The following is a 56,664-nucleotide window of genomic DNA, read 5'->3' on the forward strand; positions in this document are numbered from 1 at the left end:
GACCCGCGCGTCGATGATCATGACCGGACCCTAGTTCCGGCCGATGCGGTCCGGCCAGCGGAGGGGCGGTCAGACCTCGTACTGGACGGCCGAGCGGGCGGCCAGGTGCGGCTTCACGTACTCGGCGATGACCTCCAGGTGGCGCGCGTCCCCGGCGTAGGCCCGGAATGCCTCGACGTCGGGGAAGTCGGCCACCAGCGCCGTGTGCGCGTTGCCGTCCACCAGGCCGGCGTCGGGGCCGACGGCGAACGAGCTCATCCCGCCCACCTCGTCGGGCAACCGGCGCAGCGCGGCGAGCGTGGCGTCCCGGGTCGCCTGATCGGTGTCCTCGGTCCAGGTGAAGATCACGACGTGGCGCAGCATGCCCGCACCCTGCCAGGCGCGGCCGGGCGGCCGCGACCTCAGCCCCCGGCGGGACGGCGGCGCAGCCCGCGCCGCGGCCCGGCACCGCTCCCCGGAGGTCCCCGGGGCCGTCCGGTGCCGGTCGTTAGAGTCCGGGCATGGGACGGTCGTTGCGCGTCGCACTGCTGTCCTACCGGAGCAAGCCGCACGGCGGTGGCCAGGGCGTGTACGTCCGGGCGCTGTCCCGCGAGCTGCGCGACCTGGGGCACCGGGTCGAGGTGTTCAGCGGTCAGCCCTACCCCGAGCTGGACGACGGCGTGCCGCTGACCCGGGTCCCCAGCCTGGACCTCTACCGGGAGCCGGACCCGTTCCGCACACCGCGGCCGGGCGAGTTCCGCGGCCCGGTCGACGTGCTCGAGTGGGCCACGATGTGCACCGCCGGCTTCCCCGAGCCGCTCACCTTCAGCCTGCGGGCCGCCCGGCTGCTGGGCCGGCGCACCGCCGACTTCGACGTGGTGCACGACAACCAGTCCCTCGGCTACGGCCTGCTGCAACTGCGCCGCTGCGGCCTGCCGACCGTGGCGACGGTGCACCACCCGATCGCCATCGACCGCGACCTCGAGCTGGCCGCGGCGACGGGGCTGCGCCGCCGGCTGACGCTGCGCCGCTGGTACGCCTTCACCGCGATGCAGGGCCGGGTCGCCCGGCGCCTCGACGGCCTGACCACCGTCTCGGAGAGCTCGCGCCAGGACATCGAGCGGCACCTGGGCGTGCCCGCCGGCGGCGTGCAGGTCGTCCCGGTGGGCATCGACCCGGACGTCTTCCGGCCGCCCGGGGCCGACGTCGTGCGCGACCCGGCCGGCATCGTGGTCACCACCAGCGCCGACGTCCCGCTCAAGGGCCTGGTGCACCTGCTGGAGGCCCTGGCCAAGCTGCGCACCGAGCGCGACGTGCGGCTGACCGTGGTGGGCACCGCCCGCCCCGGCGGGCCGGCGGCCCTGGCGCTAGACCGGCTGGGGCTCGGCGACGCCGTCCGGTTCACCGGCCCCGTCCCCACCGACGAGCTCGTGCGGCTGCTGCAGACGGCCACGGTGGTGGCGGTGCCGTCGCTGTACGAGGGGTTCTCGCTGCCCGCCGTCGAGGCCATGGCCTGCGGCACCCCGCTGGTGACCACCGACGCCGGGGCGCTGCCCGAGGTCGTCGGCTCGCACGCCGGCGTGCAGGTGCCCGCCGGCGACGTCGGCCGGCTCGCCGAGGCGCTGCAGCTGGTGCTGGACCACCCCTCCCTGCAGGAGCAGCTCGGCCGGGCCGGCCGGGCCCGGGTGCTCGGCGCCTACACCTGGCGGCGGACCGCCGAGCGCAGCGCCGAGTGGTACGCCGACGTCCTCGACCGCACGCGCGGCAGGGCAACCCCCGGGAGCGCCCCGTGCTGACCGTCGACTACGACCTCCTCGACGTCCGGCCCGGCATGCGCGTGCTGGACCTGGGCTGCGGCGAGGGCCGGCACGCCTTCGAGGCCTACCGCCGCGGCGCCGCCGTCCTCGCCGTCGACTGGGGACAGCAGGAGGTCGCCACGACCGCCGAGTGGCTCGGCGCCATCGCCGCGGCCGGGGAGGCGCCGGCCGGCGCGTCGGCGGCGGTGGCCCGCGGCGACCTGCGCGCCCTGCCGGTGCCCGACGCCAGCGTCGACAGGGTCATCGCCTCGGAGGTCCTCGAGCACATCCCCGACGACCGGGCCGCCTTCGCCGAGATCGCCAGGGTGCTCCGGCCCGGCGGCCGGGTCGCGGTGACGGTGCCCCGCTACGGGCCGGAGCGGATCTGCTGGGCGCTGTCGGACGCCTACCACGCCAACGAGGGCGGGCACGTCCGCATCTACCGGGGCGACCAGCTCTGGGAGCGGCTGGCCGCGGCCGGCCTGCAGCCCACCGACACCCACCACGCGCACGCCCTCCACGCGCCCTACTGGTGGCTCAAGTGCGCCGTCGGCGTCGACCGGGACACCGCCCTGACCCGGGCCTACCACCGGCTGCTGGTCTGGGACCTGGTCCGGCGCCCGTGGGCGACCCGCACCGCCGAGCGGCTGCTCGACCCGCTGGTCGGCAAGAGCTTCGTCATCTACGCCGACAAGCCGGCCGTCGCCGGTGCCGGGCCCGCAGCCGACGCTCCCCAGGCCCTCGCGCGTGCCTGACCGCACCGTGCCACCCACCGCGCCGGACCTGGTGCTGCGCGACGTGCCGCTGCCCGTGGTGCCGGGGGTGCTCAGCGCCGACCAGCTGCGCGCGACGGTCACCGCGATCGCGGCGGAGCAGTCCGCCGACGGGGCGCTCCCCTGGTTCCGCGGCGGGCAGCTGGACGCCTGGGACTCCGTCGAGGCCGCGATGGCGCTGGACGTCGGCGGTGCCCACGACCGGGCCCGCGCCGCCTACGCCTGGCTGGCCGACCGGCAGCGCCCCGACGGCTCGTGGGCCGCGGAGTACCGGGACGGCGCGGTCACCGCCCCCGCCGTGGAGAGCAACCACGCCGGGTACCTGGCCGTCGGCGTCTGGCACTCCTGGCTCCGCACCGGCGACGCGCACCTCGTCGACCAGCTCTGGCCGGCGGTCCGCCGCGCGCTGGACCTGGTCACCGCGATGCAGCTGCCCACCGGCGCGGTCAGCTGGGCGCTGCGCCCGGACGGCACCCCCGACGGCACCGCGCTGCTCACCGGCAACGCCAGCCTGTACCAGGCGCTGCGCGCCGGGATCGCCCTCGCCGACCTGGTGGGCGAGCCGCAGCCCGACTGGGACCTCGCCGCCACCGACCTGGGCCGCGCACTGCGCGAGGACCCCGGCGCCTTCGCCGACCGCTCCCGCTGGTCGATGGACTGGTACTACCCGGTGCTGGCCGGCGCGGTCACCGGCGCTGCGGCGGACGACCGGCTGGCGGCCGGCTGGGACACCTTCGTCGTCCCCGGCCTCGGCGTGCGCTGCGTCGCCGACCGGCCCTGGGTCACCGGCGCGGAGACCTGCGAGCTGGCCCTGGCGCTGACCGCGGCCGGCCGGGTCGACGACGCCACCGAGCAGCTCGCGTCGATGCAGCACCTGCGCGCGGACGACGGCGCCTACTGGACCGGCCTGGTCTACGCCGACGACGCCCGCTGGCCGGTCGAGCGCACCACCTGGACGGCGGCGGCGGTGGTCCTGGCCGCCGACGCGATCGCCGGCACCGGCCCGGCCGCGGCGCTGTTCGCCGACCCCACCGCGCTGGACCGGCCGGCGGCCCCGGTGACCGGGCCTGGCGGCGGCAGGTGAACAGCTGGGGTGTGGCGCAGCCCCTGGGTTGACCGGGTGGCGGATCGGGCACGCTCACAGGGTGATCACTGACCTGCACCCGCCGCGCCCCGCGGTGACCTGCGTGGTCGCCAGCCGCAACCGCCGCGCCGACCTGCTGGCCAGCCTCCCCCGGCACGAGGCCCCCGTCGTCCTGGTCGACAACGGCTCCACCGACGGCACGGTCGAGGCGGTGCGCGCCGCGCACCCCGACGTCACCGTCGTCCCGCTGGACCGCAACGCCGGCGCCGTGGCGCGCACCCTGGGCACCGCCCGCGCCGGCACCCCCTTCGTGGCCTTCACCGACGACGACTCCTGGTGGGCGCCGGGCGACCTGGCCCGCGCCGCCGAGATCATGCGCGCCCACCCGCGGCTGGGGCTGCTGGCCGCCCGCATCCTGGTCGGCGAGGCCGACGAGCTGGACCCGGTCTGCACCGAGATGGCCGCCAGCCCGCTGGGCACCGCGCCGGACCTGCCCGGGCCCTCGCTGCTCGGCTTCGTCGCCTGCGCCGCCCTGGTGCGCACCGAGGCGTTCACCGAGGTCGGCGGCTTCGACCCGGTCGTCCGCTTCCCCGGCGAGGAGGAGCGGCTGGCGCTGGACCTGGCCGCCGCCGGCTGGGGCATCGCCTACGTCGACGACGTCACCATCCACCACCACCCGTCGACGTCGCGGGACCCCGGCACGGTCCGGCAGGCCGGCATCTGGCGCAGCCGGGTGCTCACCGCGCTGATGCGCTACCCGACGCGGGACCTGCTGACCCAGCTCGTGCGGGCAGCCCGCGCCGGGCGTCCGGGCTGGCGCGGGCTGGTCGGCGCCCTCCCCCGGGTGCCGGCCGCCGTGCGCCGCCGCCGGGTGCTGCCCGCCACGGTCATGGCCGGCGTCCGGGAGCTGACCAGGTGACGCGGACCGTCGCCGACACGGCGGCCACCGGCACCGGCCGCGACCCGCGGATCGCGGTCGTCGTCATCACCCACCAGCGCCGCGACGAGCTGCTGCTCGCGCTGAGCCGGCTGCGGCAGCTGCCCGAGCAGCCGCACGTCGTGGTGGTGGACAACGGCTCCACCGACGGCACCGCGGCGGCCGTCCGCGCGCAGCACCCCTGGGTCGAGCTGATCGCCAGCCCGACGAACCTGGGCGCGGTCGGCCGGAACCTCGGGGTCGCCCGGCTGGACACCCCCTACGTCGCCTTCTGCGACGACGACACGTGGTGGGAGCCCGGCTCGCTGCGCACCGCCGCCGACACGCTGGCCGCCCACCCGCGGCTGGCCGTGGTCACCGCCCGCATCCTGGTCGAGCCCGGCGGCGTCGAGGACCCGATCGTCGCCGAGCTGCGCGACTCCCCCGTCGTCGGCGCCGACTGGCTGCCCGGCCCGGCGCTGGGCAGCTTCCTGGCCGGGGCCAGCGTGCTCCGCCGGGACGCCTTCGACGAGGTCGGCGGCTTCAGTGAACGCCTCTGGCTGGGCGGCGAGGAGGAGCTGATGGCCGGCGACCTGGCCGCCGCCGGCTGGGAGCTGTGCTACCTGCCCGCGCTGACCGTGCACCACCAGGCCAGCAGCGCCCGCGACCCGCACAAGCGGCGGGCCGACGGCATCCGCAACACGCTCTGGACGACGTGGCTGCGCCGGCCGCTGCGCCCGGCGCTGCGCCGCACCGGGCACCTGCTGCGCACCGTGCCCCGCGACCGGGTCACCGCCCGCGGCCTGCTCGCCGCCGTCCGCGGACTGCCCTGGGTGCTCCGCGAGCGCCGGGTGCTGCCGCCGCACGCCGAGGCCCGGTTCGCCGCCCTCGAGGACGCCCAGCGGAACTCGAACGCCCGCCGCTACGTGAGCTGACCGGCCGCCGCGCCAGGAGGAACGATGACCCACTCCGTCCAGAGCATGCGGGTGCCCCCGGTCGGCTACGCCTGGAGCCGGTTCGGCCAGCCCGAGTACACCGACTGGCTCGACGAGAGCCTGTCGTGGAAGACCACCTGCTACATCGGCGACTGGTCGTTCCTCTGGCAGCACCGGTTCTCCGGGCCCGACGCGCTCCGGCTGTTCAGCGACTACTCGGTCAACAGCCTCGAGGTCTTCCGGCACGGCCAGTCCAAGCACCTGGTGCACACCAACGCCGACGGCAAGGTGGTGCACGAGGGCATCCTGACCCGCTTCGGGGACGACGACTACGTGCTGCACGGCCGCGGCGGCTTCTGGCTGGACCACCAGGCCGGGCGCGGAAGCTACGACGTGACCATCGCGCGCGAGGACTGGTTCGTCTACCAGGTCTCCGGGCCGACGTCGATCAAGGTGCTGCAGCGGTTGACCGGCAGCGAGGACCTGCTGACCACCCCCTACATGCACGTCACCCCGGTGACGATCGCCGGGCACGACATCTGGGCGCTGCGCCAGGGCATGGCCGGCGAGGCCGGGTTCGAGCTGCAGGGCCCCGCCGAGGTCGGGCCGGAGGTCTACGCGGCGGTGCTGGCGGCCGGCCAGGAGTTCGGCATCCGCCGGATGGGCGGCCGGGTCGCCCCGATCAACCACCTCGAGGCCTGCGTGCCGACCATCGCCACCGACTACATCCCCGCCGTGTTCGAGCCCGACCTGAGCGACTACCTGGACGTGTTCACCGCCTCGATGCCGGCCAACGCGCAGCCGGCCTACATCGCCGGGAGCTACCCGGGCCGGGAGATCAGCGAGTACTACCGCAGCCCGGTCGAGCTCGGGTGGGGCCGCAACGTGCGGTTCGACCACGACTTCCTGGGCCGCGCGGCGCTGGAGGAGGAGAAGGCGGACCCGCGGCGGGTGATCCGCTCGCTGGAGTGGGACGCCGACGACGTCAGCGACGTCTACGCCTCGCTGTTCGACCCGGCCCGGCGCCACCACACCTTCATGGACCTCCCCCGCGACCAGCGCGGGTTCATGTGGGCCGACCGGGTGGAGCGCGCCGGCCGGCTGGTCGGCGTGGCCACCTCCCGGGGCTTCAGCTACAGCTCCCGGCGGATGCTGTCGCTGGCCACGATGGACCTGGACAGCGCCGAGGTCGGCACCGAGGTCGAGGTGGTGTGGGGCAACCCGGGCGACCCCGAGAAGGTCATCCGGGCCACCGTCGCGCCGGCGCCGTACAAGCCCGACGCGAGCCGCGGGGACCTCACCGCCCTGCGCTGAGCCCGGGGCCGGCCCCTGCTCCGACCCCTGCCACGGGCCCGGCTCAGCGGGCGCAGTCGATGCAGGTGCGGGCCTGCGGCCGGGCGGCCAACCGCTCCGGGGCGATCTCCCGGCCGCAGTCCGCGCACCGGCCGTAGTCGCCCGCCGCCGTCCGGGCGAGCGCGTCGTCGACGTCGGTGAGCCGGCGGCGCGCCTGGTCCAGCAGCGCGGCCACCTGCTGCCGCTCGAAGGCGATCGTGGCGCCCTCCGGGTCGTGCTCGTCGTCGGCGTTGGACGACGCCGACGCGGCCACCACCTCGTCGAACTCCGCGGTGAGCGCCGCGATCTGGGCCAGGGTCTCCGCCCGGGTCCGGGCCAGGTGCTCTGCTGCCGTCACCGGCCCATCGTCCTCCGCGTGGGAAGACGCGCGGGACCACGCGCGGGAAGACGCTCGGGACCACGCGTGGGAAGACGCGCGAAACCGCGCGTGAGAAGACGCGCGGGACCACGCGTGGGAAGACGCGCGAAACCGCGCGTGAGAAGACGCGCGAAACCGCGCGTGGGAAGACGCGCGAAACCGCGCGTGGGAAGACGCGCGAAAGCGCGCGTGGGAAGACGCGCGAAAGCGCGCGGGGACGCCGCGGGGGTGTGCCGTGCCGGCGAGCCGCCGGCGGTGCCAGCCGGCGTCAGCGGACGTCAGTGCGCCGTCGGCGCCGTGTCAGCGCCGCCGCCGAACCTCTGCGGTGCAGCACACCCGCGTCACGGAGGAGAACCGATGGAGAACACGATCGAGGCCACCGGTCTCGAGCTCAGCTACGGCGACACCCGGGCACTGGCCGGGGTCGACCTGTCCGCCCCGGCCGGCACCGTGCTCGGCGTCCTGGGGCCCAACGGCGCCGGCAAGACGACGGCCGTGCGGGTGCTGGCCACCCTGCTGCGGGCGGACGGCGGCAGCGCCCGGATCTGCGGCCACGACGTCGCCGCCGAACCCGACCGGGTGCGGGAGCTCATCGGGCTCACCGGCCAGTACGCCTCGGTCGACGAGGACCTCACCGGCCGGCAGAACCTGGTGATGATCGGCCGGCTGCTCGGGCTGCCCCGGCCCGCGGCGCACGCCCGGGCCACCGAGCTGCTCGCCCGGTTCAGCCTCACCGACGCCGGCGGCCGCTCGGCCAAGACCTACTCCGGCGGAATGCGGCGCCGGCTGGACCTCGCCGCCAGCCTGGTCAACCGGCCCCGCGTGCTCTTCCTCGACGAGCCGACCACCGGGCTCGACCCGCGCAGCCGCACCGAGGTCTGGGACACCGTCCGCGGCCTGGTCGACGACGGCACCACCGTGCTGCTGACCACCCAGTACCTGGAGGAGGCCGACGAGCTCGCCGACGACATCGTCGTCTTCGACGAGGGCACCGTCGTCGCCCGCGGCACCAGCGACGAGCTCAAGCACCGCACCGGCGCGCAGACGCTCACCGTCCGCCCCCGCGACCGGGCCGACCTGCCGCAGGTGCTGGCCGTGCTCGAGCAGGTCAGCGGCGCCGTCCCGGCCACCGACACCCGCGGCACCTCCTCGGTCCCCGTCCCCGATGCCGCCCTGCTCGGCGCGGTGCTCGACCGGTTGACCACCCAGGGCATCGCGGTGTCCGAGCTCGCCGTCCGGCTGCCCAGCCTGGACGACGTCTTCTTCGCCCTCACCGGCCACGGCGCGCAGCCGGAGGCCCCCACCGAGACCCGTCAGGAGATCCCCGCATGACCACCCTCACCGAGCGCCCCGCTCCTCCCCGCCGGCCGGACGCGCCGCAGCGCCGCACGTCCGGGCTGCAGCAGTCGCTCACCCTCGCCTGGCGCAACGTGGTGAAGATCCGCCACCAGCCCGAGGCGCTGGCCGACGTCACGTTCCAGCCGATCGTCTTCGTCGTGCTGTTCGTGTTCGTGCTGGGCGGTGCCATCGCCGGCGACTGGCGCGACTACCTGACCTACCTCGTGCCCGGGATCATGGTGCAGGGGCTGGTCATCGCCGCCGGTGGCATCGGGGTGGCGCTGAACAACGACATCGCCAAGGGCGTGTTCGACCGGTTCCGCAGCCTGCCGATCGCCCGGTCGGCACCGCTGGTGGGCGCGGTCTTCGCCGACGTCGTCCGGTACCTGGTCTCCACCGGCATCCTGCTGGCCTTCACCGCCTGCCTGGGCTTCCGGCCGACCGAGGGCGTCGCGGCCGCGGCCCTGGCGGTGGTCGTCGCGATCGCCTTCGCCATGTGCGTGTCCTGGGTGTTCGTCTGGATCGGGCTGGTCGTCCGCTCGGCCGGGTCGGTGCAGGGCATCGGCTTCCTGGTGATGTTCCCGCTCACCTTCGGCAGCACCGCGTTCGTGCAGGCCGACACCCTGCCGGGGTGGCTGCAGGGCTTCACCGAGAACAACCCGGTGACGCACCTCGTCGACGTCGTCCGCGGGCTGCTGCTGGGCGGTCCGGTCGCGGAGCCGCTGGCGTGGACGGCGGGCTGGGCCGCCCTGCTGCTGGTGGTGTTCGTGCCGCTGGCGATGCGCGCCTACCGGCGCCGGGTCTGACCCCCGCCGGACGGCATCGGGGTCGCCGCCCAGCCCCGGCCGGCGTCGACCCCCAGCCCGGCGAGCACCTCCTCGCGGGGGACGGCCGCGCCGGCGTCGCGGACCCGCTCGAACCCCGCGTCGCCCAGCTCGGCCCGCAGCCGTCGCTCGGTGGCGGCGGCCCCCAGGTCGCCGCGGTCGCGCCGGCCCCGGACGGCGGCCGACCGGCCCAGCAGGTCGGCCGCCCGCTGCGGGTCGCCCTCGGCGAGGGCGACGGCGGCCATCGCCTGGAGGACTGCGGCCGTGACGGGCATGTCCCCGGCGGCCTCCGCGGCCTGCTGCAGCGCCGACCGCAGCAGCAGGCGGGCCTGGTCGAGCAGGTCCGCGGCCCGGTCCGGCGCGGCCTCGGCCCGGGCGGCCAGCACGACCGCCGTCCCGGCCTCGACCATCGCGCCGATCTGCGGCGGCCCGCCGCTGGCGGCCCGGACGTGGTCCATCGCCCGGCCGTGCCAGCGCTCGGCGTCGTCCAGCCGGCCGGCGAGCAGGGCGAACCCGCCGGCCGCGGCCTCGGCCATCGCCACGTGCAGCCCGCCGCCGTCGGCGCCCAGCTCGGCGAGCACCGCGGCCGCGTCCGCCTCCGCGCGCGGGAGGTCGCCGGCCAGCGCGTGGGCCATCGCCAGCCGGATCCGCAGCATCGGGGTGTCGTCGGTGGTGCCCAGCTGCTCGGAGAGCTCGATCGCCTCGGTCAGCCAGGCGATCGCCGCCGCCCCGTCGCCGTCGGCGGAGCTGAGCTGGCTCAGCGCGGCGGCGGTGAAGGACCGGCCCCAGCGGTCGCCGAGCTGCTCGAACTCCGCGTGCGCCTGCCGCAGGTCCGCCTCCAGCCCGTCGAGCTCACCGATGTTCTCGGCGACCTGCGCGCGGATGCCGTGCGCCGCGGCCACCACCCAGGGGTCGGGGTGGTCCTCGAGCAGCGCCAGCCCGGCCACCGACCGGAACCCGCCGGCGAAGACCATGGCGATGGCCCAGGCCAACGCCCCGAGCGGCTCGTCGGACCGGTAGGTGTCCTCGGGCGGGAGGTCGCCGACCTCCCGCAGCACCGGGAGCATCGCCTGCCAGTCCTCGCCCTCGGCCCGGCCCATGGCGCCGAAGGCCACGCACATCGCCCGCATCGCCGGTGCGCCGCCGGGCACGGCGACCGCCTCCCGCAGCCAGCGGCCGGCGGCCAGCTGCCGTCCGGTCAGCAACCAGTACCAGCTCATCCGGGCGCCGAGGTGGACGGCCACGTCGCCGTCCCCGGCGGCGACGGCGCGCTGCAGGACGGCGAGCAGGCCGTCCTGCTCGGCGTCCAGCCGCCGCAGCGCTGCCAGCTGGTCGGCGCGGCGCAGCTGGGGGTCCAGCTCGTCGACCAGCCGCAGGCACCAGGCGGCCTGGGCGGCCTCGACGGCGGCCCGCTCCCCCGCCGCGTCGAGCTGCTCGGCGGCGTAGGCGCGGATGGTCTCCAGCATCCGGTAGCGGACGCCCCCGCTGCCGTCGTCGACCGCGAGCAGCATCGACTTCTCCACCAGCCCGGTGATGGCGTCCAGCACGTCGCCGACGGCCTCCAGCGGGTCGGCGCAGACCTGCTCCGCGGCGTCCAGCGCGGCTCCGCCGGTGAACACCGACAGCCGCCGGGCCACCGCCTGCTCGCGGGCGTCCAGGGCGTCCCAGCTCCACTCGACCACCGCGCGCAGCGTCTGGTGCCGCGGCAGCGCCACCCGGCTGCCGCCGGTGAGCAGCGAGAACCGGTCGTCGAGCCGCGCGGCGATCTGCGCGACGCCCAGGGTGCGCAGCCGCGCCGCAGCCAGCTCCAGGGCCAGCGGCATGCCGTCCAGCCGGCGGCACACCTCCAGGACGGCGGGGAGGGTGGCGGGGGTGACCGCGAAGTCCGGGCGCACCGCGACCGCCCGGTCGGCGAACAGCCGGACGACCGGCGCAGCGGCTGCGTCGGCGTCCGCCGCGTCGGGGACCGCCAGCGGGCCCACCGGCAGCACCACCTCGCCGGGCACCCCGAGCGGCTCCCGGCTGGTGGTGAGCACCTGCAGCCCGGGGCAGGACGCCAGCAGGTCGTCGGCGAACCGGGCGACGGCGCCGACCAGGTGCTCGCAGTTGTCCAGCACCAGCAGCGCCCGCCGGTCGGCGAAGGTCTCCTGCAGCCGCGCGCCGGCCTCGACCAGGGTGGGCACCCGTTCCAGCGAGGTGCCCTCCCGCTGGCCGACCGCCGACAGCACCGCGGCGGGCAGCAGCCGGGCGTCGGCGACCGGGGCCAGCTCCACCCACCAGACGCCGTCGGGCACGTCGGCCCGCCGCCGGTGCGCGGCCTCCAGCGCCAGCCGGGTCTTGCCCGCCCCGCCCGGGCCCAGGAGCGTGACCAGCCGCCCGCTGTCGAGCAGCGCGGCCACCGCGTCCAGCTCGTCGTCCCGGCCGCGGAAGCTGGTCAGCGGGCTGCGGAGCGCACCGCCGGCCCGGGGCGCCCCCGGCGAGGCCGCCTCGCCGCGGAGGACGGCCAGGTGCTCGGCCTGCAGCGCCGGGGAGGGGTCCAGGCCCAGCTCGTCGGCCAGCCGGTCGCGGCAGCGCTCGTAGGCAGCCAGCGCCTCCGCGGTGCGGCCGAGCCGGGCCAGCGCCCGCACCAGCAGGAGGCACAGCGGCTCCCGCAGCGGGTGGGCGGCGACCAGGTCCTCGAGCTCGGGGAGGGCCGCGGTGGCGGAGCCCTCCGCCAGCTCCCCGGCCAGCCGCTGCTCGGCGGCGGCGAGCCGCAGGTCGGCCCAGCGGGCGGCGAGCGGGGCGGCGAAGGCCAGGTCGCGCAGGTCGGCCAGCGCCGGCCCGCGCCACAGCGCCTCGGCCTCGCGCAGCAGCGCCAGCGACCGCCCGGGCTCCTGCTCGTCGCGGGCCCGGGCGACCAGCGCCTCGAACCGGCCGGCGTCGACCGCGTCGGCGGGCAGGTCGAGCAGGTACCCGTGGGCCCGGGCGCGCAGCGGCACCGTCGGCAGCGCGCGCCGCAGCCGGGAGACCAGCGCCTGGACGGCGTTGCCCGGGGCGGCCGGCGGGTCGGCGTCCCAGACCGCGTCGATCAGCGTGCCCAGCCCGACGACCCGGCCGGGCTCGGCGGCCAGCCGGGCCAGCAGCGCCCGGGACCGCGGTCCGCCGACGTCGACCGGCTGGCCGTCGTCGCCCACCGCGGCGACCGGGCCGAGGAGGGAGATCACGACGGGCACGGCGACATCGTCCCCCACCGGGCTCAACCGGTGGTGCGGCGCAACAACCTCAGCGACCCGGTGCCGGGCAGCTCGGTGAACTCCCCGGAGGCGAGCACCCGGGTGTAGACGCCGAAGGGCGCCTGGCCGCCGTCCGCGGGGTCGGGGAAGACGTCGTGGACGGCCAGCGTGCCGCCGACGGCGAGCTTGGCGACCCAGGCGTCCTGGTCCCGGCGGGCGGACTCCTCGGTGTGGCTGCCGTCCAGGAACAGCAGCGCCAGCGGGGTCGACCACAGCGGGGCCAGCAGCTCCGAGCGGGTGACCACGGCGACGACGACGTCCTCGGCACCGGCGGCGGCGATGGTCCGCCGGAACGCCGGCAGGGTGTCGAGCCGGCCGACCAGCGGGTCGACGAGCGCCGGGTCGTGGTACTCCCAGCCGGGCTGGTGCTCCTCGGAGCCGCGATGGTGGTCGACGGTGACGACCCGGCGGCCGGTCTCCCGGGCCGCGGCGGCCAGGTACAGCGCGGACTTGCCCATCCAGCTGCCGATCTCCAGCAGCGGCCCGGGGACGGCGACGGTGCGCGCGGCCTCGTACAGCGCGAGCCCCTCGTCGGCGGGCATGAACCCGGGCGCAGCGGCCGCGGCGGCCAGCAGGTCCGTGCCCTCCCGGCCCTGCCCCAGGCCGGTCACCGCGGGTCCCGGGGCCGCGGCGGGTCGACCCGCGGGCCGGCGTCCTGGCCCTCGCGGACCGCCCGCAGCCGCTCCCGGCGGCGTTCGGCGGCCACCTCCTCCTCGGTGGGGACCGGCGCCGGCGCGGCCGCCGGTGCGCCCGCCGTCGAGGCCGTGGCGACGAGCGCGCCGATCAGCGTGGTGACCGGCACCGCCAGCACCAGCGCGATGCCGCCGACCAGGGTGCGGACGACCTCCTCGCCGATCACGCCGCCGGTGAGCACCGTCCAGAACGGGCGGTCGTAGAGGTCGAAGAGCAGCAGCAGCGGGAGCGCGGCCCCGGCGTAGGCGAAGACGATCGTGTAGATGGTCGAGGCGATGTGGTCCCGGCCGATCGACATGCCGCGGCCGAACAGCTCGCGCCAGCCGGCCGTCGGCGCGGCCTCGTGCAGCTGCCAGACGGCCGAGGACTGGGTGATCGTGACGTCGTTGAGGATGCCCAGCCCGGCGACGACGGTGGCCGCGAGCACCAGACCGGAGAAGTCCAGCGTGGGGTCGAAGGTCAGCAGCTGGATGGTGTCCTCGCTGGCGAACCCGGTGAGCGTGGCGGCGGCCACCGCGACCGACCCGAGCACCGCGCTCAGCGCCAGCCCGAACAGCGTGCCGAGCAGCGCCGTCGTCGTCCGGGCGGAGAAGCCGTGCGCCAGGTACAGGACGACGAACATGATCGCCGAGGACCCGACCAGGCTGACCCAGATCGGCGAGGACCCGTCCAGCAGCGCCGGCAGCATGAACTGCAGCAGGACGACGAAGGCGAAACCGAGCCCGACCAGGGCCAGCAGCCCGCGGAGCCGGGCGACCGCACCGACCACCAGGGTGAATACCAGCGCCAGCACGAGGATCGGGGTGCCGCGCGGGAAGTCCTGGAACGAGTAGGTGACCTGGCCGGTGTCGACGCCGGGGTCCCGGTTGAGCACCAACTCGTCGCCGACCTGCACGTCCTCGGCGACCACCTCCGGGGGCACCTCCACCTGCACGTAGTCCCCGGCGCTCTCCCCGTCGGCGATCACCATGACGGCGGTGCCGCACACCTGCGCCGGGGCGCTGTCGGTGGCCGTGGCGCACTCGAAGGTCTCCAGCGAGGCGATCGTCGCCTCGGGGTAGGTGGTGCCCGGCGGCAGGAAGGACTCCGCGGCCTGCTGGGCCGCGGTCTTCTCCCCGGCCGGCCACAGCAGCCCGAGCCCCACCAGGGTGGCCAGCCCGATCGGCACCAGGACGACCAGCATCAGCCGGACGGCGCGCCGTCGGCGGGCGGTCACCGCCGGGTCCGGCGGCGGGGCCGCCCCGGTCAGGGGTCCGTGGTCATGGGAGTGGGCCGGCACCCGGTCAGGCTAGGACCCCGCGGTGCCCGGCCACGCGCGGACGGGCCGTCGGACGGCCGGCCGCCGTGGGTCGCGGGGTCACGTCGGGCGGGGCCCCTCTCCCGGTGCGGGCGCCTCGGCCGGACCGAGCAGCTCCGCGCCCGCCAGGTAGCCGGCCAGCAGCGCGGCGGCCACCTCGCCGACGACCTCGTCCCCGGGCAGGAAGCGCGGCGAGTGCAGCCCGGGGCGCCGGCCGTCGGCGTCCGCCGGCCCGCCGTCGACACCGAGGAAGAGCATCAGCCCGCGGTGGGCGGTGCAGAAGTGCGAGAAGTCGTCGGCGCCGAAGGAGCGCCAGCCGTCGTCCACGGCCACGCCGTCGCGGCCCAGCCAGGCCGCGGCCGCGCGGGCGAGGCCCGGGTCGTTGGCCAGCACCGGCATGTTGTTGACGCTCTCGACCACCGCGGTGCAGCCGTACGCCGCGGCGGTGTGCTCGGCGACGTCGGTGAGCGCCCGGAGCAGCAGCTCCCGGTCCTCCTCGCGCATCACCCGCAGGCCGCCGCGGGCGCGGGCGGTGTCCGGCACCACGTTGAACGCGGAACCGGCCTCGAGCTGGCCGATGCCGAGCACGGCGCCGACGGTGGGGTCGACCCGGCGGCTCACCAGGTGCTGCAGGTCGACCACGATCGCGCACAGCGCGAGCACGGGGTCCAGCGTGGTGTGCGGGTAGCTGCCGTGCCCGCCGCGGCCGGTGACGGTCAGGGTGAACTCGTCGGTCGAGGCGTTGACCGGACCGGGGGTGGCGTTGACGACCCCGGCCGGCAGCTGCGGCTGGACGTGCGCGGCGACGACCGAGTCGACCCGCTCCTCGGTCAGGACGCCGGAGGCCACCACGTCGGCCGCACCGGACGGCGCGCCCTCCTCCCGCGGCTGCAGCAGCAGGAGCAGCGGCGCCGGGCCCCCGACCCGGGCCACCGCGCGGCCGACGGCGACCAGCCCGGCCAGGTGGGCGTCGTGACCGCAGGCGTGCATGACGCCGGCGGCCGAGCTCCACGGCACGCCGGTCGCCTCGTCGACGGCCAGACCGTCGAGCTCGGCGCGCAGCGCGACCGCGCGGCCGGGCCCGTCGACCACCCGGACCAGCCGCCCGGTGCCGGCCACCCGGCGCCCCTCCCCCAGGCCGAGGGCGGCGACCACGGCGTCGGCGGTGTCCTGCTCGTCGCCGGAGGCGCGCGGGTCGGCGTGCAGCCGGTGGCGCAGCTCGACCGCGGCCGGCAGCTCCTCGGCGACCGCGGCGGAGAGCCGGGCGGACCAGGCCGCGAGCGCGGGGTCGGGCTCGCCGGCCGGGACGCCGGTGGACACGTCGGCTGTGCTCATCGGGTGATCCTCGCCGACCCGCGTTGCGGGCGGGTGTCAGCCGTCCAGCCGGTAGACGCGGGTGGCGTTGCCCGCGCCGATCATCGCCGCGACCCGGACGGCGTCCGTGGACGTCCACGCGCCCTCCGCCACGCCCTCGGCCAGGTAGCCGCCCAGGCCGCGGCGGAACAGCACGGTGCCGAGCAGGTACAGCTCGGCCAGCCCGAACGCGTCGGAGGAGAACAGCACCTTCCCGAACGGCGCCAGCTCGAGCAGCTCGCGCAGCAGCGCCCCGGAGCGGTGCCCGACGGCGTGGGTGGCCAGCCCGACGTCGACGAACACGTGGCCGAACACCTGGGCCAGGTACCCGGCGTGCCGGTGGAACGGGTAGTTGTGCAGCAGCAGCACCGGCACCCCGGCCGGCTCGGTGGCCCGCAGCAGGTCGGTGAGCAGCAGCGGGTCACCGCGGTGCAGGTAGACGTCGGCGTCGCCGTAGCCGACGTGGAACTGCACCGGCAGCTGCAGGTCGATCCCGCTCCACACCAGGAACCGGTGCAGCACCGGGTCGGCGACCCGCGGCGCCCCGCCCCGCCGCAGCAGCCGGTCGGCCGCCGCCGTCACCGCGGCGTCGGACGGCCGGGCACCGTCCAGCGCCAGCCCGACCCGGTAGGCGGCCACCGACTTCACGGCGGCGGCGTGCGCAGCGCGGACGGCCAGCCGGGTGCGGAACGCCTCGGCGAACCCCGCGGCGCCCGGGTCCCCGGCGAGCACCTCCTCGGCGAGCGACTCCAGCCGCACCACCTCGCGGGCCCGCCCACCGGTGAGCGCGGCCAGCTCCGCCGGGCTGGTGAGCGGCTCGGGCAGGTACCCGGTGTCCACCAGGAAGGTCTGCGTGCCGGTGGCCGCCACCAGCCGGCGGGCCACCTCCTCGGCTCCCAGCTCGGCGCGGCGGGCCAGGTACTCCTCAGCGGGGGCGTGCGCCGCGAGGCCGAGGACCGGCGCGCACCAGCGGCGGAGGGCGAACCCGACCTGCGAGTCGAACAGCGAGCCGCCCAGCGCGCCGGGGCCGGTCGCCTCGGTCAGCATCGCCTCGAACCCGGCGCGCCCGAGGTCCCGCCGCACCAGCCCGTGGCAGTGGTGGTCGACGAGCGGCAGGTCGGCGAGGTCGGCGTCCAGGGCGTGCGAGGCGTCCACCCGGAGCAGTCTGGCCCGTCCCGGCACCGACCTACAGTCGGCCGCGTGGCGACTCCCTGGACGACGGCCGACATCCCCTCCCAGGCCGGCCGGACCGCGGTGGTGACCGGCGGCAACAGCGGGCTCGGGCTGGCGACCGCGCGGGCGCTGGCCGCCGCCGGTGCCCGGGTGGTGCTGGCGGTGCGGGACGAGGCGCGCGGCGCCGCGGCGGCCGCCGGGCTGACCGGGCAGGTGGAGGTCCGCCGGCTCGACCTGGCCGACCTGTCCTCCGTGCGCGCCTTCGCCGGCGCCTGGACCGGCGACCTCGACGTGCTGGTCGCCAACGCCGGGATCATGGCCGTGCCGCAGGCCCGCACCGCCGACGGCTTCGAGCTGCAGTTCGGCACCAACCACCTCGGGCACTTCGCGCTGGCCAACCTGCTGCTGCCGCACGTCACCGACCGGGTCGTCACGGTGTCGTCGATGCTGCACCGGTCCGGGCGGATCGACCTCGAGGACCTCAACTGGGAGCGGCGGCGCTACTCCGCCACCGCCGCGTACGGGCAGTCGAAGCTGGCCAACCTGCTGTTCACCCTCGAGCTGCAGCGCCGGCTGACGGCGGCCGGCTCGGCGGTGCGCGCCACCGCGGCGCACCCGGGCTGGGCGGCGACCGACCTGCAGAGCGGGTCGGGCAGCCGGCTCAAGGACGCCGCGATGGCGGTCGGCAACCGGCTGGTGGCCGTCAGCGCCGAGCACGGCGCGCTGCCCACCCTCTACGCGGCGGTCGCCGACGTCCCGGGCGGCAGCTTCGCCGGGCCGGACGGCCGGCTGATGCGGGGCGCCCCCACGCTGGTCGACCGGAGCGCGGCGGCGTCCGACGACGCGCTGGCCCGTCGGCTGTGGACGGCGTCGGCCGGGCTCACCGGCGTCGACCTCCCCGCGTCGCTGCCGCACTGACGTCCGGCCCGCGGGCCCCCGGCCGGTCGGTGCGCGCCCGGGGTTCGGCGGCCAGGACGGCGACCAGGACCAGGCCGGCGGCGACGACGAAGGCCGTCGGGGTGCCGGTGCGGTCGGCGACGGCCCCGAGCAGCAGTGCGCCGGCCGCCTGACCCACGGTCAGCGCGACGAAGAGGACGGCGGCGGCCTGCGGCGCCGCGGCCGGCGCCCGGTGCGCTCCCCAGGCGAGGAGCACGCCGCTGAGGGCGACGAAGGCGGCGCCGAAGCCGGCCAGCGCCGCGCCGGCCACGAGCGGGGTGCCCGGCACGGCGGCGAGGAACAGGACGGCGGCCGCGGCGAGGACGGCGGCCCCGGTCCACGCCCGGCGCAGGCCGACCCGCCGGACGAGGTCGCCGCTGAGCCCGCCGGCCAGGCCGGCGGCCCCGAGCACGCACCAGAGCAGCCCGGTGACCCCGTCACCCAGGTCCCCGTCGACGGTGAGCAGCTCACGGCCGAACGTCCACGGGCCGGCGCACCCGGCGCCGGCCAGGACCGCGGCGGTGAGCGGCCGGGCCAGCCGGCCCAGCGGTGCCCGGCCCGGAGCGTCAGCGTCGTCGGCTGTCCGGGGGTCGGCCGCCGGCCAGCGGGTGCGGCGGTCGGCCGCCCACGTCGTCCCGAGGGCGAGCACGGCGACGCCCAGCCAGGCCGCCCGCCACTGGTCCGGTGCCGCCAGCACGAGCAGGCCGCCGACGACCACACCGGCGCCGGTGCCGCTGTTCACCACCGCCTGGGCGCGTGGCTCGGTGTCCGGGCGCACGGTCGCGGTCACCGCGGCGACCAGCGCGGGCGTCGCCGCGCCCGCCCCGCTGCCGGCGACCAGCACCCCGGCGGCCAGCACGGCCTGCGACGGGGCCGCCGCCACGACCACCGACCCGGCGGCGGCGGTGCCGCCGGCCAGCCACAGCGCCGGCCGTGCGCGGGAGTGCCCGACCCAGCGCTGGGCCAGCAGGGCCGTGAGGCAGTACGCCAGGTAGCTCCCCGCGGCGATGCTCCCCGCGGTCCCGGCGGACATGCCGAACTCGGCGCGGAACTGCGGCAGGTAGAGGCCGAACCCGTAGCGCGCCAGCCCGTAGGTGACGGCGACGACCGCCATCCCCGCCGGCACCAGCCCGCCCGGAGAGGCCGCCAGTGCTCGTAACGATCGTTTCACCATAACGACCGTTACAGTAGGCCCATGCCGCCTCCCACCGCGAGCCGACCGGCGCGCGACCGTCTGCTCACCGCCGCCGGTGCGCTGTTCTACGAGTCCGGGATCGCGGCCACCGGGGTGGACGCGGTGCTCGCTCGCGCCGGCGTCTCCCCCGCCACCATGTACGCCCACTTCGCCGGCAAGGACGGGCTGGTCGCCGCCTACCTGGAGGACCGGCACACCACCTGGCGGCAGACGTGGGACGCGGTGCTCGCGGAGCGCACCGACGCCGTCGACCGGCTGCTGTCGGTCTTCGACGCGGTCGACCGGTTCCGCGGCGAGCAGGGCAACCGGCGGGGCTGCGCCTTCCTCGCCGCGGCGACCGAGCTGCCGCCGGGCCACCCGGGCCGCCGCTGGCTGGACGCCGACTCGGAGCTGCTGACCGCGCGGCTGCGCGAGCTGGCCGCCGACACCGGGCTGCCCGACCCGGACGACGCGGCCGCCACCCTGCTGCTGCTCTACGACGGGGCGCTGAGCCGCCTCGCCCGGGCCGCGACGACCCCCGCGCTGCCCGGGGACGACCCGGTCACCCGGGCCCGCCGGCTGGCCGCCGCCTGGGTGGCCGCCCACCGCGGCTGAGCCGACCGCCGTCCGGTCGACCTCCCGTGGTGGCGGGCCGGACGGCGTGGTGCAGTGGGCGCGTGTCCGTCGCAGACAAACTGGACCGCCTGCAGCGCCGGCACCGGGCCGCCGGCTTCCCCATCGCCGTCGTCTACAAGTACGTCGACGACTCCGGCCCGTACCTCGCCGCGCTGATCACCTACTACGCCTTCGTCTCGCTCTTCCCGCTGCTGCTGCTGTTCTCCACGGTGCTCAGCAGCGTGCTGGCCGGCGACCCGGAGCTGCAGGCGCGGCTGCTGGACTCCGCGCTCAGCCAGTTCCCGGTGGTCGGCGACCAGCTCGGCACCCCCGAGGAGCTCAGCGGCGGCGTGTTCGGCGTCGTCGTCGGCATCCTGGGCGCGCTGTACGGCGGGCTCGGCGTGGCGCAGGCCGTCCAGTACGCGATGAACACCGCCTGGTCGGTGCCGCGCAACAGCCGGCCCAACCCCTTCCTGGCCCGCGGCCGCAGCCTGCTGCTGCTGGGCACCGCCGGGCTGGCGGTGCTGGGCACCACCGCGCTGTCGACCCTCGGATCGGGCAACGCCGGGTCGCTGGGGACGGCGCTGCGCACGCTGGCGCTCATCGGCTCGGTCACGGTCAACGCCGTCGTGTTCGTCTTCGCCTTCCGGCTGGCCACCGCCCGGCACCTGACCGTCCGGCAGGTCGCCCCCGGGGCGCTGCTGGCCGCGGTGCTGTGGCAGCTGCTGCAGACCTTCGGGGTCGCCTACGTCAGCCGCGTGGTGAGCAGCGCCAGCGCCACCAACGGCGTGTTCGCCCTGGTGCTGGGGCTGCTGGCGTTCCTCTACCTGGCCGCCGTCGTCGGCGTGCTGTGCGTGGAGATCAACGTGGTGCACGTCGACCGGCTCTGGCCGCGGGCCCTGCTCACGCCCTTCACCGACGACGTCGACCTGACCGCCGGCGACCGGCGCAGCTACACCGGGCTGGCCAAGGCGCAGCGCCAGAAGGGCTTCGAGACCGTGCACGTCACCTTCGACCCACCGGACCGCGGCGGCTCGTGAGCCGGCCCGGACCTGGCAGGCTGCGCCGGGTGAGAGCCGACCGCGCGCTGCTGTTCCGCCTCGCCACCAGCCGGCGGTGGGAGCAGCTGGTGACGTCCGCCCCGGGCGGTGCGGACCAGGCCTGGCGGGCCGCCTCACGCTACGTCGCCGGGCGCAGCTGGCCCGAGGCCCGGCCGGCCGCGGCGGCGCTGCTCGCCGCCGGGCACGGGGTGAGCGTCGACCTGTTCGGCGAGCTGGTCACCGACCCGGCCGAGGCCGACCGGGTCCGCGACGGCTACCTGGCGCTGGCCGGCGAGCTCCCGGCCGGGGACGCCTGGCTCTCGGTCGACCTCAGCCACCTCGCCGTGGACACCGACCCGGCCGGTGCCGCCGACCGGCTGGCCGCGGTGGCCGCCGCGCTGCCCCCGGGACGCCGGCTGCAGGTCGGCGCCGAGGACGCCGGCCGCACCGACGCCGTCCTGGGCTGCCTGCTCGACGTCGCCGGCCGCGGCCTGGCCCACCGGCTCGGCGGCACGCTGCAGGCGAACCTGCGGCGCTCGGCCGACGACCTCGACGTCCTGGTCGCCGCCGGGGTGCACGTCCGGCTGGTCAAGGGCGCCTACCTCGAGGCCGCCGGCGCGCACCCGCACGGTGAACCGACCGACCTGGCTTTCCTGCGGCTCGGCGCCCGGCTCGCCGAGGCCGGCGCCCCGTGGTCGATGGCGACGCACGACGGCCGGCTGCGCGAGGCGCTGCTGCTGGCCGCCGGGCCGGTGCCGGTGGAGCAGCTGTTCGGCGTGCGCCCGGAGCTGCTCGGCGAGCTGCACGACCGGGGCGTGCCGACCCGGGTGTACCTGCCCTGGGGACCTGCCTGGTTCCGCTACTGGATGCGCCGCGTGGCCGAGTCCCGCGGCGCCTGAGCACCGACGACGGACGACGGAGGACGCGTGGAGCGGCACGAGCGGGACGCAAGACGGGCGGCTGCGGAGGCGGCGCTCGGGGAGCTGGCCGACGCCGGGGTGGTCGGCGTCGCCCTGCCCTGGGTCGACACCAGCGGCATCACCCGGGTGAAGTCGGTGCCGCTGGCCCGGCTGCCCGCTGCCGCCCAGTGGGGCGTGGGCATGAGCCCGGTCTTCGACGGCTTCCTGGTCGACGACTCGATCGTGGCCGGCCGGTACGCCGGCAGCGTGGTCGGCGACCTGCGGCTGCACCCCGACCTCTCCCGGCTCACCGTGCTCGCCGCGCAGCCGGGCTGGGCGTGGGCGCCGGCCGAGCGGTACACCCAGGACGGCGAGCCGCACGTGCAGTGCTCGCGGTCGCTGCTGCGCCGGCTGGTCGAGGGGTACGCCGCCGACGGCCTCACCCTGCGGGCCGCGGTCGAGGTGGAGTGGGCGGTCGGGCTGGCGGACCTGCCGGACGGCGCCGAGCCGGGCGCCTTCGTGCCCGCGCTGAGCGGCCCGGCCTACGGCATGACCCGGCTCGTCGAGGTCTCCGACTACGCCGCCGACCTGCTGCGCGCGCTGGCCGCGCAGGGGGTCGACGTCGACCAGTTCCACCCCGAGTACGCCGCCGGGCAGCTGGAGGTCTCCGTCGCCGCCCAGGACCCGGTCGCCGCCGCCGACACCGCCCTGCTCGTCCGGGACACCATCCGGGCGGTGACGACGGGGCACGGCCTGCGCGCCTCCTTCTCCCCCAAGGTCACCGCCGACGGCGTCGGCAACGGCGCGCACGTCCACCTGTCGCTGTGGCGCGGCTCGGGGGACGGGGCGGAGAACCTGATGAGCGGCGGGCCGGGCACCTTCGGGCTCACCGCGGACGGCGAGGCGTTCACCGCCGGCCTGCTCGACCACCTGCCGGGCCTGCTGGCCGTCGGCGCCCCGAGCGTCGCGTCCTACCTGCGCCTGGTGCCCTCGCACTGGGCGGGCGCGTTCGCCGTCTGGGGCCTGGAGAACCGCGAGGCCGCCGTCCGCTTCGTCACCGGGCCGGCCGGCAACCGGCAGGCCGCGGCCAACGTCGAGGTCAAGTGCGTGGACGGCGCCGCGAACCCGTACCTGCTCATGAGCGGCCTGCTGGCCGCGGGCCGCGCAGGGCTGCGCGCCGGCGCCACGCTGCCCGACCCGGTCGGCATCGACCCCGGCACGCTGACCGACGCGGGGCGCCGGGAGGCGGGCATCACCGCACTGCCGGCGACGCTGGAGGACGCCGTCCGGGCGTTCGAGCGGGACGACGAGCTCACCGAGGCCTTCGGCACCGAGCTGGCCACGACCATCGCCGAGGTGCGCCGCGGCGAGATCGCGCTGCTGGAGGGTGCGTCGCCGGAGCAGGTGACCGCCGCCGTCCGCTGGGTCCACTGACACTCAGGCGGCGGGTACAGATTTCTTGTGGCGATGAGGTTTTCTTCCACGCTCGGTCGAGGTAATCTGCAGTCGTCGCTGGAGGTTCACCGGCGACGACAACTGGACACGGAACCACCGCACTGACCCCCGGAGGTACGCAGCCATGATGCTGACTTCCAACGACCCGTTCGCCGCCACGTCGGCCGCCCTGCGCGCCCTGGACCAGCTGACCGGCCGAGGTGGCACCACCACCGCCCGTCCGCTGGCCGGCATGCCGATGGACGCCTACCGGGTCGGTGACAACTTCGTCGCCCACTTCGACCTGCCCGGCGTCGACCCGGGGTCGATCGACCTGCAGGTCGAGGGCACCACGCTGACCATCAGCGCCGAGCGCTCGGTCCCGCAGATCGAGAACGCCCAGTGGCAGGTCGCCGAGCGGCCGTTCGGCAGCTACACCCGCCAGCTGGTGCTGGGCCGCAGCCTGGACACCGACCGGCTGGACGCCAGTTACCACGACGGGGTGCTGACCGTGAGCATCCCGGTCGCCGAGCGGGCGAAGGCGCGCAAGATCACCGTGAGCAGGGCGGACACCCCGACGTCGGTCGAGGGCCGCACCATCGAGGGCGAGCAGGCGAAGGACCAGCACGCGGTCGAGAGCTGATCGGCACCACCTCGAGGGAGGGGCGGGACCAGTCCTGGTCCCGCCCCTCCTCGCACTCCGGGAGACGACATGAGCACCGACCCCCTGCAGCCGCTGGACGACCCCGACCACCCGGTGCTGACGATGAGCCAGGCCGCCGAGCTGCTCGGCGTGCAGGCGGCGTTCCTGCGCAGCCTGGACTCCTCCGGCGTGCTGCACCCGCACCGCTCGCCCGGAGGTCACCGCCGCTACTCCCGGCACCAGCTGGAGCGCGCCGCCCGGGTGCGCGGCCTGCTCGACGACGGCCACCAGCTCTCCTCGGCCCAGGTCATCCTCGGGCTGCAGGACGAGCTGGCCGACGCCCGCGCGGACGCGGCGCAGGCACGGGGCGAACGGGACGCCACCGGAGGCGGGCCGGACATCGCATCGTGACCAGTCGACTACTCACAGGATGATCACAAGTTGATCACAACTATCCACCACGTGCATCCGACATCCCCCGGGCGGGTATCAGCTCGGCATGGCAACAAATGACTCCACCAACGCGTCCCGCGGCAACTCGCTCACCCATGACCGCCGGGCGAACACAACGGGAGCACACGTCGCCACCGCCGGCATCGTGGTCTTCCTGGTCGCGACCTTCCTGGACTGGGTGTCCACGGAGGGGGCCGACAGCACCTCCGGCTCCGGGTACGAGACGGACACCACCATCCCGCTGCTGGCCTTCCTGGGCATCGGCCTGGCCGTCGCCCTGCAGTACGCGGCGACCCGGGCCCGCGGCCGCCAGCACCGCGGCCTCTCCCTGACCGCCATGGCCGTCGGCATCGCCGCCGTCCTGGTGTCGCTGAGCTACGTCATCGACGTCCCGGGCGCCTTCGAGCGCGGCGCCGACCTGTCCACCGAGATCGGTGCCTGGATCGGCCTGCTCGGCGGCATCGTGTGGTCCGTCGGTGCCGGGCTGCTGGCCAAGGAGCCCGAGGGCGACGACGACTGGCACGACGGCACGACCACCGAGGCGCACCGCACCCGCTGATCGCACCGCGCGGCCGCTCAGGTCGCACCATGACGGGCACCCGACCCAGGCACTGCGCCTGCGGACGGGTGCCCGTCCTGCGTCGTCAGGGCACCAGCACGAACTTCCGGTGCGCCGAGGCGACCTGCCGCTCCCAGACCCGGGCGACGTCGGCCAGCGGCACCCGCTCCACCTCCACCGCGATCCGCCCGGCCGCCGCGTGCCCGGTGAGCTCGGTCCACCCGGCGGCCACCACGTCCGCCGGCACGTGCCGGGTGGTGTAGCCGAGCAGGTCGACCATCGCCTCCCGGAAGCCGCCGGCGGCCAGCTCGGCCGTCGCCGCCGCCGAGTGGCCGATCTGCACGTGCCGCATCCCCCGGCGGGCGGCGCCCACCGCGGCCAGCGCGGGCGCGCCCCACAGCGGGTCGATGGTCACGTCCACCCCGCCGTCGGCCGCCGTCCGGATGCGGTCGGCGAGCTCCGCCACCGGCAGGTCCCCGCCCAGGTCGACCGTGGCGTCGGCGCCCAGGCCCGCGAGCCGCTGCAGCGACGCGGCGTCCCGCGCGGCGGCCACCACCCGGCCGGCACCGAGCAGCTTCGCGGCCTGGACGGCGACCTGGCCGAGCACCCCGCTGGCGCCGAGCACCAGCACCGTCTCCCCGGGCTGCAGCCGGGCCCGCCACTGCAGCGGGAGCCAGGCGGCGAGCCCGGCGATCCCGAGCGCCACCGCGAGGCCGTCGTCCAGGGCGTCCGGGACGTCGAACAGCGAGCGCGCCGGCACCAGCGTGCGCTGCGCCATCGAGCCGAACGGGGCCACGCAGCCGTTGAAGTAGACCCGCCGTCCGCCGACCGTGCCCACGCCCTCCCGCCCGGCCACGGAGGGGAACGGCGGCCGGGTGACGAAGGTGCCGGCGGCGGTCGCGACGTCGACCGGGTTCACGCCGGCGACCCGCACGTCCACGACCACCTGGTCCGGGCCGGCCACCGGCTCGTCGAAGGACCCGAAGACGGGCGTACCGGGCTCGGTGAGCACTGCTGCGTCCATCCCCCGACGCTAAGGGGAGCAGCGCGCGCCCGCCCGTTCCGGTCGACGCCCAGGCTCACCCCGCAGCGTCCTGGCTCACCCCGCGTGCTCCTGGCTCACCGCACCAGCTGAGCCAGGAGCGCCCGGGATCAGGTCACCTGATCCCCGGGGCGTCACACCAGCGCGGGCAGCACCAGCAGCACGGTGGGCACCAGCAGCAGCGCGAGCGCGCAGGCCAGCGCCGCCCACCGGGCGGCGGCGGGCAGCGGTGCGGCCGGGGTGAGCAGCCGGCGCACCCGGACGGCGACCGCGCCTCCGGTCACCGCCAGCGCGCCGTCCGGCAGCTGACCCCCCGCGCCGGCCGCGACCGCCACGATCGCCGCGGCCAGCGTGCGCCGCGGGTCCGGCCCGGACAGCGAGCCGAGCGCGACGTCGTCCGCGCGCATCTCGACCAGGTCCCGCACGGCGTCGTGGGCCCGGTCGGCCGCCGGCAGCACCGGCAGCGCGGCCCGCCAGGCGACGAACGGCAGCAGCAGCAGGTGGTGGTGCTCGGCCAGGTGGGCGCGCTCGTGGGCGACCACCGCCTCGACCTGGCCGGCGTCGAGCTCGTTGACCATCCCCGACGAGAGCACCAGCAGCGGCCGCACGCCGGGGATGCAGAAGGCCACCGGCGCGGGGTGGTCGAGCAGCAGGGTCTCGCTGCCCGCGCCCCGGCCGCCGGGCCGCACCACCAGCTCGAGCAGCTCCCGGTGCCGCCGCCGGGTCCGGGCGGTGCGGACCCCGGAGAGCACCAGCACCCCGACCAGCTCCAGCGCGAGCACGGCGGCCAGGGTCTGGGCGACCCAGTGGTCACCGCGCACGACCTCCTGCGCCGGCTGCCGGGTGACCCAGTGCCACCAGGCCTCCGGGAGTGAGTGGCCCCACGGCGCCAGCCCGTGCACCAGCAGGGCGCCGATGATCGACAGCCCGCCGGCCAGCCCGATCGCCTGCCAGCACACCAGGGCGACCAGCGGGTCCCGGCGCGGCCAGCCGGACCGGGCCAGCGCCGCGGGCACCGGCCACGCCAGCAGCGCGGCCAGCACGCCCAGCGCGATCGCGCTCGCGGGCAGCACCGTCAGCGCTGCGGGAGCGCGTCCGGGTCGGCGGCGGCCAGCAGCTCCCGCAGCATCCGCACCTCGTCGTCCCCGACGCTGCCGACGAACCGGGCCAGCGCCGCCTGCCGGTCACCGGCCTGGCCGAGCACCTCGTGCATGAGGTCGGCGACGTGCTCCTCGCGGCTCCCCCGCGCCCGGAACTGCCGCGGCCGGGCGTCGTCGTGCTCGACGAAGCCCTTCTGCTCCAGCCGGGTCAGCACGGTGTGCACGGTGGTCAGCGCCAGGCCGCGGTCGACGAGCCCGTCCCGCAGCGCGGTGGCCGTGACCGGGCCGCCGACCGCCCACAGGTGCTCGAGCACCGAGCGCTCCAGCTCTCCCAGCGTGTTCACGGGTCCTCCTGTCGGACAGCTCACACAGCGCGTCTTCTACGATCCGTAGAAAGAGTCTTCTACTCGGCGTAGAAAGAACGTGTCGATCGTACGACAGCAGACGAGGAGACCGCGGTGGACGTGTTGGACATCGCCCGGTGGCAGTTCGGCATCACGACCGTCTACCACTTCATGATGGTCCCGCTGACCATCGGCCTGGGCATCCTGGTCGCCGTCATGCACACCATGTGGGTGCGCACCGACAAGCCCGAGTGGCTGCGGATGACCCGGTTCTGGGGCCGCATCTACCTGATCAACTTCGTCCTCGGCGTGGCCACCGGCCTGGTCCAGGAGTTCCAGTTCGGGCTGGCCTGGAGCGAGTACAGCCGCTTCGTCGGCGACGTCTTCGGCGCGCTGCTGGCGCTCGAGGCGCTGCTGGCCTTCTTCCTCGAGTCGACCTTCCTGGGCCTGTGGATCTTCGGCTGGGGCCGGATCCCGAAGAAGGTGCACCTGGCCACCCTCTGGGCGGCGGTCATCGGCTCGGTGGTCAGCGCGTACTTCATCATCGCGGCCAACTCCTGGATGCAGCACCCGGTCGGGGTGGTCACCGACGACGCGACCGGCCGCCCGGTGCAGGTCGACTTCTTCGCGGTCCTGAGCAACAACACCGCCGTCGCCGCGTTCAGCCACACCATCGTCGCCGCGCTGATGGTCGCCGGCGCCGCCCTGGTGGGCATCGGCCTGTGGCACCTGCGCAGGCGCACGCTGGCCGGCGCGCCCACCACGGACGTCGACCACGGCGTGTGGCGCCGCTCGGTCCGGCTCGGCGGCTACGTCTCGGTGGCGGCGTTCCTGCTCACCGCGGTGACCGGGGACTACCAGGCCAAGCTGATGTACCAGCAGCAGCCGCTGAAGATGAGCTCGGCCGAGGCGCTCTGCGAGACCGAGGCGCCGGCGCCGTTCTCGATCTTCGCGTTCAGCAAGTTCGGCAGCCAGGAGTGCGACGACGTCCACTCCTGGACGGTGCCCTACCTGCTCTCCTACCTCGCCCACGGCGACTTCTCGACCGCCGTGCCCGGGGTGAACGACCTGCAGGCCGAGTACGAGGAGGCCTACGGCGCCACCTACCCCGACGACCCGTCGTACGGCGACCTGGCCGGCGAGCCGATCGACTACACCCCGCTGCTGGCGGTCACCTACTGGAACTTCCGGCTGATGATCGGCATGGGCATGGTCTCGGCCGGGGTGGGCGCCCACGCCCTGTGGGCCACCCGCAGGGGCCGCGTGCCGACCAGCCCGGTCGCCGTCTACGGCTCGCTGCTGGCGATCGGCGCCCCGTTCGTCGCCAACGCGTCGGGCTGGATCTTCACCGAGATGGGCCGCCAGCCCTTCGTCGTGTACCCGAACCCCGACGTCCCGCGGGCCGACCAGGTGTACTTCTTCACCGCCCAGGCCGTCTCCCCCGGCGTCAGCGCCGGTGAGGTGCTGACCTCGCTGATCACCCTCACCGCCGTGTACGGCGCCCTCGCCGTGGTCGAGCTGTGGCTGCTGGTCCGGTTCGTCCGTGGCGGGGTCACCGCCGGCGACGGCGCCCCCACCCCCGGGCACACCCCGGAGGGCACGCCGGACGACGACCTCCCCGGCGGCCGGGACGGCGGGCGCGAGAAGCCCGACGACGTCCTGTCCTTCGCGTACTGAGTCCTGAGGAGACCTGACCATGGACCTGCAGACCGTCTGGTTCGTCGCCGTCGCGGTGCTCTGGACCGGCTTCCTGCTGCTCGAGGGCTTCGACTTCGGCGTCGCCGCGCTGCTGCCGGTGCTCGGCCGCCGCACCGCCGACCGGCACCTGATGCTCCGCTCGATCGGCCCGCTGTGGGACGGCAACGAGGTCTGGCTGATCACCGCCGCCGGCGCGGTCTTCGCCGCCTTCCCCGGCTGGTACGCCACCTGGCTGCCGGCGCTGTACCTGCCCTTCGTGCTGGTGCTCTTCGGCCTGATCGTCCGGGCGGTGGCGTTCGAGTGGCGGCACTCGCACCACACCGACCGGTGGGACACCACCTGGACGCACGTGATCACCGGCGGGTCGCTCATCGCCGCCCTGGGCATCGGCGCGGCGCTGGGCGCCACCACCCTGGGGCTGCCGATCGACGCCGACGGCAACCGGGTCGGCGGCGCGTTCGCCGGCGTCGGCTGGCCGGCGGTGCTCGGCGGCGTGGCGGTGCTGTCGTTCTCGCTGGTCCACGGCGCGGTCTTCCTCGCGCTGAAGACCGACGGCCCGGTGCGGCTGGCCGCCCGGCGGTTCGCCCGCCGCTGGTCGCCGGTGGCCGCCCTGCCGCTGCTGCTGTGGGCCGGGATCGTGCAGCTCCAGGACGGCACGGCCGTCACCGCGGTGCTGTGGCTGGTCGCCGCACTCGCCGTGCTGGTCACCTGGGCCCGGGTCCGGGTCGACCGCGAGGGGCAGGCCTTCGCCGCCTGGGCCGTGGTGCTGCTGGCCTCGGCCGCGACGATCTTCGGCTCCGTCTACCCGGTCGTCGTCCCCTCGACGATCGACTCCGCCTTCGACGTCACGATCTCCGACGCCTCGGTCAGCGACTACACGCTCACGGTGATGACCTGGGCCGCCGGGGTCGGGCTGCCGGTGGTGCTGGCCTACCAGGCCTGGACCTACTGGGTCTTCCGCCAGCGGCTGACCGCCGAGCCGGAGACGCCGGAGGCCGCCGAGCAGGTGCCCGCATGACCAACACCGGCCCGGACCGGGCCCGCGGCCCGCTCGGTGCGCTGGCCGGCGTGCCGGGACTGACCGGGGCGCTGGCCCGCGCGGCGGCCGCAGCTCTCGTCCAGACCGCCGGCGTGGTGCTGCTCGCCGCCGGGCTCGCCCACGCGGTCGCCGACGTCGCGGCCGGGACGACGCCCGGCACGTCGCTGCTGGTCGCCCTGGCCGGCGCCGCGGTCCGGGCCGCGGGCAGCGGGCTGGGCAGCGTCCTCGCCACCCGGGACGCCCGCCGCGCCGAGGACACCCTGCGCCGCCGGCTGCTCACCCGGCTGCTGGACGGCGAGGGCGAGGCGGTGACCGCGGCCGGCGGCACCGGCCCGGCCGCCGTGCTGGCCACCACCCGGCTGCACGACCTCGGGCCCGCGCTGGCCACCTACCTCCCGGCGCTGGCCTCGACGATCGTCGTCCCGCCGGTGCTGCTGGTGGTGCTGGGCGTCACCGACTGGCTGTCCGCGCTGCTGGTCGCGGTCACCCTCCCGCTGGTGCCGCTGTTCATGGTGCTGGTCGGGCTGCACACCCGGGACGAGACCGCCGAGGCCGCCCGGGCGCTGGACCGGATCGCCGGGCACGTCGCCGAGCTGGTGCGCGGCCTACCGGTGCTGGTCGGCCTGGGCCGGGCCGCCGACCAGCTGAGCGCGCTGGCCGAGCTGGGCGACAGCCACCGCCGCCGCACCCTGGCCACCCTGCGGATCGCCTTCCTGTCCGCGCTGGTGCTCGAGGTGCTGGCCACGCTGTCGGTCGCGCTGGTCGCGGTCACCGTCGGCATCCGGCTCACCTCCGGCTCGATGGGCCTGGACGTCGGCCTGTTCGCGCTGCTGCTGGCGCCGGAGGCGTTCGCCCCGCTGCGGGCGCTGGGCTCGGCGCACCACGCCGCCGAGGACGCCGCCGAGGCAGCCGCGGCCGCCCGCGCCGTGCTGGCAACCCCCGCGGTCCGGCCGCTGGTCGCCGAGCCCCCGGCCGGCGCGCTGCGCGGCATCTCCGTCACCGGCCTGACCGTCGCCTTCCCCGGCCGCGGCGCCCCGGCCGTCGCCGAACTCGACCTCGCCGTGGCGCCCGGCGAGCTGGTCGCGCTGCGCGGTCCCAGCGGGTCGGGCAAGTCGACGGTGCTGGCGGTGCTCGCCGGGCAGCTGCTCGACGGCGGCACCGCGAGGGTGGCCGGCACCGTGCTCTGCCCGGCCGACGTCGCCGTCGTCCCGCAGTTCCCCACCACGGTGGCCGACACCGTCGTCGACGAGCTGCGCACCCACGCCGGGGACGCCGACCCCGAGCGGGCCACCGACCTCGCCGACACGGCACTCGCCTGGGTCGACGGCGGTCACCTGCGCGACCGCGCCTGCCGCACCCTCTCCCCCGGTGAGCTGCAGCGGGTCGCCCTCGCCCGCGCCCTGGTCCGGGTGCTGCGCGGCGCCCGGGTGCTGCTGCTCGACGAGCCCACCGCCTCGCTGGACGCCGCCTCGACCGCGGTCGTCGCCGAGCTGCTGCTCCGGCTGCGCGGCTCGCTGTGCACGGTGCTGGTCACCCACGAGCCGACCCTGGCCGCCCTCGCCGACCGCACCGTCCACCTGACCGGGACCGGAGCCCTGCCCCCGCTCACCTCGGTCCCGCCGTCCGCGGCCGCTCCCCCTGCCGACGCCCCGCTGCCCGCGGCTGCGGCTGGCAGCGAGGTCACGCCGGCGGCCGCCGAGGTGGCCGCGCTGACCTGGCCGCGGCGGGCGGTGGCCCGGGCCGTCGGCTACGGCGTGGCGTCCAGCGCCGCCGGCGTCGCGCTGACCGCGGTCTCCGGCTGGCTGATCGTCCGGGCGGCCGAGCAGCCGCCGATCCTCACCCTGATGGTCGCGATCGTCGGCGTCCGGGCATCCGGCCTGGGCCGGGCCGCGCTGCGCTGGCTGGAGCGGCTGGCCGGCCACGACGCCGCCTTCCGGCTCGCCTCGGCCACCCGGCTCCGGCTCTGGACCGCGCTGGTCGCCCAGGGTCCGGCGGCCGACCGCACCCCGGGCCGGGCGCTCGCCCGCCTCGTCGGCGACGTCGGCCTGCTGCAGGACCTCTCGGTGCGGGTGGTCACCCCGCCGCTGGTGTCCGCGGTCGTGCTCACCGGGACGACGGCGGTGCTCAGCGTCATCGACCCGCGGGCCGGCGCCCTGGTCGGCGCGGTGCTCGCCGGCGCCGTCCTGGTCGTCCTCGGCGTGCACCGCCGGGCGGACCGCGGCCCGGCCCGCTCCGCCGCGGAGCTGGAGACGGTGACGCTGCAGGAGACCACCGCGACGCTGCAGGCCGCCGGCGACCTGCGCGTGCACGGCCTCGCCCCGGCCGCGGTCGACCGGCTCGACGCGCTGGGCCGGCGGCAGGGGCGGGCGGCCGCGGCCGGCGCGACCGCGGCGGCCGTGGGCGAGGCGGTGGCGGTGCTCGCCACGGGTGCGGCCGCCGTGCTCGCGCTCGCCGCCGGGGCCGCCTCGGTGCGGGCCGGGGAGCTCTCCGCGCCGGTGGCCGCCGTGCTGGCGCTGGCCCCGCTGGCCCTGCTCGAGCCGCTGAGCGCGATCGGCACCGCCCGGCGGCGCCGGCTGGAGTGGCGGGACGCCCGGTCCCGGGTCGCGGCGGTGCTCGCCGAGCCGGTGGCCGCCGACCCGGCGCCGGCCGACCGGCTCCCCGCGCCGTCGCCGGTGCGCGAGCTGGCCGCCGAGCACCTCACCGCCGGCTGGCCGGGCCGGCCGCCGGTGCTCACCGACCTCGACCTGGTGGCGACCGCCGGGAGCGGCTGGCTGGTGGTCACCGGGCCGTCGGGGTCGGGCAAGTCGACGCTGCTGGCGGTGCTGATGGCCGCGCTGCGCCCGACGGCCGGCGACCTGGTGCTCGGCGACGGCCGCCGTCCGGTCCCGGTCGCCCGGCTGACCCGGGAGGACGTGCAGGCCGCCATCGCCTGGTGCCCCCAGGACGCACACGTCTTCGACGCCTCGGTGCGCGCCAACCTCGCCCTCGCCCGGCCTCGGGGCGAGCTGGCCGGTCCCGGCGGCGAGCGGGCGATGCGCCGGGCGCTCACCGACGCCGGGCTGGGCGGGCTGCTCGGCACCCTGCCGGCCGGCCTGGACACCCCGGTCGGCGCCGGCGGCACGTCGCTGTCCGGCGGTGAGCGGCGGCGGCTCGCGGTGGCCCGGGCCCTGCTGGCCGACCGCGACGTCGTCCTGCTCGACGAGCCCACCGCGCACCTGGACCCGCCGACGGCGGCCTCGCTGGTCGCCGACCTGCGCCGGGCGCTGGCGGGCCGGCTCGTCGTCTGCGTGACCCACGACCCCTCGCTGGCCGGGGGGCACGACAGCGTGCTGGATCTGGGCAACTCCGCAACGGCACCGGCGCGCCGCTGACCGACCCCCGCCCGGGGGCTCGCGGACGGGGGCGAGGACGGTGGGCCCGTGACCCTCGCCGAGCGTTTCGCCGCCGCGCTCGCCGACACCCGCGCGGACCCCGGCACCGATGCCGACGACCAGGACGGGCACCTGCTGCCCGACCGGCTGGCCCGGGCGGTCACCCGGGTGCTGGACGTCGACGGCGCCGGGCTCAGCGTGCTGGCCGGGCCGCACGGGCGCGCCCCGCTGGGTGCCAGCTCGCCCGACGCGGCCCGGGTGGAGCGGCTGCAGTTCACCGCCGGCGTCGGGCCGTGCCGGCTGGCGCACGCCTCCGGTCAGCCGGTGTTCGTCGTCGAGGCCGACCTGCGGCACCGCTGGCCGGCCTTCGCCGACCTGCTGTTCACCAGCACGCCGTTCCGCGGGATCGTCGCGCTCCCGCTGCGGCCGCCGATCTCCGGTGCGCTGGACCTCTTCCTCCGCGACCCGGGCGACGTGGCCCGCCTCGACGTCTTCGACGCGGTGACCGTCGGGGACCTGGTGACCTCGGCCCTCGCCGACGCCGCCGTGTTCTCGACCTGGTCGGAGGCGACCGGCCCGGACTGGCTGCACAGCCCGGCCGCCGAGCGGCGGGCGCTGGTCTGGCAGGCGGTCGGCCGCGCCGGCGCCGCGCTGGACCTGGACGCACCCGCGGCGCTGGCCCTGCTGCGCGCGCACGCCTACACGGCGGGCCGGTCGGTGGACTCCGTCGCGGCGGACCTGGTGCGCGGCCGGCTCGTCCCGGCCGACGTGGCCGGTCGGCCCGCCGCGGGCTGAACTCCCCGGGCATGGGGCAGGCTGGGCGGCATGCCGCAGAACCCCACCGTCGAGGAGTTCCTCGCCGAGCTGGACCACCCGCGCGCGGCCGACGTGCGCCGGCTGCGGACGGCGATCATGGCGTCCAACGACGGGCTGACCGAGCACGTGAAGTGGAAGGCGCCGAGCTTCTGCTGGCGCGGCGTCGACCGGGTGACCTTCCGGCTGTTCCCCGCCGACCACCTGCAGCTGGTGTTCCACCGCGGGGTCAAGCCGCAGGACACCGAGGGCTTCGTGTTCGGTGATGACGCCGGGCTGCTCCGCTGGGTCGCCACCGACCGCGCCGTGCTGACCCTCGGCGACCCGGCCGACGTCGCCGCCAAGGAGGCGGCGATCGTGGACCTGGTCAACCGCTGGGTCGCGGTCTGACCCTCAGTCGCAGACCGGCCCGGCCGGCACGTCGACCCGGATCTCCCGCCCCAGCTCCGCGTCGACCAGCGGCAGGTCGTCGCCGGACCAAAAGCTGCCCGGGTCGTAGGCGGTGACCGGCCGCTTCGCCGGCAGCAGCCCCATCGCGGTGTAGGTGGTCGCGACCAGTTCCGCGCAGAAGATCGTGTCGTTGGTCTGGTGCCGGCGCAGCTTGCCGTTGGCCCAGCCGCGGGCCAGGTGCCGGGTGGTCGGGAACGGCTTGCCGTCGAGCCGGGCGATGGTCCGCAGCACGGCGTCCTCCATCTCCCGGGTCACCCCGCCGTCGTCGGCCGGACCGACCAGCTGGCGCATCCAGGCCTGCTGGCCGTAGCGCTTCTTCCACACGCAGACCGCGTCGGACAGGTCGTGCAGCTGGACGCCCCGTTGGTGGCGCCCGGACCACACGTCGGCCAGCGAGTGCCCCAGCTCGGCGTGCCACAGCAGCGGCGGCAGGTCCTCGATCACCACGGCCATTCCGACGTGGTTGACCGGGGCGTTGGTGACGGTCTGGATGGCGCGGTCGGCCAGCGAAGCGCCACGGAAGACCCAGACGTCGCCGGTGCGGGTCAGCTCCACGGCCTCGGGCAGCGGGAGGGCACCGACGGACGGACGCGACACGACACGGGAGTGAGCCACACCACTACGGTAGCGGTCATGCGCCTGTCCAAGCTGCTCGGAGTCGCCGGGATCGTCGGCGTGGCTGCGACCGGTGCGGTCCTGGTCCGCCACGAACGGCACCGCCGGGCCTACACGGCCGAGGAGATCCGGGCCCGGCTGCAGGGCCGGGTCGTCGAGGTGGCCACCGCCGACGCCGACCCCGACCTGGTGCCGGACTGGCCCGCCGAGGTCGAGCGGCCGCAGCGGCACCCGATGGAGGCCCTGCTGTCCACGGTGATGAAGATCGGTCCGCTCCGCCGCATGTGACCGTGGCTCCGGCGCCTGCTCCGGGTGGTGCCCTCGCGCGCAGTCGAGCCCTGCCCACAGATGCGGGCAGGGCTCGATCGTGCCGGGACCACCGTTCAGGCGGCGCCGGGCGGCAGTGCCGTCCCCTCGTCCTTGAGCACCACGCCCGAGGCACCGAGCTCCCGGGATGCCTGCAGCAGCGCGACCAGGGTGTCGGCAGCCTGCGCGTAGCCCAGGCCGTGCGGCGGGCGGACGTTGGAGATGCAGTTGCGCTCCGAGTCGGCCCGGCCCGGCCGCGGCGCGAAGGTCAGGTAGAGGCCGAGGCTGTCCGCCGAGCTGAGCCCCGGCCGCTCCCCCACCACCACGACGACGATCCCCGCCCCCAGCGCCTCGCCCACCGGGTCGCCCAGCGCCACCCGGGCCTGGTGGGCAAGCACGACCGGTGCGACCGACCAGCCGGGCAGCCGCTCCAGCACCGCCGCGACCGTGCCGGCCGCGTGCTCGTGCACCGCCCGCGGGGACAGCCCGTCGGCGAGCACCAGGGCCAGGTCGGCGGCCCCGCCGGGCAGCTCGGTGCCCTCGGCCAGCCGACGTCCGAGGTCGGGTCGCTGCAGGTAGGTGGCCCGGTCCGGCGCCTGGCTGTGCACCTCGAGCACGTCCAGCCCGACGCAGGCCGCGGTCAGCGCGGCGCGCACCAGGTCGGCGTCCAGCGCGGTGTGCACGGCATCGCGGGCGGCCGCGTGCGCGGCCCGGAACTCCAGCTCGCGGGCCGTGGGCAGCCCGTCCCCGGCCCGCCCGAGCGCCACCCGCGCCCGGGTCGCGTCCCGCAGCAGCGCCCACGGGTCACCGCCCACCGGAGGGCGAACATGGCCATGTTCGCCGGCGTCCGAGGGGCGGAGATGGCCATCTCCGGCCTTGGGGGCGGTCATCGGGCGGCCGCGAGCAGGGCCCTGGCGGCGGGGGCGTCGGCAGCGAGCTCGCGGACCCGGCCGGCGTCGTCCAGCAGGTCCATCCGCGCGAGCCAGGCCTCGAACTCCGGCGCCGGGCGGAGGTCCAGCACCGAGCGGGCGGTCAGCACGTCCTGGAACGACAGCGACTGGTAGTGCAGCATCACGTCGTCCGAGCCCGGGACGGCGATGACGAACGAGCAGCCCGCCGCGCCCAGCAGCAGCGTCAGGGTGTCGGTGTCGTCGCCGTCGACGTCGGTGTGGTTGGTGTAGCAGACGTCCACGCCCATCGGCAGGCCGAGCAGCTTGCCGCAGAAGTGGTCCTCCAGCCCGGCGCGGACGACCTGCTTGCCGTCGTAGAGGTACTCCGGCCCGATGAAGCCGACGACGGTGTTGACCAGCAGCGGGTCGAAGTGCCGGGCCACCCCGTAGGCGCGGCACTCCAGGGTCTGCTGGTCGACGGGCCCGTCGACGCCGTGGTGCGCGTCGGCCGACAGCGCCGAGCCCTGGCCGGTCTCGAAGTAGGTGACGTTGCGGCCGACCGTGCCCCGGCCCAGCTCCAGCGCGCCCGCCTGCGCCTCGGCCAGCAGGTCCAGGGTGACGCCGAACCCGCGGTTGCCCGCCTGGGTGCCGGCCACCGACTGGAACACCAGGTCGACCGGGGCGCCCCGCTCCAGCGCCCGCAGCGTCGTCGTCACGTGGGCCAGCACGCACGACTGGGTGGGGATCTCGTAGCGGCTGATCACCGCGTCGACCAGCTCCAGCAGAGCCACGGTCTGCGCCGGGGAGTCGGTGGCCGGGTTGATGCCGATGACCGCGTCGCCGCTGCCGTGCAGCAGCCCGTCCAGGATGGACGCGGTCACCCCGACCGGGTCGTCGGTCGGGTGGTTGGGCTGCAGCCGGGACGCCAGCCGGCCCGGCAGCCCCAGCGTGCTGCGCAGCCCGGTCACCACCCGGGTCCGGCGCGCGACGGCGACCAGGTCGGCGTTGCGCATCAGCTTCGACACCGCGGCGACCATCTCCGGGGTGAGCCCGCGGGCCAGGCCGGAGATCGCCGGCTCGTCCCGCTCGGCGGCCCGGGCCAGCAGCCACTCGCGGAAGTCCCCGACGGTCAGCGACGCGACCTGGGCGAAGGCGGCGGCGTCGTGGGTGTCCAGCACGAGCCGGGTGACGTCGTCCTCGTCGTAGCCGACCACCTGCTCGTCGAGGAAGGTGGCCAGCGGGACGTCGGCCAGCGCGATCTGCGCGGCCACCCGCTGCGCCTGGGACTCTGCGGCCACCCCGGCCAGGACGTCGCCCGAGCGGGCCGGGGTGGCCTTGGCCAGCAGGTCCGACAGCGAGGCGAACTCGTAGGTGTGCCCGCCCAGCGTCGCCCGGCGGACCGTCACCGCAGGTCCTCGTCGGCGGCGGCCAGCGCGGCGAACTCCTCCTCGGGCGCGGAGGCCACCAGGTGGTGCCGGCTGTAGAGGGCGAAGTAGGCCAGGAACAGCGCGTAGGCGGCCAGCGTCCAGAGCGCGGCCTCGACGTCGACGAGGAACGTGGCCACCACCGCGGCGGCGGCGAGCACCAGCGCGACACCGGTGGTCGCCACCCCGCCGGGGGTCCGGTAGGGCCGCGGCAGCTCCGGCTCGCGGCGGCGCAGCACGATGTGGCTGAGCATCATCAGCACGTAGGAGACGGTCGCGCCGAAGACGGCCATGTTGAGCAGCATCGCGCCCTGCCCGGTCAGCGACAGCACGAAGCCGATGGCGCCGGGCACCAGCAGCGCCAGCACCGGCGCCTTGCGGGCGTTGGTGACCGACAGCGCGCGGGGCAGGTAGCCGGCCCGGGACAGCGCGAAGGTCTGCCGCGAGTAGGCGTAGATGATCGAGAAGAAGCTGGCCACCAGGCCGAACAGCCCGGCGTAGTTGACCACCCGGGTCAGCCCGTCCGACGCCCCGGCCACGGCCAGCGCGTCGACCGGCGGGTTGCCGGACTCCGCCATCGCCGCGGAGCCACCGGCGCCCGGGGTGAACACCAGCATCAGGACGGCGAGGGCGACGAGCACCGCCATCGCCGCGATGATCCCGCGCGGCATGGCCCGGGCGGGGTCGCGGGCCTCCTCGGCGGCCAGCGGCACGCTCTCCACCGCCAGGAAGAACCAGATGGCGAACGGGAACGCCGCCCAGATGCCGATCACGCCGTAGGGCAGGAAGTCCGAGGCGCCGGCGGCGTCGGTGGGCGCGATGTCGAGCAGGTTGCCCGCATCGAACTGCGGGATCGCGCCGACCAGGAACACCACCAGGCCGGCCAGCGCGATGACGGTGACCACGAACATCGCCTTCAGCGCCTCGCCCACACCCAGCAGGTGCACGCCGATGAACAGCGCGTACACCGCCAGGTACACCCACCAGCCGTCGGTGATGCCGAACAGGCCGAGGGACTCGACGTAGGCGCCGATGAAGGTGGCGATCGCGGCCGGCGCGATCGCGTACTCGATGAGCACCGCGATGCCGGTGGCGTAGCCGCCCCAGGGGCCCAGCGCCCGGCGGGCGAAGGTGTAGCCGCCGCCGGCGGTCGGCAGCGCCGAGCCGAGCTCGGCCAGCCCGAAGACCATCGCGGTGTACATGACCGCCATCAGGACGACGGCGATCAGCAGCCCGCCGAAGCCGCCCTCGGCCAGCCCGAAGTTCCAGCCGGCGTAGTCACCGGAGATGACCGCGGAGACCCCGAGGCCGGCGAGCAGCAGCCACCCGGCCGTGCCGGAGCGCAGTTCGCGCTTCTGCAGGTACCCGGCGTCGACCGCCTCCGCCTCCACCCCCCGCCCGGGTCCGTGCGGTGCGCGGGCGGCTGCGGGTTCGACGGTCATCGGGGGCCCTCCGGCTGGGCGCCCGCCGGTTCGGGCGCGCGGCCAGCGTGTTCCCCCCGCCCCCGCCGGTCAACGGGGTGCGACGCTTCGGAACACGTTGTTCACGAGCGGTCGAGCAGGTCCCCCGCCAGCCGGCTGGCGTAGGGGTGGCCGAACAGCCCGGGCAGCCCGCCGGTGTGCAGGTAGACCGTCCGCTGCCCCGGGACGACGGTGCCGTCCCGGACGGCGGCGGTGAGCCCGGCCAGCGCCTTGGCCGTGTACACCGGGTCGAGCACCAGCCCCTCGGTGCGGGCGGCGGTGGTCATCGCCGCGGCACCGGCGTCGGTGAGCTCGCCGTAGCCGGCGCCGACCTGGTCGCGGCGCAGCTGCAGCGGACCGGGCGTGGCGCCCAGCGCGGTGGCCAGCGCGGCCACCCGCTCGGCCGGGTCGGGCACCGCACCGGTGTCCACCCCGAGCACCCGGTCCGCGCCCAGCCCGGCGACCAGGCCGGCCATCGTGCCGCCGGAGCCGACCGCCACCACGACCGTCCGCAGGTCGGGCAGCTGCTCGGCCAGCTCGTGGGCGCAGGCCAGGTAGCCGCGGGCACCGGTCGGCGTCGACCCGCCCAGCGGCAGGACGGCGGGCACCTCGCCGGCCGAACGCAGCTCCGCGACGACCGCGGCCACCTGCGCGTCGGCGTCCGCACCCGGGACGACCAGCACGACCCGGGCGCCGAACAGCTCCGCCAGCGCGAGGTTGCCCGGCCGGGCGGGGTCGGGTGCCCCGGTGAGCACCAGCACCGCCCGCAGGCCGCGCACCGCGGCGGCGGCCGCGGTCATCCGGGCGTGGTTGCTCTGCACGCCGCCGGTGGTGACCAGCACGGTCGCGCCGGCCGCCTCCGCCTCACCGACCAGGTGCTCGAGCTTGCGCACCTTGTTGCCGCCGGCGAAGGAGGTGAGGTCGTCGCGCTTGACCCACAGGTCGTCGGGCCCGAGGCCGAGCGCGGCGGCCAGCCGGGGCGCGGGGTCCAGCGGGGTCGGCCAGGTGGAAAGGCGTACCGGGGCGGTCGTCACCGGGCCAGCCTGCCAGGCGGTCAGCCCACCTCGAGCAGCGTCAGGTCCCGGACGTAGCTGCCGGTGCCACGGCGCACCCGGGTCGCGGCGGGGGCCAGCACGACGGCCACCGGACGGCGGCCGAAGAGCACCGGCTGCGCCCACCCGGCACGGGGCAGAGACGGCCGGCGCAGCGCCGGGCCCTCGATGCCCAGCACGAGCACCGCGGCCAGCACCGCCATCAGCGCGACCGTGCCCAGCGCGACCGGCAGCCCGGCGTGCTCGGCGAGGAAGCCGATGACCGGCGGGCCGCCGAGCAGCCCGGTGTAGCCGACGGTGGTCGCCAGCGCGACGCCCGAGGGACCGCCCAGCGCGCCGGCCCGGGCGATGGCCAGCGGGAAGACGTTGGCGAGGCCCAGCCCGACCAGCACGAACCCGGCCAGCGCGACGGGCAGCGAGCTCGTGGTGACCGCGGTGAGCGCCCCGGCGGCGGCGAGCAGGGAGCCGCCGACCAGCAGCCGCCGCTCGCCGAGGACGGCGACCAGCCGACCGCCGGCCAGCCGGCCCGCGGCCATCGCCGAGGAGAACCCGGCGTAGCCCGCCGCGGCCAGCGCCGGGGCGGCGTGCACCTGCTCACGCAGGTGCAGCGCACCCCAGTCCGACAGCGCACCCTCGCCGTAGGCGGTGGCCCCGGCGACGGCGCCGAGCACGACCAGCACCGCGGTCGGCCGCGGGCCGCCGTCCGCACCGGCCGGCCGGGCGGCGTCCACGGTGGCCTGCCCGGCGTCGGCGCCGACCAGCACCGGGCCGGCCCAGGCCATCACCGCCAGGCCGACGACGGCGACCGCGACCAGGTGCGGCGCGACGCCGACCAGCCCGGACGCGAGGCCGCCGACCAGGGCGCCGAGCAGCCCACCGCCGCTGAACGCCGCGTGCAGGCCGGAGAGCAGCGGGCGTCCGGCCCGGGCCTCCACCTGCACACCGACGCTGTTCGCGGCGACGTTGACCGCACCGGTCGCCGCGCCGAAGAACAGCAGGGCGGCGCACAGCCCGGGCACGCCGGTGGCGAACCCGGGCAGCACGGCGGTGACGCTGGCCAGCACGCCGGCGAGCGCGGCGGTCAGCCCGGTGCCCAGCCGGGCGCAGAGGGCGCCGGTGAGCTGCATGCAGGCGAGCGCGCCGAGCGACAGGCACAGCAGCGCGACACCGAGGGCGGTGTGCCCGGCGCCGGTCGCGGCGCTGACGTCGGGGACGCGGGCGGCCCAGCTGCCGAAGACGAAGCCGTCCAGGGCGAACAGGACGGCAACGGCGGCGCGCAGCCGGGACGGCGACGGCGGGGTGGCACGGGCACGGGACAGCAGGGCACGGGACAGCAGGGAACGCAGCATGGGGACCTTCACGGAGTGGGGACGCATCGGCCGGCACCGCAGAGCGGTGCGGCGAGGGGGTCGGAAGAGCACACGACCTCGGGCGCTGACTCCACGGTGCCAGCCGTGGGTGTGCGATGCGTGTCCGCAGCGTGTCCGGAGGGCGTGAGTGTGCCCACGGTGCCGTCACCTCCGTCACAGCCGGCTGCGGCGCCTCCTGCGGTTGCCGCACCCGCCGCCGCCGGAGAGGCTCCGGGGATGACCGGGACCTTCTCCCGCGGACTGGTCGCCGGCGCTGCCGGCACCGCCGCGCTGCACGCCGTCACCTACCTCGACATGGCCCTGCGCGGCCGGCCGGCCAGCACCGTGCCGGAGCAGCTCGTCGACGCGATCGCCGACGCCACCGGCACCGCGGTGCCCGGTCGGGGCGCCGAGCGCGACGCCCGCCGCCGCGGGCTCGGGGAGCTGGCCGGCATCGTCAACGGCGTGGGGCTGGGCGTGGTGTTCAGCCTGGTCCGGTCGGCCGGGGTGCGGCTGCCGTTCCCGGTGGGCGCGGTGGTCAAGGGCGCCGCCGCGATGGCCGCCATCGACGTCCCGGTCGCGGCGCTCGGGGTCAGCGACCCCCGGCGCTGGTCGCGCGAGGACTGGCTCGCCGACGCCGTGCCGCACCTGGCCTACGGCGCCGTCACCCAGGCGGTCGTGGCCGGCCTGCCGACGCCGGAGGAGCGGGCGCTCCCGCGGCAGCCGGCAGGCGGCGGGCTGGTCGGCCGGTCGCTGCTGCTGGGCGTGGCCGCGGGCAGCCGCAGCTCGCTGGGGCTGGCCGGGCCCACGCTGAGCGCCGCCGACGTCGGCGGGCTGAAGAAGCTGGCGGCCGGCGTCTCGCTCGCCGGGGAGCTCTACGGCGACAAGCAGCCGTCCACCCCGGACCGCACCGGCGCCGCGGTGCTGCCGGCCCGGCTGGGCAGCGGCGCGGCCGGCGCGGCGCTGCTGGCCCGCCGCCAGGGCGCGAACGCCGCGCTGCCGGTGGTCGCCGGGATCGCCGGCTCCGCGGCCGGGTCGTTCGGCGGGCTGGCCTGGCGGCGCTGGGCGGGCACCCGGATGCCGGCGCTGCAGGCCGCGCTGGTCGAGGACGGCGCCGCGCTGCTGCTCGCCGCGGCCGCCTGCCTGCCCGGCCGGCGCCGCACCACCCGGCTGACCCTCGTCCGGCCGCCGGCCTGAGGGGTCAGCAGCGCCAGCCGGGGTCCCGGCCGGTGAGCCCGAGGGCGCGGTCGAAGGCGGGTGCGTCGGCGGGCACCGGCACCTCGGGTCCGTACCAGCCGCCGTCCCGGCCCATCGCGGCCAGCGGCGCGACGGCGGCGAGCACCGCCTCCCCGAGCGCGGGCGGGACGTCGTAGGGCGCGTCGACCGCGCGGGCGAGGTCCCAGCCGTGCACGGCGAACTCGGCGAGCAGCAGCGGCCCGACGACGCCGGCGGGCATCGGCGTGGTGCCCATCAGGGTCTCCCCCTCCCAGGCGGCCGGGTCGGCCCAGGCGTCGGCCGCCGTGTCCAGCTCGGCGGGGACGGCGGCCGCCCACTCGTCGACCGGCACGCCGTCCAGGAAGGGCGCCGGGGTGAGGCGGCTCCAGTCGTGCTCCAGCGGGGTACGGGTGGCCGCCCGCTGGGAGAGCAGCGCCGCCCAGGCCAGGTGGTCGACCAGGGCGCGGACGTCGTGGTCGCGGCACGGGGTCGGGGCGGTGAGCAGGTCGGCGGGGACCGACCGGAGCGGGCCGGCCGCCAGGTCGGAGGCGGCGCGGACCGCGGACGGCGGGTCGAGGGGCTCGGTCATGGGGCCAGCCTGCCCTGCTGCCCCGTCCGTGGGACGGCGCTGCCCCCACGGTCAGCCGGCGAAGCCGGAGCGGTAGGCCAGGACGACCGCCTGGGTGCGGTCCCGGGCGCCGGTCTTGGCCAGCACGGCCGCCACGTGGCTGCGGACGGTCTCCACGCCCACCACCAGCCGCCCGGCGATCTCGGCGTTGCTCAGGCCCTCGGCCATCAGCCGGAGCACCTCCTGCTCGCGGGCGGTGAGCCGGTCCAGACCGGGGGCGCCGGCCGGGTCGGGGGCCTGGACGTGCCGGCGGGCCAGCTGGCGCACCGCGTCGGGGAACAGCAGCGACTCCCCGCGGGCGACGGTGCGGATGCCGTGCAGCACCTCCTCCGGCGTCGAGCGCTTGAGCAGGAAACCGTCGGCGCCCGCGGCCAGCGCCTCGAACACGTGGTCGTCGTTGGCGAACGTGGTCAGCACCAGCACCCGGGCGGCCGAGCCGGCCCGGACCAGCGCCCGGGTGGCGGCGATCCCGTCGACCCGGGGCATCCGGACGTCCATCAGCACGACGTCGGGTGAGGTGCGGCCGACCAGGTCGAGCACGTCGGCCCCGTCGCCGGCCTCGCCGACCACCAGCAGGTCGTCCTCGCCGCGGAGCACCGCGGCCAGCCCGCTGCGGATCAGCGGCTCGTCGTCCACCAGCGCCACCCGGATGGTCACCGCGCGGCTCCCCGCGCGTGCACCGGCAGCCGGACGGCGAGGTACCAGCGACCGTCGTCGTCCGGGCCGCTGGAGACGGTGCCGCGCAGGTCGCGCACGCGCTCGCCGACCCCGCGCAGCCCGCGGCCGCCGCCGCTCGCGTCCACCCGCTGCCCCGGGGTGGTGTTGGTCAGCCGCAGCACCAGGTCGCTCCCCCCGGCGTCCACCTCGACCGCGCAGCAGGCGCCCGGGGCGTGCCGCAGCACGTTGGTCAGCCCCTCCTGCACGATCCGGTACGCCTCCCGGGAGACCACCGCCGGCAACGCGCCGACGTCCCCGCCGACCTGCGCGGTCACCACCGCCCCGGCGGCGCGGGCGGTGCCGACCAGCCGGTCCAGGTCGCGCAGGTCCGGTGCGGGCGCCACCTCCGCGGGTCCGCCGTCCTCGTCCCGGAGCAGGCCGAGCACGTGGTCGAGGTCGACCAGCGCGCGGCGGGTGGCGTCCTCGGTCGCCCGGATCGCCTCCTCGGCCGCGGCCGGGTCGCGGACCAGCAGCCGGCGGGCGGCGCCGGCCTGCACGCTGGCCAGGCTGAGCGCGTGCCCGACGCTGTCGTGCAGCTCGCGGGCCAGCCGGTCCCGGCCGGTCAGCACCGACACCGACGCCTCCGCGGCGGCCAGCCGCTCGGTCGCCGGCCCGGCCAGCAGCCGGGGCGCGAGCACGGCCAGCCCCCGGCCGAGCAGCTCGCCCCCGGCGACGGCGAGCACCAGCAGCCCGCCGGCGAGCAGCAGCCGGAGCGGCAACTGCTGCGGCACCTCCACGCCGAGCACGTCGCTCCCGGAGCCGGCCGGGTCGGCGACGACCAGCACCGCCGTCGGGACGCCGACGACGAGCAGCGCACCGGCGACCGAGCCGGCCAGCACGTGCAGCCCCAGCAGCACCGCCGTGCGCCCCCGCTGCCGCCAGGTGGTGGCCGGCCCGGGCCGCTCGGCGTAGCCGGGGGTGAGCAGTCCACCCACCGCGACCGCCTCGACCGGGCGGACCTCGCCCAGCGTGCCGATGGCCAGGACCGGGACGCCGACCAGCAGCAGCACCAGCGCCCCGGCGAGGACCGGCGGCAGGCCGGCCGTCGCGAGCGCCTCGGCCGGCCAGGCGAGCACCAGCCCTGCCGACACCCCGAGCGCCCCGCCGATCAGCAGGTACAGCCAGCGCAACAGCGACCGGCGCACCCCCGGGCCCGGCGCTGCGTGTGTCACCGCGCCATCCTCGCCGGGGCGGTCCGGTCCGGGAAGCCCGGACCGGACACCGCCGTCAGGCACGGAGCGGGAGGGCCGGCTCGCCCCGGCCGCAGCTGCGGCACGTGCCGCGCCGGCGGAGGGCGTAGCCGGTGACGGCCGCGGCGAGCGCCAGCCCCCAGGGCAGCGTCGGGAAGACCAGCAGCATCGCCCAGCCCATCGGGTCGCCGTCCCGGACCTCGCCGACCGCCAGCGCGACCATGCCGGGGGTGGACGCCAGCAGGACCGTCGCCACCAGCCCGCCGGCGACGACCGGGAACGCGACCGGCACCGGGCGGCCCCGCAGGACCGGCACCCAGCCCGGCCAGACCTCGCCCCACGGCCGGACCAGCCCGGCGGTCAGCACGGCACCGCCGAGCGCGGCGAAACCGAGCCCCAGGCCGAACAGCCGCATCGCCGGCTCCAGGTCGCCGCCCTCCGGCATGCCCAGCGGCCACGGGGTCAGCCAGGTCAGCCGGAGCAGGGCGTAGGGCAGCGGGCCGGCGACGGCCGCCCAGGTGGCCAGCCGGCCCCAGCGGAGCGCGGCGGCCGGCTCGGTCCACCGGGCGGCGGGCCGGCCGCAGGCCTGGCACCGGCCGGTCGCCGACCGGCGCAGCAGCACCGCGGCGGTGCCGAAGAGCGCGGCCCCCACCAGCACCAGCCCCAGGTGCGCGGGCGGGCCGGCGTGCCGGGCGAAGCCGTCGCCCAGCTGGCCGGCGAGCCGACCGACCGTCCCGGGCCGCAGCACGCCGGAGACCACGCCGACGACGGCGAGCCCGAGCACCGCGGCCAGCCACGGCCGGGCCCGCCGGTCGCGGACCGCCCCGACCACGAGGACGGCCAGGAAGGCGGCCGGGCCGACGAGGGCGCAGAGGTAGCCCAGCAGGGTCAGCACGCCGACGTCGGCGGAGACCGCCAGCAGCAGCCCGGCCTGGACGGCCAGCGCGACCGCCACCGCCCGGGACGCCGGCCGGTACCGGCCCAGGACGGCCAGCAGCAGACCGGTCGCCGCCAGGCCGGTCACCGTCCACGCCGAGGGGGTGCGGTGCAGCACCGCGAGCAGGCCGGCCCGCCCCTCGTCGTCGAACCCGGGCCAGCTGTCCGGGTCCAGCAGCCAGCGCAGGCCGACGAGCAGGTGCACCAGGCTCCAGCCGGCGGCGCCGAGCAGCAGCCGGTGGACGGTGCGGGTGGTCCGCTCCGCCGCGGCAGCGGGGGGCACGGGATGGGGGTGGACAGCGGTCACGGTGGACCTCCGGGGACGTCGCCCGGGCCGGTCCCGGGGGGCACGTCCAGCCTCGGCACGCCCGGCCCGCCGGTGCTCCCCCGCGCGGGGGATCTCGCTCCGCCGCGCGGGTGGGCTACCCGGCGGCGTCGGCCGCGGCCAGCAGCCAGCCGGGACCGACGACCCGCGCGGTGCGGGGCAGCCGGTCCCGCAGCCCTCGGTCGGCGGTGACCACCAGCAGGTCGTCGTCGCCGTCGGCCAGCTCGGCGGCGACGGCGGCCAGCGCGTCGTCGCCGCTGCCCTCGGCCCGGACCAGCCGCACACCGTCCGGCGCCGCGACGTCCCGGGCCCGGCCTTCCACGACGGCCACCAGGGCGACCACCGGCACCGGGGCGCCGTCCAGACCGGTCAGCTCGCTGCCGATCAGCGGGGCGAGCCGGTCGAGCAGCCGGGTGGTCGCGCCGGCCCGGTCGCGCCACCAGCCGTCAGGGCGCGAGCCGACGGTGTTGGCCACGTCGACCAGCACGACGGTCACCGGGTCAGCGGCGCCGGGAGGAGCTGAGCACCGCGGTGCCCACGAAGAACAGCAGCCCGATGACGGCGAGCCAGAACAGGCCCTTGACCACCCAGCCGACGACGATGAGGACCAGCCAGACGGCGAGCAGCAGGAGCAGGAAACGGGCCACGGGGCGACCGTAGGGCACGCCGGGCACCAGCCGGTGGTGCGCGGCTCAGCTGCCGGCGGCTCAGCTGCCCTCGGCCGCGCCGAGGCGCCAGTAGCCCATGAACGCCACCGAGGTGCGCGGGACGCCGAGGTCGCGCACCAGCCGGCGGCGCAGCTTCTTCACCATGCCGGCCTCCCCGGCGAGCCAGGCGTAGCAGCCGTCGGCACCGGCGTCGGGCACCTCCCAGAGCATGCCGCCGTCGAGGTCGACGTCCTCGGGCTCGACGCCGGCGGCGGGTGCGGCGACGCCGAGCTCGCAGAGCGCGGCGTGCACGGCCGGGCCGAGCGCCTCGCCGCGGGCGCGGGCGCCGCGGACCAGCCAGCGGACCTCGACCCCGGCCGGGACCGCGAGGGAGAGCACGTCGCCGGCCTCGGGCACCTCCAGTACGGCGATGGTGCGGCGGCCGGAGGGCAGCGCCTCGACGATGGCGCTGATCGCCGGGACGGCCGTCTCGTCGCCGGCCAGGAACAAGGTGCCCTCGGCGGGCGGTGCCCACTCGACGCCCCAGGCGCGGCCGGTGCCGGAGCGGTCCGGGCCGAGCACCACGACCGGGTCGCCGACGACGGCGGCCGCCGCCCAGCTGCCGGCCGGGCCGTGCTGGCCGCCGTCCACGCCGTGCAGGACGACGTCGACGTCGATCTCGCCGAGCAGCGGCCGGGCGTCGCGGACGGTGTAGGTGCGCAGGTACGGGCGCCGCTCGTCGGGCAGCGCGCAGTACTCCTGGTACCAGCCGGGGCCGTCGGTGAGCAGGTCGCGGACCGGGCCGCCGTCGCGGGACAGCACCAGCTTGATCCGCTGGTCGGCCCCGCCGACGCCGAAGCCGGTGAACTCGGGCCCGGCGAAGGTGAGCCGCAGGAAGTTCGGGCTGAGCCGCTGCACGCGGGCCACGGTGCCGCTGAAGAAGCGGAACTCCGGAGCCCCGGCCGGCTGCCGGACCGGCGCCGGCTCGGCGGTCGCCGTGCTCACCCGGTCGGTGGTGGCCGTCGTCATCGCTGGTCTCCCGGCTCGTCGTGGCCGGCTCACCTGCACCGGGCTGTGGTGAGGCTAGCCTAACCACACCGTCCGACGGAACCGTCTGGGCGGATCCGGTCCGCGGCCAGCTCCGCGCAGATCCGGTCGACGACGGCGTCGGGGTCCTCGTGCTCCCAGAAGCGGAGCACCTGCCAGCCGAGCCCGGTGAGCACCGCGTCGGTGCGCCGGTCGCGCGCCACGTTGGCGGCGAGCTTGGCGGTCCACCACCCGGCGTTCGCCGTGGGCAGGTGCCCGCAGGCGGGGCAGGCGTGCCAGAAACAGCCGTCGATGAAGACGACGAGTCGGCGGCCCTTCCAGACCAGGTCGCCGCGGGCCCGGGTCTGCGGGCAGGGCCGGACATCGACGCGGTAGCGGACGCCGCGGGCGTGCAGCCGCCGGCGCACGGCCAGCTCCGGCACGGTGTCCCGGCGCCCCTGCCGGCAGAAGCGCGCCCGCACCACCGGGGAGGAGGCAGGCGGCGCCACCCGCAGGTCGACCGTCACCGGCCGGCGGTGGACCCGGTCGCGATCTCGACCAGCCGGCACAGCCCGTTGACCAGCCGCAGCTGCTCGGGCGTCTGCACCGGCGAGGTGAGCAGCGCCGGGCTGCCGACCAGGTACGCCACCGTCTTGGCCCGGGACAGCGCCACGTTCAGCCGGTGCCGGTCGAGCAGGAAGTCCAGCCGCCGCGGCACGTGCGCCCCGCTGGAGGCGGCCAGGGTGAAGACTGCGACGGCGGCCTCCCGGCCCTGGAACTTGTCGACCGTGCCGACCTCCACCGCACCCAGCCCGACCGCGGCCAGCGCGCCGCGCACCTGGTTGACCTGGGCGTTGTACGGCGTCACCACCAGCACGTCGGCGGGGGTCATCACCCGCTCCTCGCCGCTGCTGCGCCACCGGCGGCCGACCAGGTCGGTGACCAGGGCGGCGACGACGGCGGCCTCCTCGGCCGACGCCGACCCGTTGCCCTCGTGCACCACCGGCACCCAGCCGATGCCGGCCGGGGCGGCCCAGCGGTCCGGGGTGTCGACGGCGTTGTCCGCGGTCAGCGGCGCGGGCTGCAGCGCGCCGCGGTAGGAGAGGTCGGAGACGACCCGGCACAGCGCCGGGGCCATCCGCCAGCTGCGGTCGAGGAAGACACCGCGGTCCTCGCCGAGCACCTCGTCGTCGCCGAGCACGTGCTGCAGCGCGGAGACGTCGGCGCCGTCGGGGTGGATGCCCCGGCCCGGCTGGCGCAGCTGCTGCGGGTCGCCGAGCAGCACCAGGTTGGCCGCCGCCCGGCTGATGGCCAGCGTGTTCGCCAGGGACAGCTGCCCTGCCTCGTCGACCACCAGCACGTCGAGCCGACCGGCCAGCTCGGGGCGGGCGAACAGCCACGACGTGCCGGCCACCAGGTCGACGTCCCCGGTGTCGAGGGCGTCGACGACCTGACCGTTGGAGCCCACGCACTGCACGTCGGCGTCGCTGCAGCGCTGCAGGTCGTCGGCCTTCTGCAGGGCGCGCACCGGCACCCCGGCCTCGCGGGCCGCGGCCATCACCGCGTCCAGCAGGTTGCCGATCACCTTGTGGCTGGAGGCGGTGAGCCCCACCCGGCGGCCGGCCCGCACCAGGTCGACCACCGCCCGTGCGCCGGTGTACGTCTTGCCAGCACCCGGTGGGCCCTGGACGGCGAGCACCCCACCGTCGAGCCGCCCGGCCAGCCGCCGGACGGCGTCGGCTGCGCCCTCGCCGGGCAGCCGGAGCGCGGTGCCGGCGACCACTCGCGGGGGCCGGCGGAGCAGCAGGTCCCGCGCCGCCCGCCAGTCGTCCACCCCCGCGCCGTCGATCCCGCGGCCGTCGATCCCGCGGCCGTCGATCCCGCTGCCGTCGATCCCGCTGCCGTCGATCCCGCTGCCGGCCACCAGCTCGCCCAGGTCGTGCAGCGCGGCCCGGAAGAGCTTGTCGCTCGGCGGCGAGGTCGGCAGCAGCCCGGTGGGGTGCTCCGCGGCGGCCGGTCCGCTGCGCGCGAGCACCACCCAGCCGGCGGTCGGGTCGATGTCGACGACGCTGCTGGTCGGGCGCCTGCCGTCCGCGGCGGGCAGCAGGTGCTCGAACCGGCCACCGGCCGACACCTTCGTCTCCTGCGGCGGGAAGCGGTACCGCCAGTGCTGCGACCGCTTGTCCGCACCGACCAGCTCGGCACCCTCCAGCGGGCCGAGGGCCGCGGTCTCCCGCTCCAGCTCGTCGGCCGCCAGTTCGCGCAGCCGGAAGTACTCCCACCAGGCCGACCGCGCTTCCCGCGCGTGCCAGCCGAGCTGCTGGGCGAGCAGCCAGGTCGCCTCCTGCTCCGGCGTGCGGCCGGTGTCGGGCAGGTCGGCGACCAGCCGCTGCTCCAGCTCCTCACGCAGCTCCTGCGCAGCGGCGTTCTCCGCGGAGCCGTCCGGGTCGCCGTCCTCCGGCCGGCGCAGCAGGGCACCGGAGGCGAGCAGCTCGGTGCGGCGCCCCTCGAGCCAGTCGCGCAGCTCGCGGGTGGAGACGCAGTCGTCGCGGTTGTAGGCCTCGATCTGGGCGAGCAGCGCCTGGTCGCGGGTGGCCAGCCAGCGCTCGAAGGCGATGATGCTCTCGCCGGCGTCGGAGACCTCCGCGCCGTGCTCACGCACGTGGCCGCGGTAGAAGTCCTCGACCTGCTTGATCGAGTACGACTCCTTGCTCAGCCGCAGCCCCTGCCGGACCACCGCGTACAGATCGACCAGCACGTCGCCGCGCAGCAGCCGGTCGACATCCGCCTCCCGGGTCCGCAGCCGCGCGGACAGCGTCTTGAGCCGGGTCGGCTCGTAGGGCGCGTAGTGGTAGACGTGCATCGCCGGGTCGGCGGCCCACGCGCCGGTCAGGTGGTCGACGAGCTGCTCGAAGGCGGCGCGCTCGGCAGCCGACTGGTCGTCGGCGGCCGGGTCGCAGCCCCAGAACGCGGTGAACTCCCCCGCGGTGTCCAGCACGCCCCAGAGGTACTCCAGCCCCGCGTCGCCGGCGAACGGGTCGCCCTCGATGTCGAAGAACAGGTCGCCGGCGCTCGGCGGCGGCAGCAGCTCGAACCCGCGACCGTGCTCCCGGGGGAGGAACTCGTACGACGGCGCCCCGGTGACCCGCTCGGACAACTGCAGCCGGGCCTGCTGGGTGAGCCGCTCGCGCGACGTGCGGCCGACCGCGTCGGGCAGCTCGTCGGGGTGCCGGCCGGCCAGGTCGGTGAGCGTGCCGATGCCCGCCTCGACCAGCGCGGTGGCGTGGTCGCGGCGCATCGAGGCGACCAGCGACAGCGAGTCCTCCGCCCGCCAGCGGTCCGTGCAGGTCTCCCGCCACGGGCAGACACCGCAGTGCGCGTTGGGGTACGGGGCGGCGAGGTCGCCGTCGGCCAGCCGCGCCTGGAAGCGGCTGCGGGCGGCGCGGGCGTAGGCCTCGGCGTCGGCGTAGCGGAAGACCAGCTCCTGCTGGTCGCCGGTGACGACGGTGAGCAGCTCCGGGGGCACGCCCTGCAGCCCGGCGAGCAGGTCGCCGTACAGCGCCATCTGCAGCACGGCCGGGACCTTGATCCGCCGCGCCAGCTTGGTGTCCGCGACGTCGTAGGCCCACGGGCCCAGGTCGCTGGACCGGTCGTCCCGCTTGAGCAGGAAGTCGGCGTGCCCGCGCCAGGTGCCGTCGAAGAAGGTGGCCTGGTAGACCACGTCGGCGCCGGCCCGCATCGCGGCCAGGGTGTCGGCCTGGGCCCGGACCAGCTCCGCGGCGTCCTTGCCGGCGGGCGCCTCGATCTCGACGACGGTGAGCCCGCGGTCGCGCAACCGCTGCACGTGCCGCGCCTCGTGGTCGATGCCGTGCTGGGCGACCAGCTGGGTCATCGGGTCGACCGCCGGGGGCCGGGCGCGGGTGCCGGCGGCCACCTCGAGCGAGAGCCGGGTGAGGTGCTCGCACTCCAGGAAGCCGGTCAGGTCGCCGGCGCTGACCACCAGTGCCCCGTCGGACTCGTACACGCTGCCCCCCGTTCCTCCCCCGGCGGAGGAGCTGGCCCGACCGTACGGCCGGGGTACGACAGGACCGGCCGGCACCCGGCCGCTGCGGGGCTCCCGCCCGGGGGCACACGGGCCCGTGTGCCCAACGGCCCATCGGACCGTGCACCTCCCGCCGACGCACACCTACGCCCTCGCGCCGACGGCCGGGGGCACCGTTCCCGGCCCCGTGCGTCCCGGTAGGAATCAGCTGTGCAGGCGACGCTGAGCTCCGTCGCGGCGGCTGCTGGGGTGAGCACCAGCACGGCCAGCCGCGCCCTCTCCGGGCACCCGAGCGTCCTGCCGACGACCCGGGCCCGGGTCGAGGCGGCGGCCGCGGCGCTGCGCTACCAGCCCAACGCCACCGCCAGCGCGCTGCGCACCCGGCGCACCGGCCTGCTGGGCCTGGTGGTGAACAACCTGCGGACGGCGACCTTCTCCACCATCGCCGAGACCCTGCAGTCCTGGGCGGCCGACCACGGTTACCAGGTGCTGGTCTGCCCCACCGGCGGCGACCCAGACCGGGAGGCCGACTTCCTGCGGGCCGCCCGCGCGCACCACTTCGACGGCGTCGTCGTCGCCGGCTCCGGCGCGAACACCGAGCTGGTGAACAGCCTGGTCGACGACGGCCGCGCGGTGGTGACCATGAACCGCGAGGTGCCCCGCTCGCTGGCGCCCTCGGTGATGCCCGCCTACGAGCAGGCCGCGCGGCTGGGCACCGAGCACCTCATCGGGCTGGGCCACACCCGGATCGCGGTGATCGGCGGCCCGGCCGAGGTCACCTCCGGGCGGCTGCACCACGCCGGCTACGCCGCGGCGATGGCCGCGGCCGGGCTGCCCGTCGTCCCGGGGCTGGTGCACCGCGGGCCGTTCACCCCGGACTTCGGCCAGGCCGCCGCGCGGGCGCTGCTGGCCGCCCCCGAGCTGCCCACGGCGCTGCTGGTCAGCAACCACGAGGCGTCGTTCGGGGCACTGCCGGCGCTCGGCGGCAGCGGGGTGGCCCTGCCGGCCGAGCTGTCGGTGATCTGCACGGAGGACGAGCCGTTCTACAGCTGGTGGGCCCCGCCGCTGACCACGGTGGACAACCGCGCCGGGCTGCAGGCCGAGCGGGCCGGCGCGCTGCTGCTCGCCCAGCTCACCGGCGACGCGGTCGACCCCCGGCCCGCCGAGCTGGTCGAACCGCAGCTCGTCGTCCGGGCGTCGACCGCGCCGCCCCGGGTCAGCTGACCCGCTCAAACACCGCGGCGAGCCCCTGGCCGCCGCCGATGCACATCGTCTCCAGGCCGTAGCGGGACTCCCGGCGGCGCATCTCGTGGGCGAGGGTGGCCAGGATGCGGGCGCCGGTGGCGCCGACCGGGTGGCCGAGGGAGATGCCCGAGCCGTTGACGTTCACCCGCTCGCGGTCGTCGCCGCCCAGGCCCCACTCCCCCAGGCACGCGAGCACCTGGCTGGCGAAGGCCTCGTTGAGCTCGATGAGGTCCATGTCGGCGAGCGTGAGCCCGGTCCGCTCGAGCACGGCGGCGGTGGCCGGCACCGGGCCGATGCCCATGGTCTCCGGCGGCACGCCCGCGACCGACCAGCCGACCAGCCGCACCATCGGCTCCCAGCCGCGGCGATCGGCCTCGGCCCGGGTGGTGACGACGCAGACCGCGGCGCCGTCGTTCTGCCCGGAGGCGTTGCCCGCGGTCACCGTGGCCTCGGGGTCGACCCGGCCCATGACGGGGCGGAGCTTGGCGAGGTCCTCCATCGTCGTCTCGGGGCGCGGGTGCTCGTCCTCGGTGACCACGCGGGCCGGCGTCTTGCGGGTGGCCGGCACCTCGACGCCGATGATCTCCTCGGCGAAGCGGCCCTCGCGGATCGCGGCACCGGCGGCCTGCTGCGAGCGCAGCGCCCAGGCGTCCTGCTCCAGCCGGTCGACCTTGAACTCGCGCCGCACGTTCTCCGCGGTCTCCAGCATGCCGCCGGGCACCGGGTGGTGCAGGCCGCCCGCTGTCTCCCGGGCCCGGGCCAGCCGGTCGTGCAGCATCACGCCGTCGCCCTTGGCGCCGGTGCGCAGCCCCAGCGCGTAGTGCTCGACGTTGCTCATCGACTCCACGCCACCGGCGACGACGACCTTCCCGGCGCCCGCGCCGACCTGCATCGCCGCGTAGATGACCGCCTGCAGCCCGGAGCCGCAGCGGCGGTCGATCTGCAGACCGGGCACCTGGACGCCGAGCCCGGCGTCCAGCGCGGCGATCCGCCCGATGGCCGGGTTCTCCCCGCTCGGGCTGCAGTTGCCGAGGATGACGTCGTCCACCTCGCCCTCGCCGAGGCCGGTGCGCTCGACCAGCCCGCGCAGTGCGGTGGCGGCGAGCTCGTTGGCCGACAGCCCGGCGAAGACCCCGCCGAAGCGGCCGACGGGCGTGCGGAGCGGTGAGCAGATGACGACGTCGTCCATGCCGCAACTCTGCCACCGGTCCCCCGCCGAGGCGCAGCCCGGCCGACCGCTGGGCGGAAGCCGGCGGCCGCCCGGACGCGACGACGCCCCTCCCGGCGGACCGGGAGGGGCGTCGCAGCGGTGCTCAGCGCGGGATCAGACGTCCGAGGCGCAGTAGACGTTGCCGTCCTTCGACTCGTCGGTGCCCGACCACAGCACGAAGGTCGTGCTGGGCACGTCCTCGCACAGGCTGGCGTCCTCGGCGGCGTTGAACTCGTCGCCGGTCATCTCCGCGTCGGTGCCCTCGATCTTGTACTGGGCGTCCTCGGAGTCGCAGTCGACGACGTCGAACTCCGAGGCGTCGGTCTGCTGGATGCAGTCGCCCACCTCCGGGTCGCCGGCGCCGAGGAAGGTGGTCAGCGCACCGAGGACGACGAGCAGCGCGAGGACGCCACCGAGGATCGGCAACCACTTGCGCTTGGGCTTCGCCGGCTCGGCGGGCTGACCGAACGGCGTCGCGCCGCCCGGCTGCCCGCCGTCGGGCTGGGCGCCGAACTGCGGGGCGCCGTAGGGCTGCCCGGCCGGCTGGCCGTAGCCCTCGGCCGGGGGCTGCTGCCCGGGGGTGCCCCAGGGCTGCTGCGGCTGCTGACCAGGGTACGGCTGACCGGCCGGCGGCTGCTGGCCCCAGCCCGCCGCCCCGCCCGACTGGCCGGGGGTCTGCTCGGGCGGCTGCGGGCCACCGGAACCGGGGGTGCTCACATCGGTCTCCAGGTCTCAGAAGGTGTCTCAGAAGGTGTCTCGGCAGGTGTTCCGAGCGCACGGTCGAGACGTGATCCTGACCCATCCCGGCCCAGCAACCGCACCGTTGGGGCACAGTCGGCGCGTCACCACCCCCGCACGAGGGAGGAGGTGACGCGCCCGCGCCGTCCGCGGATCAGTCCCGCGGCTTGGCGATGACCTTGTGCGCGGCGGCCTTGACCGCGTCCGGCAGGACCCGGCTCGCCGCGGCCTGGGCCTTGGTCGCCAACGACGCCGCGACCACCTTCCGCTCCCCGGCGAGCATCGCCTCGAACCCCTGGCGGGCCACCTCGTCGGCCGGGTCCTTGGGGCCCTGGCCCATCGCGGTGTCGTCCAGGCCGGCCCGGTCGAAGAACTCGGTCTCGGTCGGTCCCGGCATCAGCGCGGTGACGGTGACCGCGGAGCCCTTGTCCGACAGCTCCTCCTGCACCGCCTCGGTGAGCGACTGCACGAAGGACTTCGAGGCGTTGTAGACCGGCTGGTAGGCACCCGGCATCGTCGAGGCGATCGAGGAGGTCACCAGGACCCGGCCGTCGTCGCGCGCGGTCATCTCGACCAGCGCGAGCTTGAGCAGCGCGGCGGTGGAGACCACGTTGAGCTGCATGATCGCCAGGTCGTCCGCCCAGTCGGTGTCGACGAAGGCGCCGCTCTGCCCGACCCCTGCGTTGATCGCCGCGGCCGCCAGCGGGCGGCCCAGCCCCTGCACCTGGGACCACAGCTCGGCCACGCCCTGCTCGGTGCGCAGGTCGGCCTGGACGGCGACGACGGAGGCACCGCCGGCCTGGACCAGCATCGCGGCCTTCTGGATGCCGGCGTCCTCGGCGTTGACGACCAGGTCGTAGCCGTGCTCGGCGAAGAGCTTCGCGAGCTCGAAGCC

Annotated in this window: 54 protein-coding genes (2 of these 54 cut by a window edge); 24 read left to right on the plus strand and 30 right to left on the minus strand. The window is 76.7% G+C overall.

The window, feature by feature from the left end:
- Positions 1-21, minus strand: partial view of a hypothetical protein gene (locus HL054_RS10705; protein ID WP_369138964.1) — the start only. 756 nt of this gene lie to the left of the window's left edge; 21 of the gene's 777 nt are visible here — the first part of the coding sequence; its start codon is at positions 19-21; the stop codon falls past the left edge of the window.
- A gap of 48 nt (positions 22-69) precedes the next feature.
- Positions 70-363 (minus strand): Dabb family protein, encoded by a 294-nt coding sequence (locus HL054_RS10710; RefSeq protein WP_369138965.1) that lies wholly within the window; start codon positions 361-363, stop codon positions 70-72.
- Between the two features lie 137 nt (positions 364-500).
- On the opposite strand from HL054_RS10710, the gene HL054_RS10715 reads away from it, so the two are divergent.
- From HL054_RS10715 to HL054_RS10740, 6 genes are all read left to right on the plus strand, one after another.
- A complete protein-coding gene (locus HL054_RS10715) occupies positions 501-1,775 on the plus strand; it encodes a glycosyltransferase family 4 protein (RefSeq protein WP_369138967.1) in 1,275 nt (424 codons plus the stop codon).
- Positions 1,769-2,530 carry a class I SAM-dependent methyltransferase gene (locus HL054_RS10720; protein ID WP_369138968.1) on the plus strand — a complete coding sequence of 254 codons (762 nt, stop codon included), beginning with the start codon at positions 1,769-1,771 and terminating at the stop codon, positions 2,528-2,530. Before HL054_RS10715 ends, HL054_RS10720 begins: the two co-directional genes overlap by 7 nt.
- Positions 2,523-3,632 (plus strand): prenyltransferase, encoded by a 1,110-nt coding sequence (locus HL054_RS10725; RefSeq protein WP_369138969.1) that lies wholly within the window; start codon positions 2,523-2,525, stop codon positions 3,630-3,632. The genes HL054_RS10720 and HL054_RS10725 overlap by 8 nt, the downstream gene beginning before the upstream one ends.
- 61 nt (positions 3,633-3,693) lie before the next feature.
- Complete coding sequence (locus tag HL054_RS10730; protein WP_369138970.1) at positions 3,694-4,551, plus strand: glycosyltransferase family 2 protein; 858 nt, start codon at positions 3,694-3,696, stop codon at positions 4,549-4,551.
- Positions 4,548-5,483: a glycosyltransferase family 2 protein gene (locus tag HL054_RS10735; protein ID WP_369138971.1), complete on the plus strand. Its 936-nt coding sequence runs from the start codon at positions 4,548-4,550 to the stop codon at positions 5,481-5,483. The genes HL054_RS10730 and HL054_RS10735 overlap by 4 nt, the downstream gene beginning before the upstream one ends.
- Before the next feature lie 24 nt (positions 5,484-5,507).
- Complete coding sequence (locus HL054_RS10740; protein ID WP_369138972.1) at positions 5,508-6,797, plus strand: hypothetical protein; 1,290 nt, start codon at positions 5,508-5,510, stop codon at positions 6,795-6,797.
- 43 nt (positions 6,798-6,840) lie between these two features.
- Here the strand turns inward: HL054_RS10740 and HL054_RS10745 are convergent, their stop codons facing one another.
- A complete protein-coding gene (locus tag HL054_RS10745; protein ID WP_369138974.1) occupies positions 6,841-7,173 on the minus strand; it encodes a TraR/DksA family transcriptional regulator in 333 nt (110 codons plus the stop codon).
- Between the two features lie 378 nt (positions 7,174-7,551).
- Between HL054_RS10745 and HL054_RS10750 the strand changes: the two genes are divergently transcribed.
- Positions 7,552-8,526, plus strand: coding sequence for an ATP-binding cassette domain-containing protein (locus tag HL054_RS10750; RefSeq protein ID WP_369138975.1), 975 nt, complete (start codon positions 7,552-7,554; stop codon positions 8,524-8,526).
- Positions 8,523-9,338, plus strand: coding sequence for an ABC transporter permease (locus tag HL054_RS10755; protein WP_369138976.1), 816 nt, complete (start codon positions 8,523-8,525; stop codon positions 9,336-9,338). The genes HL054_RS10750 and HL054_RS10755 overlap by 4 nt, the downstream gene beginning before the upstream one ends.
- Here HL054_RS10755 and HL054_RS10760 read toward each other — a convergent pair.
- The 5 genes from HL054_RS10760 to HL054_RS10780 form a co-directional block, all read right to left on the minus strand.
- Positions 9,320-12,568 (minus strand): BTAD domain-containing putative transcriptional regulator, encoded by a 3,249-nt coding sequence (locus tag HL054_RS10760; RefSeq protein WP_369138977.1) that lies wholly within the window; start codon positions 12,566-12,568, stop codon positions 9,320-9,322. The two genes, HL054_RS10755 and HL054_RS10760, sit on opposite strands and share 19 nt — an antisense overlap.
- Positions 12,569-12,591: 23 nt before the next feature.
- On the minus strand, positions 12,592-13,239 hold the full coding sequence (locus HL054_RS10765; RefSeq protein ID WP_369138978.1) for a class I SAM-dependent methyltransferase: 648 nt from the start codon (positions 13,237-13,239) through the stop codon (positions 12,592-12,594).
- A complete protein-coding gene (locus HL054_RS10770; RefSeq protein ID WP_369138979.1) occupies positions 13,236-14,537 on the minus strand; it encodes a YibE/F family protein in 1,302 nt (433 codons plus the stop codon). Before HL054_RS10770 ends, HL054_RS10765 begins: the two co-directional genes overlap by 4 nt.
- A 141-nt stretch (positions 14,538-14,678) precedes the next feature.
- A complete protein-coding gene (locus tag HL054_RS10775) occupies positions 14,679-15,953 on the minus strand; it encodes a M20 metallopeptidase family protein (protein ID WP_369138981.1) in 1,275 nt (424 codons plus the stop codon).
- Between the two features lie 36 nt (positions 15,954-15,989).
- Positions 15,990-17,126, minus strand: coding sequence for an amidohydrolase (locus HL054_RS10780; protein WP_369138982.1), 1,137 nt, complete (start codon positions 17,124-17,126; stop codon positions 15,990-15,992).
- A gap of 45 nt (positions 17,127-17,171) precedes the next feature.
- Here HL054_RS10780 and HL054_RS10785 point away from each other — a divergent pair, with 45 nt between their 5' ends.
- Positions 17,172-18,062, plus strand: coding sequence for an oxidoreductase (locus tag HL054_RS10785; protein WP_369138983.1), 891 nt, complete (start codon positions 17,172-17,174; stop codon positions 18,060-18,062).
- Here HL054_RS10785 and HL054_RS10790 read toward each other — a convergent pair.
- Positions 18,025-19,194 carry an MFS transporter gene (locus HL054_RS10790; protein ID WP_369138984.1) on the minus strand — a complete coding sequence of 390 codons (1,170 nt, stop codon included), beginning with the start codon at positions 19,192-19,194 and terminating at the stop codon, positions 18,025-18,027. The genes HL054_RS10785 and HL054_RS10790 overlap by 38 nt on opposite strands.
- 81 nt (positions 19,195-19,275) lie before the next feature.
- Between HL054_RS10790 and HL054_RS10795 the strand changes: the two genes are divergently transcribed.
- From HL054_RS10795 to HL054_RS10825, 7 genes are all read left to right on the plus strand, one after another.
- Positions 19,276-19,869 carry a TetR/AcrR family transcriptional regulator gene (locus tag HL054_RS10795; RefSeq protein ID WP_369138985.1) on the plus strand — a complete coding sequence of 198 codons (594 nt, stop codon included), beginning with the start codon at positions 19,276-19,278 and terminating at the stop codon, positions 19,867-19,869.
- A gap of 62 nt (positions 19,870-19,931) precedes the next feature.
- The gene (locus tag HL054_RS10800; RefSeq protein ID WP_369138986.1) at positions 19,932-20,909 is read left to right on the plus strand and encodes a YihY/virulence factor BrkB family protein; all 978 of its coding nucleotides are present in this window, start codon (positions 19,932-19,934) and stop codon (positions 20,907-20,909) included.
- 29 nt (positions 20,910-20,938) lie between these two features.
- On the plus strand, positions 20,939-21,808 hold the full coding sequence (locus HL054_RS10805) for a proline dehydrogenase family protein (protein ID WP_369138987.1): 870 nt from the start codon (positions 20,939-20,941) through the stop codon (positions 21,806-21,808).
- 27 nt (positions 21,809-21,835) lie between these two features.
- Positions 21,836-23,242 carry a glutamine synthetase gene (locus HL054_RS10810; protein WP_369138988.1) on the plus strand — a complete coding sequence of 469 codons (1,407 nt, stop codon included), beginning with the start codon at positions 21,836-21,838 and terminating at the stop codon, positions 23,240-23,242.
- Positions 23,243-23,387: 145 nt separating this feature from the next.
- Positions 23,388-23,885 carry an Hsp20/alpha crystallin family protein gene (locus HL054_RS10815; RefSeq protein ID WP_369138989.1) on the plus strand — a complete coding sequence of 166 codons (498 nt, stop codon included), beginning with the start codon at positions 23,388-23,390 and terminating at the stop codon, positions 23,883-23,885.
- 69 nt (positions 23,886-23,954) lie between these two features.
- A complete protein-coding gene (locus HL054_RS10820) occupies positions 23,955-24,296 on the plus strand; it encodes a helix-turn-helix domain-containing protein (RefSeq protein ID WP_369138990.1) in 342 nt (113 codons plus the stop codon).
- A gap of 88 nt (positions 24,297-24,384) precedes the next feature.
- The gene (locus HL054_RS10825) at positions 24,385-24,897 is read left to right on the plus strand and encodes a hypothetical protein (RefSeq protein WP_369138991.1); all 513 of its coding nucleotides are present in this window, start codon (positions 24,385-24,387) and stop codon (positions 24,895-24,897) included.
- Between the two features lie 85 nt (positions 24,898-24,982).
- On the opposite strand, the gene HL054_RS10830 is transcribed toward HL054_RS10825, so the two are convergent.
- From HL054_RS10830 to HL054_RS10840, 3 genes are all read right to left on the minus strand, one after another.
- A complete protein-coding gene (locus HL054_RS10830; protein ID WP_369138992.1) occupies positions 24,983-25,921 on the minus strand; it encodes a quinone oxidoreductase family protein in 939 nt (312 codons plus the stop codon).
- Positions 25,922-26,073: 152 nt separating this feature from the next.
- Entirely contained in the window at positions 26,074-27,012 is a 939-nt protein-coding gene (locus tag HL054_RS10835) for a M56 family metallopeptidase (protein WP_369138994.1), read from the minus strand.
- Positions 27,013-27,014: 2 nt separating this feature from the next.
- Complete coding sequence (locus HL054_RS10840; protein WP_369138995.1) at positions 27,015-27,383, minus strand: BlaI/MecI/CopY family transcriptional regulator; 369 nt, start codon at positions 27,381-27,383, stop codon at positions 27,015-27,017.
- 114 nt (positions 27,384-27,497) lie between these two features.
- Here HL054_RS10840 and HL054_RS10845 point away from each other — a divergent pair, with 114 nt between their 5' ends.
- From HL054_RS10845 to HL054_RS10865, 5 genes are read left to right on the plus strand one after another with little or no spacing between them, the layout of a single operon-like run.
- Entirely contained in the window at positions 27,498-29,060 is a 1,563-nt protein-coding gene (locus HL054_RS10845; RefSeq protein ID WP_369138996.1) for a cytochrome ubiquinol oxidase subunit I, read from the plus strand.
- A 19-nt stretch (positions 29,061-29,079) separates the two neighbouring features.
- Positions 29,080-30,099, plus strand: coding sequence for a cytochrome d ubiquinol oxidase subunit II (cydB, locus tag HL054_RS10850; protein WP_369138997.1), 1,020 nt, complete (start codon positions 29,080-29,082; stop codon positions 30,097-30,099).
- Positions 30,096-33,491 carry a thiol reductant ABC exporter subunit CydC gene (gene cydC, locus HL054_RS10855; protein WP_369138998.1) on the plus strand — a complete coding sequence of 1,132 codons (3,396 nt, stop codon included), beginning with the start codon at positions 30,096-30,098 and terminating at the stop codon, positions 33,489-33,491. The genes cydB and cydC overlap by 4 nt, the downstream gene beginning before the upstream one ends.
- Before the next feature lie 48 nt (positions 33,492-33,539).
- Positions 33,540-34,286, plus strand: coding sequence for a GAF domain-containing protein (locus HL054_RS10860; protein ID WP_369138999.1), 747 nt, complete (start codon positions 33,540-33,542; stop codon positions 34,284-34,286).
- A gap of 30 nt (positions 34,287-34,316) precedes the next feature.
- The gene (locus HL054_RS10865; RefSeq protein ID WP_369139000.1) at positions 34,317-34,694 is read left to right on the plus strand and encodes a DUF1801 domain-containing protein; all 378 of its coding nucleotides are present in this window, start codon (positions 34,317-34,319) and stop codon (positions 34,692-34,694) included.
- Between the two features lie 3 nt (positions 34,695-34,697).
- Here HL054_RS10865 and HL054_RS10870 read toward each other — a convergent pair whose 3' ends face one another.
- A complete protein-coding gene (locus tag HL054_RS10870; RefSeq protein WP_369139001.1) occupies positions 34,698-35,351 on the minus strand; it encodes a hypothetical protein in 654 nt (217 codons plus the stop codon).
- 36 nt (positions 35,352-35,387) lie between these two features.
- On the opposite strand from HL054_RS10870, the gene HL054_RS10875 reads away from it, so the two are divergent.
- On the plus strand, positions 35,388-35,657 hold the full coding sequence (locus HL054_RS10875; RefSeq protein WP_369139002.1) for a hypothetical protein: 270 nt from the start codon (positions 35,388-35,390) through the stop codon (positions 35,655-35,657).
- Between the two features lie 95 nt (positions 35,658-35,752).
- On the opposite strand, the gene eutC is transcribed toward HL054_RS10875, so the two are convergent.
- The 5 genes from eutC to HL054_RS10900 all read right to left on the minus strand — a co-directional run bounded on the left by eutC (position 35,753) and on the right by HL054_RS10900 (position 41,850).
- Entirely contained in the window at positions 35,753-36,490 is a 738-nt protein-coding gene (gene eutC / locus HL054_RS10880; protein ID WP_369139003.1) for an ethanolamine ammonia-lyase subunit EutC, read from the minus strand.
- 71 nt (positions 36,491-36,561) lie between these two features.
- A complete protein-coding gene (locus HL054_RS10885) occupies positions 36,562-37,971 on the minus strand; it encodes an ethanolamine ammonia-lyase subunit EutB (protein WP_369139005.1) in 1,410 nt (469 codons plus the stop codon).
- Complete coding sequence (gene eat, locus HL054_RS10890) at positions 37,968-39,431, minus strand: ethanolamine permease (protein ID WP_369139006.1); 1,464 nt, start codon at positions 39,429-39,431, stop codon at positions 37,968-37,970. Before eat ends, HL054_RS10885 begins: the two co-directional genes overlap by 4 nt.
- 101 nt (positions 39,432-39,532) lie before the next feature.
- On the minus strand, positions 39,533-40,483 hold the full coding sequence (locus HL054_RS10895; RefSeq protein WP_369139007.1) for a pyridoxal-phosphate dependent enzyme: 951 nt from the start codon (positions 40,481-40,483) through the stop codon (positions 39,533-39,535).
- Positions 40,484-40,503: 20 nt separating this feature from the next.
- Positions 40,504-41,850: an MFS transporter gene (locus tag HL054_RS10900; RefSeq protein ID WP_369139008.1), complete on the minus strand. Its 1,347-nt coding sequence runs from the start codon at positions 41,848-41,850 to the stop codon at positions 40,504-40,506.
- Between the two features lie 237 nt (positions 41,851-42,087).
- Between HL054_RS10900 and HL054_RS10905 the strand changes: the two genes are divergently transcribed.
- Positions 42,088-43,047, plus strand: coding sequence for a hypothetical protein (locus HL054_RS10905; RefSeq protein WP_369139009.1), 960 nt, complete (start codon positions 42,088-42,090; stop codon positions 43,045-43,047).
- Between the two features lie 4 nt (positions 43,048-43,051).
- Here HL054_RS10905 and HL054_RS10910 read toward each other — a convergent pair whose 3' ends face one another.
- From HL054_RS10910 to HL054_RS10950, 9 genes are all read right to left on the minus strand, one after another.
- The gene (locus HL054_RS10910; RefSeq protein ID WP_369139010.1) at positions 43,052-43,654 is read right to left on the minus strand and encodes a TIGR03086 family metal-binding protein; all 603 of its coding nucleotides are present in this window, start codon (positions 43,652-43,654) and stop codon (positions 43,052-43,054) included.
- 51 nt (positions 43,655-43,705) lie between these two features.
- Positions 43,706-44,350 (minus strand): response regulator, encoded by a 645-nt coding sequence (locus HL054_RS10915; protein WP_369139011.1) that lies wholly within the window; start codon positions 44,348-44,350, stop codon positions 43,706-43,708.
- Positions 44,347-45,582 (minus strand): sensor histidine kinase, encoded by a 1,236-nt coding sequence (locus HL054_RS10920; RefSeq protein ID WP_369139012.1) that lies wholly within the window; start codon positions 45,580-45,582, stop codon positions 44,347-44,349. Before HL054_RS10920 ends, HL054_RS10915 begins: the two co-directional genes overlap by 4 nt.
- A gap of 55 nt (positions 45,583-45,637) precedes the next feature.
- Positions 45,638-46,819 (minus strand): hypothetical protein, encoded by a 1,182-nt coding sequence (locus HL054_RS10925; RefSeq protein ID WP_369139013.1) that lies wholly within the window; start codon positions 46,817-46,819, stop codon positions 45,638-45,640.
- 139 nt (positions 46,820-46,958) lie between these two features.
- Positions 46,959-47,357: a hypothetical protein gene (locus HL054_RS10930; protein ID WP_369139014.1), complete on the minus strand. Its 399-nt coding sequence runs from the start codon at positions 47,355-47,357 to the stop codon at positions 46,959-46,961.
- A 4-nt stretch (positions 47,358-47,361) separates the two neighbouring features.
- The gene (locus HL054_RS10935) at positions 47,362-47,508 is read right to left on the minus strand and encodes a hypothetical protein (protein ID WP_369139015.1); all 147 of its coding nucleotides are present in this window, start codon (positions 47,506-47,508) and stop codon (positions 47,362-47,364) included.
- Positions 47,509-47,568: 60 nt separating this feature from the next.
- Positions 47,569-48,537, minus strand: coding sequence for a siderophore-interacting protein (locus HL054_RS10940; protein WP_369139016.1), 969 nt, complete (start codon positions 48,535-48,537; stop codon positions 47,569-47,571).
- A gap of 59 nt (positions 48,538-48,596) precedes the next feature.
- A complete protein-coding gene (locus tag HL054_RS10945) occupies positions 48,597-49,061 on the minus strand; it encodes a very short patch repair endonuclease (RefSeq protein ID WP_369139017.1) in 465 nt (154 codons plus the stop codon).
- Entirely contained in the window at positions 49,058-52,558 is a 3,501-nt protein-coding gene (locus tag HL054_RS10950; protein WP_369139018.1) for a TM0106 family RecB-like putative nuclease, read from the minus strand. Before HL054_RS10950 ends, HL054_RS10945 begins: the two co-directional genes overlap by 4 nt.
- A gap of 228 nt (positions 52,559-52,786) precedes the next feature.
- Between HL054_RS10950 and HL054_RS10955 the strand changes: the two genes are divergently transcribed.
- Positions 52,787-53,800, plus strand: a complete 1,014-nt coding sequence (locus HL054_RS10955; protein WP_369139019.1) for a LacI family DNA-binding transcriptional regulator — start codon at positions 52,787-52,789, stop codon at positions 53,798-53,800.
- Here HL054_RS10955 and HL054_RS10960 read toward each other — a convergent pair.
- From HL054_RS10960 to HL054_RS10970, 3 genes are all read right to left on the minus strand, one after another.
- Entirely contained in the window at positions 53,793-55,010 is a 1,218-nt protein-coding gene (locus tag HL054_RS10960) for an acetyl-CoA C-acetyltransferase (protein ID WP_369139020.1), read from the minus strand. The genes HL054_RS10955 and HL054_RS10960 overlap by 8 nt on opposite strands.
- A 135-nt stretch (positions 55,011-55,145) precedes the next feature.
- Entirely contained in the window at positions 55,146-55,748 is a 603-nt protein-coding gene (locus HL054_RS10965; RefSeq protein ID WP_369139021.1) for an LppU/SCO3897 family protein, read from the minus strand.
- A gap of 175 nt (positions 55,749-55,923) precedes the next feature.
- A protein-coding gene (locus HL054_RS10970) for an SDR family NAD(P)-dependent oxidoreductase (protein ID WP_369139022.1) crosses the window boundary here: on the minus strand, positions 55,924-56,664 show its 3' portion. Its footprint extends 69 nt past the window's final position; 741 of the gene's 810 nt are visible here — the last part of the coding sequence; its start codon lies off the right edge, out of view — the gene reads right to left on this strand; it ends in the stop codon at positions 55,924-55,926.

Source organism: Modestobacter versicolor, from assembly GCF_041028285.1.
Classification (GTDB): Bacteria; Actinomycetota; Actinomycetes; order Mycobacteriales; family Geodermatophilaceae; genus Modestobacter; species Modestobacter versicolor_A.

Excerpts from the sequence above, each read along its gene's own strand:
- HL054_RS10710 (WP_369138965.1), bottom strand. The coding sequence starts at position 363 with ATGCTGCGCCACGTCGTGATCTTCACCTGGACCGAGGACACCGATCAG.
- HL054_RS10715 (WP_369138967.1), top strand. The coding sequence starts at position 501 with ATGGGACGGTCGTTGCGCGTCGCACTGCTGTCCTACCGGAGCAAGCCG.
- HL054_RS10740 (WP_369138972.1), top strand. The coding sequence starts at position 5,508 with ATGACCCACTCCGTCCAGAGCATGCGGGTGCCCCCGGTCGGCTACGCC.
- HL054_RS10750 (WP_369138975.1), top strand. The coding sequence starts at position 7,552 with ATGGAGAACACGATCGAGGCCACCGGTCTCGAGCTCAGCTACGGCGAC.
- HL054_RS10755 (WP_369138976.1), top strand. The coding sequence starts at position 8,523 with ATGACCACCCTCACCGAGCGCCCCGCTCCTCCCCGCCGGCCGGACGCG.
- HL054_RS10775 (WP_369138981.1), bottom strand. The coding sequence starts at position 15,953 with ATGAGCACAGCCGACGTGTCCACCGGCGTCCCGGCCGGCGAGCCCGAC.
- HL054_RS10790 (WP_369138984.1), bottom strand. The coding sequence starts at position 19,194 with ATGGCGGTCGTCGCCGTCACCTACGGGCTGGCGCGCTACGGGTTCGGC.
- HL054_RS10795 (WP_369138985.1), top strand. The coding sequence starts at position 19,276 with ATGCCGCCTCCCACCGCGAGCCGACCGGCGCGCGACCGTCTGCTCACC.
- HL054_RS10815 (WP_369138989.1), top strand. The coding sequence starts at position 23,388 with ATGATGCTGACTTCCAACGACCCGTTCGCCGCCACGTCGGCCGCCCTG.
- HL054_RS10820 (WP_369138990.1), top strand. The coding sequence starts at position 23,955 with ATGAGCACCGACCCCCTGCAGCCGCTGGACGACCCCGACCACCCGGTG.
- HL054_RS10825 (WP_369138991.1), top strand. The coding sequence starts at position 24,385 with ATGGCAACAAATGACTCCACCAACGCGTCCCGCGGCAACTCGCTCACC.
- HL054_RS10830 (WP_369138992.1), bottom strand. The coding sequence starts at position 25,921 with ATGGACGCAGCAGTGCTCACCGAGCCCGGTACGCCCGTCTTCGGGTCC.
- cydB (WP_369138997.1), top strand. The coding sequence starts at position 29,080 with ATGGACCTGCAGACCGTCTGGTTCGTCGCCGTCGCGGTGCTCTGGACC.
- cydC (WP_369138998.1), top strand. The coding sequence starts at position 30,096 with ATGACCAACACCGGCCCGGACCGGGCCCGCGGCCCGCTCGGTGCGCTG.
- HL054_RS10865 (WP_369139000.1), top strand. The coding sequence starts at position 34,317 with ATGCCGCAGAACCCCACCGTCGAGGAGTTCCTCGCCGAGCTGGACCAC.
- HL054_RS10875 (WP_369139002.1), top strand. The coding sequence starts at position 35,388 with ATGCGCCTGTCCAAGCTGCTCGGAGTCGCCGGGATCGTCGGCGTGGCT.
- eat (WP_369139006.1), bottom strand. The coding sequence starts at position 39,431 with ATGACCGTCGAACCCGCAGCCGCCCGCGCACCGCACGGACCCGGGCGG.
- HL054_RS10900 (WP_369139008.1), bottom strand. The coding sequence starts at position 41,850 with ATGCTGCGTTCCCTGCTGTCCCGTGCCCTGCTGTCCCGTGCCCGTGCC.
- HL054_RS10905 (WP_369139009.1), top strand. The coding sequence starts at position 42,088 with ATGACCGGGACCTTCTCCCGCGGACTGGTCGCCGGCGCTGCCGGCACC.
- HL054_RS10910 (WP_369139010.1), bottom strand. The coding sequence starts at position 43,654 with ATGACCGAGCCCCTCGACCCGCCGTCCGCGGTCCGCGCCGCCTCCGAC.
- HL054_RS10940 (WP_369139016.1), bottom strand. The coding sequence starts at position 48,537 with ATGACGACGGCCACCACCGACCGGGTGAGCACGGCGACCGCCGAGCCG.
- HL054_RS10960 (WP_369139020.1), bottom strand. The coding sequence starts at position 55,010 with ATGGACGACGTCGTCATCTGCTCACCGCTCCGCACGCCCGTCGGCCGC.